The organism is Duodenibacillus massiliensis, from assembly GCF_900128485.1.
Taxonomy (GTDB): domain Bacteria; phylum Pseudomonadota; class Gammaproteobacteria; order Burkholderiales; family Burkholderiaceae_F; genus Duodenibacillus; species Duodenibacillus massiliensis.
Genome location: NZ_LT635860.1, coordinates 57672 through 115342 on the forward strand (window position 1 = coordinate 57672; position 57671 = coordinate 115342).

At 57.2% G+C, this 57671-nt stretch carries 45 protein-coding genes, 2 tRNA genes, 3 rRNA genes and 1 pseudogene (2 of these 51 cut by a window edge); 18 read left to right on the top strand and 33 right to left on the bottom strand.

Annotated features, from left to right (window positions below):
* From BQ7486_RS05805 to BQ7486_RS05845, 9 genes are all read right to left on the bottom strand, one after another.
* On the bottom strand, positions 1 to 614 hold the beginning of the coding sequence (locus tag BQ7486_RS05805; protein ID WP_022373961.1) for a Fic family protein. Its footprint begins 859 nt before the window's first position; the window shows 614 of its 1473 coding nt (coding positions 1-614); its start codon is at positions 612 to 614; its stop codon lies off the left edge, out of view.
* Positions 615 to 903: 289 nt separating this feature from the next.
* The gene (locus BQ7486_RS05810; RefSeq protein ID WP_074009319.1) at positions 904 to 1215 is read right to left on the bottom strand and encodes a HypC/HybG/HupF family hydrogenase formation chaperone; all 312 of its coding nucleotides are present in this window, start codon (positions 1213 to 1215) and stop codon (positions 904 to 906) included.
* A gap of 6 nt (positions 1216 to 1221) precedes the next feature.
* Positions 1222 to 1848 (bottom strand): HyaD/HybD family hydrogenase maturation endopeptidase, encoded by a 627-nt coding sequence (locus BQ7486_RS05815; protein ID WP_074009320.1) that lies wholly within the window; start codon positions 1846 to 1848, stop codon positions 1222 to 1224.
* Positions 1841 to 2557, bottom strand: a complete 717-nt coding sequence (gene cybH, locus BQ7486_RS05820; RefSeq protein ID WP_022373964.1) for a Ni/Fe-hydrogenase, b-type cytochrome subunit — start codon at positions 2555 to 2557, stop codon at positions 1841 to 1843. The genes BQ7486_RS05815 and cybH overlap by 8 nt, the downstream gene beginning before the upstream one ends.
* A 15-nt stretch (positions 2558 to 2572) precedes the next feature.
* A complete protein-coding gene (locus BQ7486_RS05825; protein ID WP_022373965.1) occupies positions 2573 to 4348 on the bottom strand; it encodes a nickel-dependent hydrogenase large subunit in 1776 nt (591 codons plus the stop codon).
* On the bottom strand, positions 4345 to 5439 hold the full coding sequence (locus BQ7486_RS05830; protein WP_022373966.1) for a hydrogenase small subunit: 1095 nt from the start codon (positions 5437 to 5439) through the stop codon (positions 4345 to 4347). Before BQ7486_RS05830 ends, BQ7486_RS05825 begins: the two co-directional genes overlap by 4 nt.
* A gap of 442 nt (positions 5440 to 5881) precedes the next feature.
* Complete coding sequence (locus BQ7486_RS05835; protein WP_074009321.1) at positions 5882 to 7015, bottom strand: porin; 1134 nt, start codon at positions 7013 to 7015, stop codon at positions 5882 to 5884.
* Positions 7016 to 7434: 419 nt separating this feature from the next.
* On the bottom strand, positions 7435 to 8232 hold the full coding sequence (locus tag BQ7486_RS05840; RefSeq protein ID WP_074009322.1) for a peptidylprolyl isomerase: 798 nt from the start codon (positions 8230 to 8232) through the stop codon (positions 7435 to 7437).
* Between the two features lie 48 nt (positions 8233 to 8280).
* Entirely contained in the window at positions 8281 to 8904 is a 624-nt protein-coding gene (locus BQ7486_RS05845; protein WP_022373969.1) for a septation protein A, read from the bottom strand.
* A gap of 249 nt (positions 8905 to 9153) precedes the next feature.
* On the opposite strand from BQ7486_RS05845, the gene BQ7486_RS05850 reads away from it, so the two are divergent.
* The 3 genes from BQ7486_RS05850 (at position 9154) to BQ7486_RS05860 (ending at position 14651) form a co-directional block, all read left to right on the top strand.
* Positions 9154 to 11865: a M16 family metallopeptidase gene (locus BQ7486_RS05850; RefSeq protein ID WP_235836742.1), complete on the top strand. Its 2712-nt coding sequence runs from the start codon at positions 9154 to 9156 to the stop codon at positions 11863 to 11865.
* 103 nt (positions 11866 to 11968) lie between these two features.
* Positions 11969 to 13276 carry an esterase-like activity of phytase family protein gene (locus BQ7486_RS05855; protein ID WP_074009324.1) on the top strand — a complete coding sequence of 436 codons (1308 nt, stop codon included), beginning with the start codon at positions 11969 to 11971 and terminating at the stop codon, positions 13274 to 13276.
* Positions 13277 to 13367: 91 nt separating this feature from the next.
* On the top strand, positions 13368 to 14651 hold the full coding sequence (locus BQ7486_RS05860) for an amidohydrolase (RefSeq protein ID WP_074009325.1): 1284 nt from the start codon (positions 13368 to 13370) through the stop codon (positions 14649 to 14651).
* 53 nt (positions 14652 to 14704) lie between these two features.
* Here the strand turns inward: BQ7486_RS05860 and BQ7486_RS05865 are convergent, their stop codons facing one another.
* Positions 14705 to 16123: an ATP-binding protein gene (locus BQ7486_RS05865; RefSeq protein ID WP_074009326.1), complete on the bottom strand. Its 1419-nt coding sequence runs from the start codon at positions 16121 to 16123 to the stop codon at positions 14705 to 14707.
* A 61-nt stretch (positions 16124 to 16184) separates the two neighbouring features.
* Positions 16185 to 16949 (bottom strand): osmolarity response regulator transcription factor OmpR, encoded by a 765-nt coding sequence (gene ompR, locus BQ7486_RS05870; protein WP_022373974.1) that lies wholly within the window; start codon positions 16947 to 16949, stop codon positions 16185 to 16187.
* A gap of 263 nt (positions 16950 to 17212) precedes the next feature.
* Between ompR and BQ7486_RS05875 the strand changes: the two genes are divergently transcribed.
* On the top strand, positions 17213 to 17794 hold the full coding sequence (locus BQ7486_RS05875; RefSeq protein ID WP_022373975.1) for a hypothetical protein: 582 nt from the start codon (positions 17213 to 17215) through the stop codon (positions 17792 to 17794).
* A gap of 41 nt (positions 17795 to 17835) precedes the next feature.
* Here the strand turns inward: BQ7486_RS05875 and BQ7486_RS05880 are convergent, their stop codons facing one another.
* The 9 genes from BQ7486_RS05880 to BQ7486_RS05920 form a co-directional block, all read right to left on the bottom strand.
* A complete protein-coding gene (locus BQ7486_RS05880; protein WP_074009328.1) occupies positions 17836 to 18645 on the bottom strand; it encodes an ABC transporter ATP-binding protein in 810 nt (269 codons plus the stop codon).
* Between the two features lie 6 nt (positions 18646 to 18651).
* Complete coding sequence (locus BQ7486_RS05885; protein WP_235836743.1) at positions 18652 to 19692, bottom strand: FecCD family ABC transporter permease; 1041 nt, start codon at positions 19690 to 19692, stop codon at positions 18652 to 18654.
* Positions 19693 to 19699: 7 nt separating this feature from the next.
* Positions 19700 to 20815 (bottom strand): ABC transporter substrate-binding protein, encoded by a 1116-nt coding sequence (locus BQ7486_RS05890; protein WP_074009552.1) that lies wholly within the window; start codon positions 20813 to 20815, stop codon positions 19700 to 19702.
* A gap of 52 nt (positions 20816 to 20867) precedes the next feature.
* Positions 20868 to 22079, bottom strand: coding sequence for a nitrogenase component 1 (locus BQ7486_RS05895; RefSeq protein ID WP_074009329.1), 1212 nt, complete (start codon positions 22077 to 22079; stop codon positions 20868 to 20870).
* Complete coding sequence (locus BQ7486_RS05900) at positions 22076 to 23401, bottom strand: nitrogenase component 1 (protein WP_074009330.1); 1326 nt, start codon at positions 23399 to 23401, stop codon at positions 22076 to 22078. The genes BQ7486_RS05895 and BQ7486_RS05900 overlap by 4 nt, the downstream gene beginning before the upstream one ends.
* On the bottom strand, positions 23401 to 24192 hold the full coding sequence (locus BQ7486_RS05905; protein ID WP_204207001.1) for a nucleotide-binding protein: 792 nt from the start codon (positions 24190 to 24192) through the stop codon (positions 23401 to 23403). The genes BQ7486_RS05900 and BQ7486_RS05905 overlap by 1 nt, the downstream gene beginning before the upstream one ends.
* Positions 24193 to 24200: 8 nt before the next feature.
* Positions 24201 to 24773: a hypothetical protein gene (locus BQ7486_RS05910; RefSeq protein ID WP_022373981.1), complete on the bottom strand. Its 573-nt coding sequence runs from the start codon at positions 24771 to 24773 to the stop codon at positions 24201 to 24203.
* 124 nt (positions 24774 to 24897) lie between these two features.
* Positions 24898 to 25173, bottom strand: a complete 276-nt coding sequence (locus tag BQ7486_RS05915; RefSeq protein ID WP_022373982.1) for an HU family DNA-binding protein — start codon at positions 25171 to 25173, stop codon at positions 24898 to 24900.
* 757 nt (positions 25174 to 25930) lie between these two features.
* A tRNA-Arg gene (locus BQ7486_RS05920) sits at positions 25931 to 26007 on the bottom strand.
* 235 nt (positions 26008 to 26242) lie between these two features.
* Between BQ7486_RS05920 and BQ7486_RS05925 the strand changes: the two genes are divergently transcribed.
* Genes BQ7486_RS05925 through BQ7486_RS05935 form a run of 3 tightly spaced genes read left to right on the top strand, consistent with a single transcriptional unit; the run spans position 26243 to position 29784 of the window.
* Positions 26243 to 27775 (top strand): ABC transporter ATP-binding protein, encoded by a 1533-nt coding sequence (locus tag BQ7486_RS05925; protein ID WP_074009333.1) that lies wholly within the window; start codon positions 26243 to 26245, stop codon positions 27773 to 27775.
* 3 nt (positions 27776 to 27778) lie between these two features.
* Entirely contained in the window at positions 27779 to 28867 is a 1089-nt protein-coding gene (locus tag BQ7486_RS05930; protein ID WP_022373984.1) for an ABC transporter permease, read from the top strand.
* Positions 28864 to 29784 carry an ABC transporter permease gene (locus tag BQ7486_RS05935; RefSeq protein ID WP_074009334.1) on the top strand — a complete coding sequence of 307 codons (921 nt, stop codon included), beginning with the start codon at positions 28864 to 28866 and terminating at the stop codon, positions 29782 to 29784. The genes BQ7486_RS05930 and BQ7486_RS05935 overlap by 4 nt, the downstream gene beginning before the upstream one ends.
* Positions 29785 to 29854: 70 nt before the next feature.
* Here BQ7486_RS05935 and BQ7486_RS05940 read toward each other — a convergent pair whose 3' ends face one another.
* Positions 29855 to 30982, bottom strand: a complete 1128-nt coding sequence (locus BQ7486_RS05940) for a hypothetical protein (RefSeq protein ID WP_022373986.1) — start codon at positions 30980 to 30982, stop codon at positions 29855 to 29857.
* Positions 30983 to 31178: 196 nt separating this feature from the next.
* On the opposite strand from BQ7486_RS05940, the gene BQ7486_RS05945 reads away from it, so the two are divergent.
* Positions 31179 to 32303 (top strand): BMP family ABC transporter substrate-binding protein, encoded by a 1125-nt coding sequence (locus tag BQ7486_RS05945; protein ID WP_074009335.1) that lies wholly within the window; start codon positions 31179 to 31181, stop codon positions 32301 to 32303.
* A gap of 80 nt (positions 32304 to 32383) precedes the next feature.
* On the opposite strand, the gene BQ7486_RS12230 is transcribed toward BQ7486_RS05945, so the two are convergent.
* Positions 32384 to 32800 carry a molybdopterin dinucleotide binding domain-containing protein gene (locus tag BQ7486_RS12230; protein ID WP_235836744.1) on the bottom strand — a complete coding sequence of 139 codons (417 nt, stop codon included), beginning with the start codon at positions 32798 to 32800 and terminating at the stop codon, positions 32384 to 32386.
* A 47-nt stretch (positions 32801 to 32847) separates the two neighbouring features.
* Positions 32848 to 34734, bottom strand: coding sequence for a molybdopterin-dependent oxidoreductase (locus BQ7486_RS05950; RefSeq protein ID WP_235836745.1), 1887 nt, complete (start codon positions 34732 to 34734; stop codon positions 32848 to 32850).
* 315 nt (positions 34735 to 35049) lie between these two features.
* On the opposite strand from BQ7486_RS05950, the gene BQ7486_RS05960 reads away from it, so the two are divergent.
* Positions 35050 to 36651 carry a zinc ribbon domain-containing protein gene (locus BQ7486_RS05960; protein WP_074009337.1) on the top strand — a complete coding sequence of 534 codons (1602 nt, stop codon included), beginning with the start codon at positions 35050 to 35052 and terminating at the stop codon, positions 36649 to 36651.
* Here the strand turns inward: BQ7486_RS05960 and BQ7486_RS05965 are convergent.
* The 5 genes from BQ7486_RS05965 to alr form a co-directional block, all read right to left on the bottom strand.
* Complete coding sequence (locus BQ7486_RS05965) at positions 36577 to 37356, bottom strand: MetQ/NlpA family ABC transporter substrate-binding protein (protein WP_084765721.1); 780 nt, start codon at positions 37354 to 37356, stop codon at positions 36577 to 36579. The genes BQ7486_RS05960 and BQ7486_RS05965 overlap by 75 nt on opposite strands.
* Before the next feature lie 186 nt (positions 37357 to 37542).
* Positions 37543 to 37627 (bottom strand) — tRNA-Leu (locus BQ7486_RS05970).
* 68 nt (positions 37628 to 37695) lie between these two features.
* Complete coding sequence (locus BQ7486_RS05975; protein ID WP_022373990.1) at positions 37696 to 38436, bottom strand: urease accessory protein UreE; 741 nt, start codon at positions 38434 to 38436, stop codon at positions 37696 to 37698.
* Between the two features lie 121 nt (positions 38437 to 38557).
* Entirely contained in the window at positions 38558 to 39943 is a 1386-nt protein-coding gene (radA, locus tag BQ7486_RS05980) for a DNA repair protein RadA (RefSeq protein WP_022373991.1), read from the bottom strand.
* Positions 39944 to 39945: 2 nt separating this feature from the next.
* Positions 39946 to 41037 (bottom strand): alanine racemase, encoded by a 1092-nt coding sequence (alr, locus tag BQ7486_RS05985; protein ID WP_022373992.1) that lies wholly within the window; start codon positions 41035 to 41037, stop codon positions 39946 to 39948.
* A 483-nt stretch (positions 41038 to 41520) separates the two neighbouring features.
* Here alr and BQ7486_RS05990 point away from each other — a divergent pair, with 483 nt between their 5' ends.
* The 6 genes from BQ7486_RS05990 to dinB all read left to right on the top strand — a co-directional run bounded on the left by BQ7486_RS05990 (position 41521) and on the right by dinB (position 50542).
* Positions 41521 to 42339: an RRXRR domain-containing protein gene (locus tag BQ7486_RS05990; RefSeq protein ID WP_074009339.1), complete on the top strand. Its 819-nt coding sequence runs from the start codon at positions 41521 to 41523 to the stop codon at positions 42337 to 42339.
* A 27-nt stretch (positions 42340 to 42366) separates the two neighbouring features.
* Entirely contained in the window at positions 42367 to 43683 is a 1317-nt protein-coding gene (gene lplT / locus BQ7486_RS05995) for a lysophospholipid transporter LplT (protein ID WP_022372831.1), read from the top strand.
* A 409-nt stretch (positions 43684 to 44092) separates the two neighbouring features.
* A 16S ribosomal RNA gene (locus BQ7486_RS06000) occupies positions 44093 to 45626 on the top strand.
* A gap of 641 nt (positions 45627 to 46267) precedes the next feature.
* A 23S ribosomal RNA gene (locus tag BQ7486_RS06005) occupies positions 46268 to 49085 on the top strand.
* Between the two features lie 158 nt (positions 49086 to 49243).
* A 5S ribosomal RNA gene (gene rrf, locus BQ7486_RS06010) occupies positions 49244 to 49358 on the top strand.
* Together the 16S, 23S and 5S rRNA genes form the textbook arrangement of a ribosomal RNA operon.
* A 116-nt stretch (positions 49359 to 49474) precedes the next feature.
* Positions 49475 to 50542, top strand: coding sequence for a DNA polymerase IV (gene dinB, locus BQ7486_RS06015; protein WP_074009340.1), 1068 nt, complete (start codon positions 49475 to 49477; stop codon positions 50540 to 50542).
* A gap of 29 nt (positions 50543 to 50571) precedes the next feature.
* Here dinB and BQ7486_RS11435 read toward each other — a convergent pair.
* A pseudogene (locus tag BQ7486_RS11435) lies at positions 50572 to 50904 on the bottom strand (aryl-sulfate sulfotransferase); the annotation flags it as partial.
* Positions 50905 to 50908: 4 nt separating this feature from the next.
* On the opposite strand from BQ7486_RS11435, the gene BQ7486_RS06025 reads away from it, so the two are divergent.
* Both BQ7486_RS06025 and BQ7486_RS06030 read left to right on the top strand, forming a co-directional pair.
* Entirely contained in the window at positions 50909 to 51319 is a 411-nt protein-coding gene (locus BQ7486_RS06025; protein ID WP_022372774.1) for a peptidase M20, read from the top strand.
* A gap of 165 nt (positions 51320 to 51484) precedes the next feature.
* Positions 51485 to 52744: a sugar transporter gene (locus BQ7486_RS06030; RefSeq protein WP_074009342.1), complete on the top strand. Its 1260-nt coding sequence runs from the start codon at positions 51485 to 51487 to the stop codon at positions 52742 to 52744.
* 72 nt (positions 52745 to 52816) lie between these two features.
* On the opposite strand, the gene BQ7486_RS06035 is transcribed toward BQ7486_RS06030, so the two are convergent.
* The 4 genes from BQ7486_RS06035 to BQ7486_RS06050 form a co-directional block, all read right to left on the bottom strand.
* Positions 52817 to 53812 carry a ketopantoate reductase family protein gene (locus BQ7486_RS06035; protein ID WP_022372772.1) on the bottom strand — a complete coding sequence of 332 codons (996 nt, stop codon included), beginning with the start codon at positions 53810 to 53812 and terminating at the stop codon, positions 52817 to 52819.
* A 519-nt stretch (positions 53813 to 54331) separates the two neighbouring features.
* The gene (locus BQ7486_RS06040) at positions 54332 to 55279 is read right to left on the bottom strand and encodes an ABC transporter substrate-binding protein (RefSeq protein WP_074009343.1); all 948 of its coding nucleotides are present in this window, start codon (positions 55277 to 55279) and stop codon (positions 54332 to 54334) included.
* On the bottom strand, positions 55269 to 56018 hold the full coding sequence (locus tag BQ7486_RS06045; protein ID WP_022372770.1) for an ABC transporter ATP-binding protein: 750 nt from the start codon (positions 56016 to 56018) through the stop codon (positions 55269 to 55271). Before BQ7486_RS06045 ends, BQ7486_RS06040 begins: the two co-directional genes overlap by 11 nt.
* A complete protein-coding gene (locus BQ7486_RS06050) occupies positions 56011 to 56772 on the bottom strand; it encodes an ABC transporter permease (RefSeq protein ID WP_022372769.1) in 762 nt (253 codons plus the stop codon). The genes BQ7486_RS06045 and BQ7486_RS06050 overlap by 8 nt, the downstream gene beginning before the upstream one ends.
* A gap of 200 nt (positions 56773 to 56972) precedes the next feature.
* Here BQ7486_RS06050 and BQ7486_RS06055 point away from each other — a divergent pair, with 200 nt between their 5' ends.
* Positions 56973 to 57671, top strand: the 5' portion of a protein-coding gene (locus BQ7486_RS06055) for a hypothetical protein (RefSeq protein ID WP_074009345.1). It continues 510 nt past the right edge of the window; the window shows 699 of its 1209 coding nt (coding positions 1-699); its start codon is at positions 56973 to 56975; its stop codon lies off the right edge, out of view.

Here is a 57671-nt window from a genome sequence, read left to right on the forward strand (position 1 = left end):
TCACGTTCTATTTCAAAGGAGCTGCGTGTTTCAGAAAGATAGGCCCACTCGACAGTCCTTGAGATCAGCTCTTCCGGCAAAGCGTTGAGCGTATCGTGCAGGCGGGTAAAAAGTTCGGCTACCTTGCTGTCGTCTAGTGTGTTGGTTTTTCTGACAACGGGGCAGTATGCGAAGGATCCCAAGCCATTAAAAATAATGCGCCATTTGGGAATGCGGATGTCTTTGCCCGTGAAGTATTTCTCAGGATCAAAGAGTTCTGTGTAATTGCCTGACGGTTTGGGATAAATAAGCTCTTTACCTGTGAAGTTTTCCCAAAGGCAACCGATTTTCCTTAAGGGAACACTGCTTGGTTTTGCATCCAAAGCTGCCTGCAGATCGGAACGCTCCAGACGGGGCAGAACCTGCGACAGTACCTCGAGATTAATGCCTTCGTGCTTTATAGAAAAGATAAGGTGGGATAACACCGTATTTGCCGGGGCCATCTTAGGCGGAACCAGGAAGCCGGATTCAGTCGCTACAAGCTTGTTGACTTTAGTATCTGTCCGCGCTTTTTCTGCCAGTGAAAGCGGCTTAAGCGCAAAAAGATCTGAAAGAAAGGCATATCCGCAAAGCATTGTTGGCCCCTGTATCCACGTTTTCCGCCTAATCCGGAAAAATATATTTTGACTGCTAAATATCGGAAAAAATATAGAGTTATCGAAAATTTTACATAAGAGTGTATTTTTATCGAAATTTTCGTACAAATCCGGTGTGATTGGTTGTTTGCAAATCAGGTATTTGGCGCCGAGCGACACCTGTGTCGGCGAAAGCGACGTTCGTGCGGACGAAAAGAGTCTCTGATAAAAGAAACGGTCCTCAGCTGCCGAAACAACGAGGACCGTCGAATGAGGATAACGCAAGGCTTTAGGCCGATCGCATTCTCTCCAAATGCTCCGGGAGTTTGCCGGTATTGGCAAGAATGTCGGCAAATGCGGCATCCGTGTCAGCGGCTTTTCCGGTCATCGCAGCTTCCACGCATGCAAGGGCCGCTTCGATCTGATGGGCTTCGGTCTCATCAATGCGGCGGATGACTTCGTTGCGGAAAACGAGCACGAAGTCTCCGGGGATAAGGCCCTCAACCATCGACGCGTCCGCGGTCTCAGCGCGCCCCGTGCGCTCACAGTGCACGGTGGTGCCGTTAACGGCCGTGACTTTCATCGGAAGAGCAATACACATGACGCGTTACTCCTTCACAGGCACCGCAAAGCGGATGTCGCCTTCGCGGCAGGCTTCGGCTTCACTCGGACGCTCATTTTCATAAACGTCTTCGTTTAGTGACCGGTCACCCAAGGGTTCAACCGTTTCGCCCGGCTCACGGCGCGTGAGGCTGTAGCCCCAGTCCGTGAGCTCGGTGACGGCCGCATCAATTGCCGGGGCAATCGCGGCCTTAAGTTTTTCCGTGAGCGAGCCGCCGTAGTCATTGAGTTCTGCGGGCTGCACTCCGATCACGGTGACGCGCTCGGGCGCCTTGCCGAGAAGTTCGGCTGCCACAAGCACATCGTTCACACCGCCCTGGTGCGCCGAAAGTTTCGTCGCAGACCAAAGCGCGATGTCGTCTCCGCGCAAGACCTTCATCGTCCCGGGCGCAGCCTTTAAGTCCGCGCAGTCAAAGATCAGAAGATCTTTGGTGGAGGTGAAGGTATCGAGCAGATACATTCCGAGTGTGCCGCCGTCCAGAACCTGACTGCGGGGTATCGGTCGAAACGCCCGGTGAAAGTGCTCGACGCAGCGCACCCCGAAGCCCTCATCGGCCCAGAGGATATTGCCCACACCGAGCACCGTGAGGTCAAAAGGCCTCGCCTCACTCATGGTGACCGCCTTCCTTAAACATACGCAGACCCGTGGTCATCGAGCTGATGGTGGTCGCGCCGCCCATGATGTCCTCGCGGAAACTCATGTAGATGTGCGCCATCGAGAAGATGATGAAGACGTACATCAGCGCGTGGTGTGTGGTGCGCACGGCCTGCGCGTCTCCGAAGACATCAAAGACCCAGCCGAAAAGTACCATCCAGTGCGTATCCCACCCCCAGGCCTGCGCGTAAAGCGCAAAGCCCGTGATGATGATTCCGATCGAGCCCAGCGTGAACATAAAGAACATTGCACACTGCGCGAGCGGATTGTGCCCGGCGTATTCCGGAGACTGAGGGCGGAAAAAGAGGTAGTACTTCACCTGCTCAAAGAGCATCTTCCACCATTTGAGGCTCCATAACGGCGGCACCAGGATCATGCGGGAGTAGCGGTTACCCACCACACCCCAATACAGGCGCCCGATAAAGAGCACCGTAAAGATCATGCCTGCAATGAAGTGAATACCCCGGATGTAGGCAAAGCCGTACGTAATCCAGGTGTCCCCGAGGTTGGAAACAAGGGGCGCGCCGATCAAAAAGCCCGTAGCGATCATGACGAACATCAGAAACGCCATGATCCAGTGCCAGATGCGCACCGGCGCTTCCCAGACGTAGAGGGGCTGTGTGCCCGCTGCTACGTCGACTTCATATGTGACGGGATCGATTTTCATACGAAAAATCCCCCTTTAGCGGACCTTGACCGAGACGAGTTCCTCTCCCTCGGGGGAGAACACGTGGGTGGCGCAGGCCAGGCACGGGTCAAAGCTGTGGATCGTACGGATGATCTCAAGCGGACGCTTGGGATCAGCCACGGGAGTGCCGATGAGCGAATTCTCAAAGGCGCCGCGGTTGCCGGCTTCATCACGCGGGGATGCGTTCCAGGTGGTGGGCACAACGGCCTGCCAGTTGGTGAGTTTCCCGTCCTTGATGACGCACCAGTGACCGAGCGCACCGCGCGGGGCTTCGCAGAAACCGACGCCCTTACATTCCTTGGGCCAGGTCGAGGGTTCCCACTTGTCCATGTTCGCGGCTGCTTCGTCGCCGGCCTTAATGTTCGCCACAAGGTCGTCGACGTACTTCACGAGAAGGTCGGCCATAAAGCCGCATTCCAAAGCGCGCGCCGCGTGGCGGCCGAGCGTGGAGAAGAGGGCTTCCATCGGAAGGTTGAGTTCTTTAAGAAGCGCCAGAGCCGGTTCCTTGTACTGCGGCATGTTCTTCTGAACACCCATGATGACGCGCGCCAGGGGACCCGTTTCCATCATGTGGCCCTTCCAGCGCGGGCTCTTGATCCAGGAGTACTTGCCCGCTTCGCCCAACCACGCAAACTTCGTCGCGGTACCGTCGCTGCCCGGGGGAAGTTCAAAAGCGTGGTCCGTGACGCCGTCCCAGGGATGCAGGCCTTTCTTACCGTCGGCGTACTTGTACCAGGAGTGATCAACGAATTCCTGCACCTGTTCGGGATCGCGCAGATCCACGTCGTGGATTTCGTCAAACTTCCCGTCGATGATGGCGCCGCGGGGCAGAAGCATCGACTTTTCGCTCCAGTCATTGGCCACTTCCGGGAAGTCGCCGTAGCAGAGGATGTTCTTGTTGCTCAAAGCCGCGCCGTACTTGAACCATTCGGGATAGAAGCTTGCAATCGCCTTTAAGTCGGGGAGGTAGACGTTGTAGACAATGTCGACCGCGGCCTTGGCGATGTCGCGCATGTAGTTCATCGTCACTTCGTTCACCATCACGCCTGAGGCGCCGGTGTCGTGCATGTTGATCGGGCACGCCACACCGCCCACGAGGTAATTCGGGTGCGGGTTCTTGCCGCCCAGAATCGTGTGGATCTTGATGATTTCCTTCTGGAAGTCAAGCACCTCAAGGTAGTGCGTCACGGCAAGAAGGTTCACGGCCGGAGGCAGTTTCATCTCCGGGTGGCCCCAGTAGCCGTTTTTAAAGATACCGAGTTGGCCGGAAGCCACGAACTTCTTTAAGCGGTTCTGAATGTCGCGGAAGTAGCCCACGCTTGCCAACGGATGGCGCGGGCTGATCTTCTGCTGAAGCGCCGCGGTCTCACGGGGATCGGCGTTAAGGGCGCTTACAACGTCCACCCAGTCAAGCGCGGAGAGCTGATAGAAGTGCACCAGATGGTCATGGACGTAAAGCGTCGCATTCATCAGGTTGCGGATGATGTTGGCGTTTTTCGGAATCTTGATGCCGATTGCGTCTTCCACCGAACGTACGGCGGCCAGCGCGTGAATACCGGTACAGACGCCGCAGATACGTTCCACAAACGCCCAGGCGTCACGCGGATCGCGGCCCTTCAGAATCACTTCCAGACCGCGCCACATCGTGCCCGTGCTCTGGGAGTCGACAATGACGTTGTTTTCATTGAGCACTGCCTGCACGCGCAGGTGGCCTTCAACGCGCGTCAGCGGATCAACAACGACGCGGCGGGTGTTTTGAGACTGTGTCATTTAGCTTCTCCCAAATCCTTATTGTTCTTCTTGCTGCGGGCCTGGCTCACTGCGCTCATCGCAATATGCGCGGCAGCGGCAACGCCCACGACGGCGACGGTGGCAAGCCCCACCTTGTCGACGGTGGATTCCACGCCCCACATCGGCGGCAGGATATCCGGTTCGTGCTTGTAAAAGCTCCCCTTGTCAAAGAAGTTGTTTTCCGAGCAGCCGATGCAGCCGTGACCGGACTGAACGGGCCAGGACAGACCTTCGTTCCAGCGGATCGAAGAGCAGGCGTTATACGTCGTCGGTCCCTTGCAGCCGACTTTATAGAGGCAGTAGCCGAGCTTGGCGCCGATGTCGTCAAACTTCTCAACGAACTGGCCCGCGTCAAAGTGTGCACGGCGGTAGCACTTATCGTGAATGCGCTGACCGTAGAACATCTTCGGACGACCGAGGCGGTCCAAGGGGGGCAGTCTGTCGTAGGTGAGGATGTAGGTGATCACACCCGTCATCACTTCCGGAATCGGGGGGCAGCCCGGCACCAGAACCACGGGCTTATCCGTGATCACTTCGGTAATCGGCACCGACTTCGTGGGATTGGGTTTGGCGGTCTGCACACAGCCCCAGGATGCGCAGGAACCCCAGCCGATCACGGCCTTGGCGTTCTTGCAGACGTGCTTGATCTTTTCAAGGAAAATTTCGCCGCCCGGCACGCAGAAGGTGCCGTCGTTTCCGAGAGGAATATTGCCTTCGACGGCTACGATGTAGTTACCCTTGTATTTTTCAATCGTCTCTTCAAGGGCTTCTTCGGCCTGATGCCCCGCGGCAGCCATGATGGTGTCGTCGTAGTCAAGGCTTACCATGCTTAGCACAAGGTCTTTGGCCAGCGGATGGTAGGAGCGGATGAAGGACTCCGTGCAGCAGGTGCATTCAAGACCGTGCAGCCACACAACGGGCGTTCTGGGCTTCGTCTGCATGGCCTCGGCAATGTCCTTGGCGCCTGCGCTGCCTAAGCCCAGGCTTGCAGCCGTCAGCGAGCAGAACTGAAGAAAGCTGCGGCGGCTGATTCCCTGCCGGCGCAGTGCTTCGTATTGAGTTTCCATCATAAGAGTGGTCTCCTGGCTCATTCCGGGTACCGGTCTCAGGCTGAGGCAGGCATCAGGAAAAGTGGGGTGCCGTCATAAAACACCGTGGGGGAGTTCCGTGAGGAGCGCCCCGCCGGCGGATTTCAGGCAGCATTTGAGTTAACTGATGCGTTGATTCTAAGCAGTGTTTTCAGGGCTTTATAATGAATTTCAATCGGCTAATTACAAATCTTTTGCTCACCCTAAATCATCCTGACCGAAGGGATGGGAAAGCGGAGGTATTTGTCCGCTGTGATTAGTTCAAAAGAAGTAGCAGTAAGTAGTCTCGGATACAACAGTGCCGGTTTTTCCTCGTTCTGAAGAAGGACATTCCGAGCGAAAAAAGCCCCGCGGTTCCAGAAGGTACCGCGGGGAGGAGATACTCCAAAGGTAAGCAGCCCGGAAGCTGCTCAGGAGGAAAGGGTTAGAACGTGTGGTTCAGACCGACACCGAACTGGTAGCCGTTGTAGGTACCGCGGAAGTCTTTAAAGGCCTGGGGATCCGTTGCAGAGAGATCCTTGTCAAGGCCGTCGCTGCCCTGGGCGTAGGTGGCACCCATGTAGAGAGCCGTACGTTCAGAGAAGTTGTAGGCGTAAGCCACACCGAGAATAAAGGCCTTGCCGTCGTCGCCCGAGGTCTTTTCAGTAATCTTCAGGTACTGAGCGGAAGCCATCAGGCTGCCGTTACCCAGGGGAGCAGTGGCGCCCAAAAGGAAGCTGTCGGTCTTGATGCCCTTTTCCCAAGCAACATCCTGGAAATCCTGGAAAGCCTGGTTCTTATCCGTGTGCTGGTACATGAACATGGGCTTTACAACTTCGAAGTCCCAGGATGCGCCAAACGTAACGGCGTAGCTGTTGTCCGGAGCCTTGTTGCCGTCCTGCTTAGCAGCGTCATAAACGTTCATGGAACCTGTCAGACCAACAGCCAGGGGGCCGTTTTCATAGAGGGCACCCAAAGCGTAGTAGTGGTTGTTCTTGTCCCATTCCTGGGTGCTGTCGTCTTCACCGAAGGAACCCATGGCGGAAACCGTGAGACCGTCAACCGGAGCAACAGAGAGCACGAATGCGTTGGTGTAGGTGGCGTCGCGCGTAGCAAAAGCACCCATGCCTCCCACGCCGAACGCGGCTTCGAGGGGATCAAAACCGCCCACGAGATCAAAGTCGCCGCCGGCGCTGTCCAAAGCACCGATGTTACCGGCTGCAACCGTCACGACGTCGTTCGTAACCTTCAGGTAGGCCTGGCTGCCGAAGAGGTCGCCGTCCAAGGCACCCGTATCAGACTCGTAGCTGTTTTCGAGGGTAAAGCCCACCTTCCAGCCGTTGCCGAGTTCCTCTTCACCGGTCAAACCCCAAATGGAGTCGCCGTACCAGGCGTTTTCCATGGAGGTCGTCGTGGTGCGGTCCTGATCAACAGAACCGGCCGTGGTGAGCTTATCGGTGCCCGTGACAACAACGCCCGTGGAGATCGAGCCGTACAGAGAAACGCTCGCGGCCTGCACAGAGGTCATCGCGAGAGCGGCAGCCGCTGCTGCCAGAGTCATCTTAAAAGCGGTCTTCATAATGAAAAAATTACTCCGTTATCGATAGGGGAGAGAATTCGAATCTGGGTAACAGGCAGGCGAAATTTTTCAGCTCCTGTTAAGCATGTGAGAAATTGTAATGAGAACAATTCCTATTTAAGAATTCGAATCCAGTCTGAAATAGCACCTGATAATGAGTCTCGTTTCGCCCATAGAGAAAGTGCTATGACTTTGCGGTTTGCCCAATGCCGGCTGAAAAATTTGAGCCGACACAGCGCAAAGCCATTGTGCAGTAGGCGCGAAGCCCTGCCGGAAAACGATACGAAGGGGATGCAAAACAGCCTTTTTTGTCCCCTCCGGAGTGCATGCTGGCGCTGTGGAATTTTTGCAACAGGCGCAACAAAAAACCGCCCGCGGGTAATTCCCGGAGCGGTTTTTTTACGTCAATGCGTGAAGTGTTACTTCAGGGGCGTGACCTTGGCCTTTTTCACAAGGCCAGCGACATACTGCTGAACCTTCTGTTGCGCAAGGAGCTGCTTAAACTGCGGCGCCCAGGCGTTGTAGTCGGCAAAGCGCTGTGCGGCGCGCTTGCCTTCAAGCTTCACGACGTGCCAGCCAAGGCGCGACTTCACGGGAGCCTTGGCAAGTTCCCCGGCCTTAAGACCAGCAAAACCCGCGGCAAAGTCCTTGTCAAAGAGGTTGGCGCTTGTCCAGGGAATAAGGCCGCCGGCGTTGCGGTTTTCCTGGGTGTCAACGGACTGTTCCTTAGCGAGCTTGGCAAAGTCCGCACCGCCCTTAAGGTCCTTCAAAAGCTTTTCGGCCGTGGCCTGATCCTTCACGAGGATATGGCGCACCTGCACTTCCGTGTCGCCCCAGCGCTTCTTTTCGGCGTCAAAAAGCGCGCGCACATCGCTTTCGGGCACCGGGTTCTTCTTGAGGTAGTCCTCGACAAGAGCCTGCATCAGAATCGATTCACGGGCGCGTTCAATGGCGCGGCGCACGTCGCTTTTACGGTCAAGACGTTGCTTTTTGGCTTCCTGCACGAGCACGGACTGCTGGGTGAGAAGCTGCTTTACCTGATTTTCGAGTTCTTCCGTACGCTGCTGACCGCGGGCCGTGGCAGCCTTGATCATGTCTTCCTGTTCGGTCTTGGTGATGAGTTCACCGTTCACACGGAAGGCCTGAGTGGCGGCAAAAGCCGTTGTCGTCGTAAGGGCCGCAGCGGCGGCAGCAAAAACCAGTGCTTTAAGTTTCATTTTTGTGTTTCCGAATAAAAAGCCGGGGACAGAAGGCCTTCTGCGGCATCAGCCTTCGGCTTGGCCGTTATTTTGTTCTGCCGCCGCGATCCGCGTGATCCAGAACCCGAGGGCAATTGTAAAAATGAGTGTCAGACCGAGGATGCCGAAAAGTTTGAAATTCACCCAGGTTTCCGTTTCGCAGAGAAAGGCAACCAAGAGGTTGAGCCCCCCGGTGAGAAAAAAGAAAAGAATCCAGGCAATCTGCATCTTTTTCCATGCGGCTTCGGGGAGTTTTATTTGGCTCCCGAGAAGCTTTGTGAGGAAATTACGGCCCGTAATCGCGGCAAACCCGAGAATCGCCGCAAAGACCCAGTAAAGAATGGTGGGCTTAACCTTAATAAAGGTGCTGTCGTGAAGTAAGAGCGTCAGTGACCCGAACACAAGGATGATCACGAGCGAAATCCAGAGCATGGGCTCAGGCTTTTTACCGCGGGCAAGGACAATCCCAAACTGCACGACGGACGCGACGATCGCCACAAGCGTTGCGGCAAGCACGGGTGCCTGTTCGGGGTCAGCGGCGCCGCCCAAAAAGCCCTGCAGCCACGCTGCGAGTTCGGTGCTGTTACTCTGGCCGAACTTAAACGTGACAAAAAAGAGGATGACGGGAAAAAGATCGAATAAAAGTTTCACGGTGCGTCTGCTCGGTGAAGTACAAAAGGGAAAGAATCCTCAGAACGGCCGGATTCTATCGGGCCCAAAGGCGGGCCGCACGCGCGGGAAGCGCTTCTGTAACACACCTTCACTGATTTTTTCTTATTATCGCGTTTCAAACCGGTTTCGGGCTCTATTGTCCCGGACATGTTTCCCCGGTAAGGGGAGAAGCGTGTAAAAACCGTTCAGGAACGCCACTCCATGTTTAAAGGATTGAAATCTCTCATCATGACGACAGCCGCGTGTGCTGCGATGGCGGGGGCTGCCGGTGCCGCTGCGCCGGCTTTGCCCCAGGCCGTGCATACTGTTGAAGGAATCAAAAGTTACGAACTCGCCAACGGCCTCAAGGTCGTTTTGTTTGCCGATCAGAGTAAACCGACGGCAACCGTGAACACCACGTATCTGGTGGGGTCGCGCCATGAAAATTACGGTGAAACCGGCATGGCGCACCTTTTGGAGCACCTCATGTTTAAGGGGAGCAAAAACTACCCCGATCCGACGCGTGAATTCACGCGCCGGGGTTTCCGCATGAACGGTACCACGTGGCTTGACCGCACCAACTACTTCGTGAGCTTTACCGCAAACGACGACAACATGCGCTGGGCTCTCGGCTGGAGCGCGGACGCGATGACCAATTCCTTCATCGCCAAAAAGGATCTCGACACGGAAATGACCGTGGTCCGTAACGAATACGAGATGGGGGAAAATAAGCCCTTAAGCGTGATGCTTAAGCGCATGCAGGGCGTTCTTTTTGACTGGCACGCCTACGGCAGAAACACGATCGGTGCGAGAAGCGACATCGAAAACGTGCCGATTGAAAACATACAGGCCTTTTACCGCAAGTGGTATCAGCCCGATAACGCCGTTCTCACGGTTTCAGGGCGCTTTGATGAAACGAAGGTCTTGGGCTGGATTCAGGAAACCTTCGGCAAGATCCCGCGCCCGAGGCGCGTATTGCCTGCCGAGTGGACCGTTGAACCCGTTGCCGACGGCCCGCGCACCTTTGAAATCCGCAGGCCCGGTGAGTCGCAGCTCGTTGCCGTGGGCTACCGCATACCGTCTGCGTTAGCCTCTGACATCAACGCCGTGGAAACAGCGGTGGATGTGCTTTCCAACGCTCCCCGCGGCCGCCTTTATAAGGCCCTCGTTGAAACCGGCATGGCCGGTCAGGTCTTCGGCTGGGCGATGTCCTCCAAATGCCCGAGCTTTGTGATGTTCGGCGCCATGGTGAAAAAGGGCGACGACATCGGCCGCGTGCGCGAGACGCTCATTAAGACCGTGGAAGAAGCGTTTAAATCGCAGCCAGCGGACGAAACCGAAGTGAAGCTCTCTTTGGCCGAAGCCGCCACCGACTACGAGCGCACGCTCTCAGACCCCGAAAGCTTTGCGGTGGATCTTTCCGACTACATCGCTTTGGGTGACTGGCGGCTCTTTTTCCATGACCGCGACATGACCGCGAAGGTGACGCCTGCGGCAGTAAACAAAGCCGCCGCGGACTACTTTGTGCGCGACAACCGCGTGGTCGGGACCTTTATTCCGGACGATAAGCCCGAGCGCGCTCCGGTGATGGTGACGCCCAAACTTGAAGACGTTCTGAAAAACGCCGCGTTTAAGGAAGAGGGCGACACCGCCGAAGCCTTTGACGTGAGTCAGGCCAATATTGACGCGCGCACCGAGCGCCTCACAATCAACGGCATCAAGACGGCGCTTTTACCCAAAAAGACCCGCGGCCGTACGGTTACGGTCATGACGCACTTTAATTACGCCAACCTTGACGCCGTGCGCGGTAACCGCCTGCTTGACACGCTCATCGAACCGATGCTCTCGCGCGGCACGGCTGACATGGACCGCACCGCGATTTCGGACGAACTCACCAAACTCAAGGTGCAGGGCGATGTGCTCACGTTTACGACGACGCGCGAAAACGTAGTGAAAGTCATTGAACTCATGGGGAAACTCACGTCCGCAAGCACCTTCCCCGAAAAAGAAGTCACGCAGCTTGTGCGCCAGATGGTGACGATGCTTGAAGGTAAGAGCGATGATCCGGTGACCTTGGGCCGCGATGCGCTTTTAAAGCACTTTGCGACCTATCCGGCCGGTGACCCCCGTAACGCGATGACAACGGCTGAGACTGTCGAGGGGCTTAAGACCGTGACGCGGGATGCGCTCTACGACTGGTATAAGCGCGCCGTCGCCACCACCAACGGAGAAGTGGCGGTGGTCGGCGACTTTGACACCGAAGAGGTTAAGGCTGCTCTCAAAAAAGCGCTTGCCGCGAAAAAGCCTGCGGACGCAAAGACCGCCTGGAGCCGCTGGTACGCCGAATTTAAGCCCGTGAAGGGGGAACGCATCGTGATTGATACGCCCGCCAAGGAAAACGCAGTGCTTCTGGCGCGCGTGGACTTTAAGGCGAACCTCGAGGATAAAGCCTCTCCCGCGATGGTCACGGCCGACTGGATTTTGGGCGGCGGCACGGGGCTTTCGAACCGCCTCGTTGACCGTCTGCGCCAGAAGGAAGGCTTAAGTTACGGGGTCGGCAGCCGCGTGATGCTCCCGAAGTTCGGGGACCGCGCCTTCTGGTCGCTTTTTGCGATCACGGCACCTCAGAACCTTGCGCGCGCCGAACTCTGCGCCCGTGAGGAAATCGCCCGGATTTTGAAGGACGGCGTCACGGAAAAGGAACTGCAGGAGGCAAAGAAGGGGCTTTTGCAGAGCCGGGCCGTCAACCGCGCACAGGACGATTACCTTGCGCAGGGGTGGCTTGGGTTCCTTGCAATGGGTAAGACCTTTGCCTACAGCAAGGCCTTTGACGATGCGGTGGAAAAGTTGACCGTCGCTGACGTCAACGCGGCTCTGAAGCGCATGATCGACGAGACGTCGATTACGTGGGTGCTGGCGGGCGACGCCGCCAAGGCGAAGGCCGAGGGGAAGGCCTTCTGAGGCATGGTCTTCGGCTAAAATCCGCGGCACTGCCGCAAAAATCCCGGCTGAGTCAAACCAACGATGAGGCCGGGATTTTTTTCGAATTGTTTAGGGAGTGATCATGCCTTTCATCCGGATTCTGACAGCGCTTTCTGCCGCCCTGTTGTGTGCTCAGGAAGCTTCAGCGGCCGATGCCGTCCGGGTGAAGTCTGCGACACTGCTTGATATTACCGGGCCCACCACCGACGTTTTTGCCGATGCAGCAAGTTCTGAGTCGCTCACGATTCCGGTGGCAATCTGCTCGTGCATCACGTTTCGGGGACAGACCCGTGACGGCGCGCTGTTGTTTGACGGTATCACGGACCGGGGCCCCAACACGACGGCTCCGAAGGTGCGCCGCAACGGCGAGCTCGTGAGAGGCCGCTACTTTGCCGATCCGGCATTTCCTCCGCAGATCGTGCGGCTTCGCGTCAAAGACGGTAAAGCTGTTGTCTTCGGAATGGTGCCCCTGTCCGATAACGAAGGACAGCCCGTGAGCACCGTTCCCCCGGTCAATTATTCTGAAGTCGCGATGACGATTGACAACAAGATCCTTAAGCCCGGGCGCGTTACGCTTGATCCCGAAGGGATGGCGGCGGTGCGTAAGGGCGGGGGCTGGTGGATCGCAGACGAATACGGGCCGAGCCTTTGCCGCTTTAACAGCCTCGGGGAAATGATGCGCTGCTATGCGCCGGGCTCGGGGCTGCCGCAGATTTACGGTGCGCACCGCGTTGACCGCGGTTTTGAGTCGGTCTCCGTGATGCCCGACGGCCGTGTTCTGGGTGTCATGCAGGGGGCTCTGCCCGGTGAGCACTTCGTGCGGGCCCTTATTTTTGACGAGAAAAAGCGCGTTTCCGAGCAGTACGCCTGGCCTCTGGAAAAGAATTTCTGGAAAAATCCCGATGACGTGAAAATCGGGGATATTGCCTCGCTCGGTAATGACAGGTTTTTGCTGATTGAGCAGGGTGAGGCGAAAACGGGTCAGTGGGTGACGCGCCTTGTGACGGGAAGCCTCAAAGGCGTGCGGGCGATTGACAAATTAAGCCCGCAGAAACTCGCGGCACTCAAACCCCGCACCCGCGGCATGGTGGCCAAAAAAGTCATCATGACGCTTGAAAACCACGGCTGGAGCGCGAAAAAAGCCGAGGGCCTTGCGGTGCTCCCGGACCGCAAAACCATTGCGGTTGTAAGCGACAACGAATTCGGTATTGATGTGAAGGCCCAAAGCCGCGCGGGCAGAGCTCACGCTCCGCAGGACTACGTGCGCGAGGAAAATGGTGCCGTGACGCACCTCGGTAACCCGAGCGACGCACAATTTAAGTTTGTGCCGCGCACCGATGAGGGCGCAGAAACGCAGATGATGCTGATTGAACTCGCAAAGCCGCTTTGACGGCCTGAGTCCGCGGTCTCTCTCTCTCTTGAGCGCGCATCGGCGTAGCATAAAGACCTTGATTTACTTTTTTTGCCGGAAAGGAAGCATCATGGCCAATCTTGAAGACTACAGCCGCGAGATCTGTGAAACCCGCCGTGCGATTCACCGCCGTCCCGAAGAAGGGTGGACGGAGTTTGAAACCACGTACCGCGTTGTTTCAACGCTTGAAAAGTACGGGGTTTTTAAGATTAAGGCGGGCCGTGATGTGATCGATCCGGAACACGTCCTCGGCCGTAACCCGGATCTCGTTGAGAAGGCTCAGAAGCGTGCTTTGGAGCACGGCGTGCCTCAGGCTTTCCTGGACCGTCTCGGCGGCTACACCGGTGCCGTTGCGGAATTTGACACGGGGCGCCCCGGTCCCGCCGTGGGTTTCCGCTTTGACATGGACTGCGTGCTTGTGACCGAATCCAAGGACGCCTCGCACGTTCCCGCCGCCTGCGGTTTTGCCTCCGAGCGTGACGGCTTCATGCACGCCTGCGGCCACGACGGCCACACGGCAACGGGTCTGGGGCTTGCGCACTGGATTGCCGACCATAAAGATGACCTCAACGGAAAAATCCGCCTCATTTTCCAGCCCGCTGAAGAAGGTACGCGCGGCGCGAGCGCCATGACCGCGGCCGGTGCGGCTGACGACCTTGACTGGTTCTTCGGCGCGCACGTGGGCTGCGACTGCGCTCCGGGTGAAGTGGGCGTGGTGGAAAAGGGCTTTTTGGCGACTACCAAGATCGATATTTCCTTTACGGGCCGCGCTTCGCACGCGGGGTCAGACCCCGAAAAAGGCAGAAGCGCCCTGATGGCCGCGGCTGCCTGCGCGCTCATGATGCAGGGCATTCCCCGTCACGGCGAGGGTGACACCCGTGTGGCCGTGGGTACGCTCAGGGCGGGCGAAGGCCGCAACGTCACGCCCGTGCACGCCTTTATGCAGGCCGAGGTGCGCGGTGCCACCGGCGAAATCAACGAGTGGATGACAGAGCGCGTTCAAAGCATTGTGAAGGGTGTGGCTGAATCCTACGAAGTCGAAGGCAAGATGATTAAGGCGGGCGAAGCCGTTGATATGCGTGCAAGCCCTGAAGCCGCGGACCTGGTGGCTACTGTCGTCAACGCTATTCCTGGGCTTACCAGCCGGATGCTCCAGGGCGAGGGCGGCAGCGAAGACTGCTCGCTTCTGATGCGCCGCGCGCAGCAAAAGGGCGCCAAGGCCGTGTACTTCATCTACGGCTGCAAACACCACGGACACCATCGTTCCGACTTTGAAATTCAGGACGAAAAGAGCCTTCCCGTGGCATTTCAGGTGATGACAGGGATTGTGACGCGTCTTAACGGCAAAGCCTAAGAGAAAAAAGGGCTCCGCTTTTAGCTGCGGAGCCCGTGGGTTTTCTCTGGAAATCACACCACCGTCTGCGGGGGCTTCTCCTGGGCATTGGGTGCCGGCGTTTCGCCGGCATTTTTCTGCCCGTAAAGCGGGATTTTGAGGGTAACCGTAAGCCCGTGGGGTTCGGTGACCGAGAGCGTCACGGTGCCGCTTGAGCGCCGCACGATCCGGTCGACGATCGCGAGGCCCAGGCCGGTGCCTGAAACCCCCGTGCGGGCGGCGTCACCGCGCTCAAAGGGGCGCATCACGCGGTCAGCCTGCTTCATGTCAAGGCCTTCGCCCTGATCGCTTACGACAAGAAGCGCGGTTGTGCGGTCTTTTTTCACCGTGACGCTTAAATGCAGCCGGTCATCGTCGCTTCGCCCGTAGCGCTGGGCGTTACTGATGAGGTTTTGCACGACGCGCGAGAGTTCCAGCGGATGCGCCGTCACGACGATGTCGGGCTCGACATCAAGCTTTTCAATCTTGACGGCGGGGTCCGTGTCAACGCGCGCCGTTTTGATGTACTGCAGCACGGTCTGGGAGAGGTTGACGCGCTCTAAGGGCTGTGTGCTTCGCTTCGCGTAGGCCGCAAACTGGTTCACGATCATTTCCATCTGCTCAAGGTCGCTTACCATCGCGGCGTGCGTATCCTCAGGGAGACTTGCCATTTCCGTTTCAAGCCGCAGACGCGTGATCGGCGTTCTTAAGTCGTGCGAAACGCCGGCCAAAAGCACCTCGCGGTCCTGCTCCATACGGACGATATCCTGCACCATGCGGTTAAAGCTTGAATTGACTTCGCGTAATTCTTCCGGACCGCTGTCTTCGGGGAGCTTTGAAGGGACAAGGCCGCGCCCAAAAACTTTGGCATTTTCAGAGAGCTGATTCAAGGGAGCAATGAGGCGGCGCGTTAAGACCGTGGCACCCAGGATACTGGCAACGAGCGCAGCCAGGGCCCACCAGAGCCACGTTTTTCCGTACGGGGGATCAATGAGGGAGCTGTTCGTTTTGAGCCAGTAGTTGTCCCCGTCAATCGAGATTGACACCCAAAGGCCGCTGCGGCCGTTGACTTCACTCGCGAGAATCGTGTCGCTTCCGAGTTCAGCGCGGACGATGGCTTCGACGTCGGCGATGTTGCTGCGGGTGTAATTGAAGGTTTCTGAAAGCGGCACGATTTTGTCGTCGGCCTCACGCGGCAGAATCCGGAGACCTTCGCGCTTGGCGAGCACCATCAGCAGGTCGGGCCGGTAGATGGGGTCGGCGGAAATCAACGCGTAGCGCGTGAGGTTTGCCATCGAGACGATCTGCTGCGCGGTTCCGAGCGCATAGGGCGTTTCGTTTAACACACGGAAACTCTGAAGCCATCCCATCACGCTGAAGATGATGAGAAGCATCATGAGAATAAAGGTGCGCCAGAAAAGGTTCGGCGCGGGCGGAGCGGAGAGTTTTGCCACGGTGTGCGTCTGATTGAGATAAAAACGGGATCCTTGTGAGGATCCCGTCTGAGTATAACCGTTACTTTGTTTCGGGTTTTACGCCGTCTTTACCCGAAGCCGTATCGTCGGGAATAAAGACGTAGCCAAGACCCCAGACCGTCTGCAGATAACGGGGCTTGGCGGGATCGGGTTCAATGAGCTTACGAAGGCGCGAGACCTGAACGTCAAGCGACCGGTCAAAGGCTTCGTACTCGCGGCCGCGGGCCATTTCCATGAGTTTGTCGCGGGAAAGCGGCACCTTGGGGTGACGGGCAAAGGCCTTCATCACGGCAAATTCGCCGGTCGTGAGCGCAATGAGTTCACCGTTTTTGCGGAGTTCACGGCGGCCGAGGTCAAGCTCAAAGTCGCCGAAGCGCACCACGATGTTTTCCTTGCTCGGCGCGCCGGGCTGGTCCTTGGCGGGGCGGCGGCGCAGCACGGCGTGGATGCGGGCAAGCAACTCACGGGGATTAAAGGGTTTGGCGATATAGTCGTCCGCGCCGAGTTCAAGCCCCACGATGCGGTCAACGTCTTCGCCGCGCGCCGTGAGCATGATCACGGGCGTCATATCCTTGCCGGCACGCAGGCGGCGGAGAATCTGCAGGCCGTCTTCGCCGGGCATCATGAGGTCGAGAATGAGCGCGTCAAAGCGTTCCCGCAGCCAGATGCGGTTCATCGCCTGGCCGTTTTCCGCGACGCTTACGGAAAAGCCGTTTTCGCCGAGGTAGCGGCGCAGCAGGTCACGAAGGCGCGGATCGTCATCCACGACCAAAACCTTGGGTGTGCGCTGTTCATTTTCTGCCATGATGCCTGTAACTCCTATGTGCGGCGGACGGGCTTGCCGGGGTTTCTGCAGTATCTGCAGAAAACGACTCCGGAAAAAGCGGGATCCGCTCTTTGTCGTAGGGGTAATTGTGCCTGTTACAAATTCGATTGCCTGCCCGGAAAAAACGTCTGTTACAAATTCTGCGGCTTTGTTGCGTAAAAAAGACGGGCGCACTTCTAATAAAAAGTTTTAACTGAGGTAAGCTACGCCCATCGAAACGGCACAGAAGGACTTGCCCCACCGTGGTCTCGCGTGTTTTTGAAAAATTCGTGCTCATTGCCTCGTCTGTGTGCGGCTGCTGCTCCATGGCGGTCTGCGCGCAGGAAGTGCGTCAGGCTGAGCCTGAGGCAAGGACCGGGGCCGCAAACGTCGTCTCCTGGGAGGCGATGACGCCCGCCGAGCGCCAGGCGCTCTGGCCGATGCTCACCCACGAGCAGCGCCTTTTTCAGTGGCGGCAGATGAACCGGGCGGAACGCAAGGTTTTTGAAAAGGGCCTCACTGAGGATGAAAAGCGCATCATCAAGCGCCGTTTTGTGATCGATTCACGGCTTCTTGAGGCCGCCGCCAACCGCCCGCAGCGAAAACTCACGGACGATGAAAGGCGTCTCTTGCGTCAGCAGATTATGGAAGTGCATATCGAGATCCGCCGCGGCGTTCCGTACAACTGCACCGATCCCACCAACTGCCCGAAGTCCTCATTCAGGCACCGTCAGGCAAGAGAGGCTGCGGATGCTGTGCCCAATCCGGTTTCCGCCGCGCCCTCGGCGGCCGACCATGAAAACGCGCATCCGGCCGTACCCTCTGACCTGAAGCCCGCCTCCTGACGGATTCCTCCGTGTCCGCAGCGCGTACGCCGCGGGCAGAATCACTGTTTCCTCTCTGGTGCCGCATCAAACGCCGCCACACAGACGTAATCCGGGCGTTCCGGAATCGTGACGGGAAGAATTTTCACGCCCACCCCGAACGATTCGGAGAGCGTTTCTTCGGTAAGCACATCGTGCGTAAAGCCGAAGCGATGCGTGCCGTCAGGCATCAGCACCAGCGTCTTTGTGCTGATTTCAAGCGCGTGAGCCGGAAAGTGCGTGTTGATGACGGCGCCGATTCCGAGGGTTTCCGAGAGTTCTCTTAAAACCATGAGGACCCGCAGCTGATTTTTAAAGTCAAGGTTGCTTTCGGGTTCGTCAAGCACCAGAAGTTCAGGGTTTCCCGCGAGCGCCCGGGCAATGAGCACAAGCTGGTATTCACCCCCGGAGATTTCGTTGGTGAGTTTGTCCGCAAGGTGCGCGATTCCGGTTTTTGTGAGGGCCGCAAACGCCGCTTCTCGGTCTTTTTCCGAGGGCTTGGCAAAAAGTCCGAGGCGGGCACTGCGTCCGAGCATCACCATATCGAGAACGCTGTAGATGAAACTCGCGGGCTTGGCCTGCGGAACGTACCCCACACGCTGCCAGAAGGTACGCGCGGGGACGGTACGGATGTCGGTACCGTCAATAAGGGACGCCCCGCTTTTCCAGCGCCTTAATCCGAGCATGCACTCCAATAGCGTCGTTTTCCCGGCACCGTTGCGGCCGAGGATACTCAGAATCCCGCGGCAGTCAAAGGAAAAATTGATGTCGGTGAGGACCTCGCGGGAACTGCCCGGATAGCTGTAGGAGGCGTGAGAGACGTCAAACTGCATGGCGCATCACCTCACAAGGCCCGTGCGGCGTAATAAAAGGATAAAAAGGGGCGCGCCGATCACGGCGGTCAGAATCGAAACCGGAATTTCAAGTTCCGCGGCGCACCGCGCCGTGGTGTCGGCGGCGAGCACAAAAAGCGCGCCGATTAAGAAACTTGCCGGAATCACGCGGCAGTTGTCTGCCCCGAACATGAGCCGCGCGCAGTGGGGGATCAAAAGCCCCACCCAGCCGATCAGTCCGCACATACTCACCACGCCCGCCGTGATCATGGTGCTTGCCACAATGACCGCGATTCTTAACTGCGTCACCGGAATCCCCAGCGACCGCGCTTCGTCTTCAGGTAGCGACAGGGCATTCATCTTCCAGCGCAGGCAATAAAGAACCACGGAGCCCGCAAGGATAAACGGCAGCCCCAGCCACAGCGTTTCCATCGTGGCCCCCGTGAGGCTTCCCATAAGCCAGAAGGTAATCGAGGGGAGCATGTCCTGGGGATCGGCTACAAACTTCACAAGGCTGATTAAGGCGGAAAAAAGCGCCGCAATCACCAGGCCCGAGAGAATGAGCATCAGAATCGAGCTTTGTCCCCGGATGCGGCTTACAAAGCAGACAAGCACCACGGCCCCGAGGCCCGCCGCAAGGGACGCAGCCTGCACAAGTGCCGCGTCAAACCCCAGCAGAATCCCCAAAACCGCGCCGAAAGCTGCGCCGGTCGCAACGCCCAGTGTGTCCGGGGTTGCAAGGGGATTGGAAAAAAGCGCCTGAAAGCCCGCTCCCGCGGCCGCAAGCCCCGCGCCCGCCGCCACCGCGAGAATGACGCGGGGGAGTCTTACGTTCACAACCACCGAATAAATTGTTTCATCGGGTCGCGGCCCCTGCGTCACCCAGGCTTTCAGCGCCGCAAGAACGTCAGCGACGGCCACAGGAAAGCCGCCGCTGGCAAGCGCCATGCAGGCCCCTGCAATGAGCGCCGCCCAAAGACACGCGGTTGCAGGCCCCCAGGCGAGCCACCGGCTCGTAAAAAGTGATGAAACGCGGGGTCGTGTCACGGGTCGGTTACCTGCGGCCGGAAGTCTGAGAAAAACCGTCGGCGCGGTTGGCCTTGGGTTCGTACATGGACTTTACCTGCTCGTCCGTGAGGTCAATGCCGTACAGTCCCCGGTAGTAAATCTTTGCTTCTTTGGTGAGGTCGATATCCTCAAAGAGTTTGGGGTAGACGGTCTTCGCCATCCAAAGAAGTGTGAGCGGGGTATCAGCCGAGGGCGTGAAGCTTCTGTAGATCCCCAGGGGGAGCTTATAGACCTGTTTTTCCGTTACGGCTTTGACGCGGCTCCAGTCGTTGTACTTTCCGGCATAGATGTCGGCGGGGAGCACGGGCGTAAAGTTCGTCACAAAAATGACGTCCGGATTCCACTTGTAGACCTGTTCCATCGAAATCTGGGCGTTCTGGTTGTCCGCTTCAACAGAATAAGCCGCATTTTTGGCGCCGATTGCATCGCACCAGTACTGACCGAAAAAGTGCCGGCCGCTTGTGACAAGGCGCTTGGCGTCATACTGAAACACGAAAAGCACACTCTTGCGTTCAGCGTCAGTCAGTTCGGCGGTGCGCTCTGCAACCATTGACGCAATGCGCCGCGAGTGGGCGGCTGCCTTATCGGTCTTTGCGTTTTCCGGGAAGACGGCGTCCAGAAGGCTGATCCACTGATCGTAGGTCGTTAAAACGTTGTAGTCCCACTTGGAAGCCGAAACGGCAACGGCGGCAATTCCGGCGTTTTCAAGCTGCTTGATTGCGGGGCGGTTGCCGGCGTTCACGAACACCACGTCGGGCTTAAGGCGCATCACCGACTCAATATTCATCGTGCCGCCCTTCATAAAGGAGATGTCGGCTTTAAGTATCGCCGGATAGATCTCGGAGAGAAGCCCGTTTTTGGCGGCCGACATGGAGACGGGGTGAATCCCCACGAGTTTGTCGGCGCCGCCGAGATAGACGGCGGTCACGCTCGCAAAGGGGAGAATGTCCGCAGTCACAATGCGGTTGACGGTATCGGGGACATTGACGCTGCGGCCGAGATGATCGGTCACAAGACGCGCCTGAACGCTGCAGGCAAAGGCAGCGGCCAAAACGGCGCCAGAAACGACTGCTTTCTTAAAAAACTGTCCGGCAGAAATCATGATGAGCATCAGAAAATAAAAAGAGGATCTTTAAAGTGTAGTCGCCTCGGGCCTACAGTAGCGGCGCCCGGTTGCTTCGGGCGTCAAGCCACGCTGAAAACCGGTGCCCGATAAGGTTGGGTACGGCACTGCGCCAGATACGGCCCGACAAACCTTCGTGCGGCAGGTCCGTGACGGACGGGGGCGTTTCGGTGAGCTTTTTCACAAACTGCCCGTAAAAGGGATCGGCAATAAGCGATTTGGCTTTCGGAAGAATCGTCCGGAACGTGTCTTCATCGGCGTTTCGCACGTCCCGGGGACCGAGCACAAAGTCGGGGGCCGTAAGCGGTGTTGCCACCGCCACGCGCGTAAGGCCCTTTTCCTTCACAAGCGCCGCGCGAAGGGCGGCGGACGTGACCGCCTCACCGATGACCCAGGTTTGAGGTGCTTCGTTACCGGTCCAGTTGCCGCGGCAGTCGCTGGCGAGATTGATGTTTTTCGCGCTGCGTGCGGCTTCGGTGAGTTTTGCGGCAATGGTCTGCGCCATAAAATCCCCGACGGGAGCTCCGATGACAAAGGGGACACCTGCGTGTTCATAAAGCCAGAGGGCAGGGGGAATCCCCGAAGCCGTCACGGCAAGCGTCACGTCGGCTTCGGCCGCGGACGCAATGCGGTTAAGCGCGGCATTTTCGCCCATCGCCCAGTTTGACTGCACGGTAAAACCGGCATCGTTTAAAAAGGACTCAATGGCTTCAGGGGCCCCGTTTACCGACCAGTCAAGCGGCGTGACGCCCGTTACATTGACGCGCAGTTTCGGGTGCGGTGTTTTGCGGGCGGCGGGCTTAACAAAGCGCTCCGCCAGTTTCACAAAGGCTTTGCCGGCACCGGAGACGTAGTCAAGTGTGCCATTTGTGTCGACGCCGAAACTCACGACGCCTGTGCGGGATTCAAGCTCCCGGGCAATGCCGTCGTAGTCGCACCCCATCATCATCGGGATCGGGGTACCGGCAATGGCGATGAATTCGGGATTGACTTCACGTGCCGCAGCCGCGATGTCGTCCATCATGCGCTGCTCGTTACCGAGAACCGCATCGGCTTCGGTGAGTCCCGTGATAAAGACGTCCGCGGGCCGGTCAAACCAGCGCGGTTCATCGTGCGTGGTGTAGGTGGAGTTGCAGCCTGAGGCATCGTGCATGACGATAAGGCCCCCCAACTCATAAAGCGCCGAGCAAACCGCAGAATTATCCGCTGCGTACACCGGCAGCCACACGTTGGTTTGTTTCACAGACAGCCTCCCGCACTGCAGCCGAGCGCCTTAATCTGAATGATGTCGCGGGCGTTTTTGGGGTGTAAAAACGCATCCGTGAGGCTTTGGGCGAGATACGTGATCCCGGAAAAGCCGTCGGCGCCGTCGTTTTCGACCATATTCACAAAGTGATCCGTGTGCTCAAACCACGCGGCCTTTTGCCCGACGGCTAGGGTCTTTGTGTTTTCAGGGGTGCGGGCGCGCACCATGCCGACCGCGGTGGTGGGCATGAGTCTTAACGCCGGTTTTTCCGTTTTAAGCGCCTCAAAGTCCGCCGTTTCCTGCGGGAAAACCGTGTCACAGTAGACGCGCACCACGTTAAAGCCGTAACGGATGAGAAGCCGCGTGAGCGACAGGGGACGCATCGTTGCGGTGTAGTCAATGGCAACGGGCGTGTCACCGATGATGCTTTGTGCCTTTTTAAGTGCCGCATCGGCTGCCTGCCGGGCGTCTTTCCAGTTAAGTTCGGCGCCAAGTGTGGCGGCAAGCCCCGTGAGCATCGCTTCGTTTTCATCGAAGTCCCAGCCGCAGGAAAGGGCAATGGGTTTCATGCCGAGGTTTTCCGCCATCCACTCACGCGCGGCTTTTCCGCTCGGGTTCACCGTGAGCACAAATTCACTGCGTGCAAGCGCCTGATACGCCTCCCACGTGGCGGCTGCCGTGATCGTGCGCCAGGGGCGGCGGGCTGTTTGCACCACGCGCCGGACGTCGGAGTGCTCCTTTAAGGGACGGACGTCCGCGGCAATCGTTACACCGTTGTCTCTGAGAGTGTCGGGGGCTTTCCGGATCATTGTGTAGATCTGCCGGCGGTTACGCATATCGGGCGTAATGCGCTTTCTCAGAATCGGCGTCATGTAGCCGTCGGCAAAGGCGATGTCCGGAAAGGTCTCGCGGAGCTTTTCAAAGCTGAAGGTGAGGTCGCTTCCCACAAACTCATGCACGCAGCTTGTGTAGATGATGACGCCTTTGGGGCGCACGGCAAGCTTGCGGATAATGTCCGTGACGCCGTCAATGAGAATACGTTCGGTGTTGCCTTCCAGAAGGTTGCTGTCTTCAATCGTGATCGTTGAAAACCGGTCCATGGCCCGCAGTTCCGCCGCGGACATCGAAACGCCTCTCAGACAACACCTTGCACAGACAAAGATGATGTGCGTCTCGGGAATCAGAAGCCCTAGGTGCATGATGGTCCAGGTGCCGCGCGCGGGGGCACTGTATTCAAGCCCCTGACTGTAGGTGAGGGGGAGCGTCGCTTTTCCGACTTCAACCCCGGGCGTCACGCACGGGCGGTTAATCAGGGGCATCAGAGTTCTCCCGCGGAAATACGGATGACCGAAGCGCTTTCAGCCGGTGTTGCGGCTTTGAGTAACTCACGTGAAAGCGTCTTGTAGTGCGCGGCCATCGGTGTGTCGGGAAAGGCTGCGAAAACGGTTGCATGCGCGTCTTCGGCGGCCTGCACGACACCGTCGCGCGGCAGCCGGTAGATAACGGGCGCCTGAATGGTTGCGGCAAGGTCGTCCACCTTGGCGTCTTCGTTTGCGACGTTGCGGCGGTTGAGAATGAGGCCGGAGAGCCTCGCGTAGCCGCGGTTTTTGTAGCTTTGCACGGCCATGGCGATGTTGCCTGCCGCGTAAACGGCCATGTTTTCGCCGGAAGTGACGATAAACACGTTTTCGGCGTAGCCCTTGCGGATCGGCATGGCAAAGCCGCCGCAGACAACGTCACCCAAAACGTCGTAGAGCACCACGTCGGGTTTGATCTCTTCGAAGGCGCGGCATGCGGTGAGCGACTCAAACGCCGCGACAATGCCGCGGCCCGCGCAGCCCGTGCCGGGCGTGGGGCCTCCGGCTTCAGCGCACCAGACGCCGTCGCGGGCGCGGGTGACGATGTCCTCAAGCCGCACGGCCGATGCGTTTTTGTGCCTTAAGACGTCGAGCACACTTTGGATGCGCACGCCCGCTGTGTGGGCAATCGTGCTGTCGGCCTTGGGGTCGCACCCGATCTGAAGCACCGTCATGCCGTCGGCGGCAAGTGCCGCTGCGACGTTACTGACGGTCGTGGACTTTCCGATGCCGCCCTTACCGTAAACCGCCATTCTGTACATTACTGCTGAGCCTCCGTCGGAACTGTTTCGCCTTCAACGAGCTGGGGCGTATTTTCCTGCGTCATCTGCATGAGTTCGATTCTGCGCCGGTTGTATTCACCCCAGGTAGTGCGCCGGCCGGCCAAGTCATCCTGGTTTTTTCGGACGAGGGGATCGATTTCTTCGTCGGCACGGGCGGCGGCTCTGACGTAGGAATCGATGCCGCTTTCGGTCATAAGGTGCCGCGTCGTGCTGTTGAGCTCCGCGATTTCTTCAGCCACGCGCCGCATCTGCTCGATTTCCGGGGCCAGGGCTTTGCTTCTGTCATTTAACTGACGGCGTGAGGCCATCGCCGGAAGGCACGGGGTTTTTTCAAAGTAACCGGCGTATTCGGGAGCCGTGCAGATTTCGCGGTAAATTGCCGCCACTTCCTCAAAGCGTTCGCGGATGGCGGTTTCTCCGGGCATTTTGCGGGCCATTTCCGCAAGGTCCGCCTCCGTGGGGAGGTTTCCCGTGAGGGTTTTGCAGCCGGTGAGCACGAGGGCCGCTAGGCCCGCCGCGAAAACGATCCGGGCAGCTGTTGCTGACGTCATGATTGAATGCATTATTGTGTTGGGTACGGACGGGTGCATTCTACGATTTTGCCGGGTACAAAAAAGGGACAGGTCCGCAATCGGTCTGTCCCTTCGCGCTTAAAGCGCGGTGACGCTGACGAAATTAACGTTCGACGGCGGCCTTAAAGGCTGCGCCCGGAACGAACTTCGGCACGTACTTTTCAGCAATCGTGATCGTGGCGCCGGTGGCGGGATTGCGGCCGGTGCGCTGGGGCTTGTGCTGCAGCTTAAACGTACCGAAACCGACGATCGTCACGGGGTCGTCATTCTTGACGTGTTCGGTAATGGTGTCGGTCACCGTTGCCAAAATGCGGCTTGCCTGAGCCTTGCTGATGTTGTGCTCGGCGGCAATCTTTTCGATCAGCTGAACGCGGTTCACTTTTATTTCCTCCTGCTCTTACGGGACTTCTTCTTGTTTGTACAAACATGTGCCGGAAAAGGGAGCGGGGTGGCTCGCCTTTAAAAGCCGGCCAGGCCTTGCGGCTGTTGGGCCGAACCAGCGCACGGCTTCATCCTACCGCGCCCGAAAGCGGTTTGAACAGGGAGGTGACTTAGAGAAAACGCCTAGATAGAAAATGTAAATCCTTGCGCGGCGCGGATCTGAAATTAGAACTGTGCCGATTTATACCTATTGGGAGGTATATTGGCTTGACCCAAACAGTAATTGTTAATGGATTTAAGAAACTGTATCTTTAGGCAATCAAATACGCCAAAACTTTAAATCTATTGGATTTATTCTGTGCTTTGTGGTTAAATGACGGTGTCCCGGCAGAGACGGCAGGGAAACCGTTTCGCCGATGACATCTCCTTTGGTGGTATGTTGAGACCGCTGCAGCCTTATGCGGCGTTTCTTTCGCATCGAAGGATCATCAGAGTGTTGCTGAAACGCCGCAAAAGGCGGCCGGTGAGGTGCGGTCACGGACGCAGGGGCCTTCGGGTTCACGCGTGGGGAAACGGGACGGTACCGGTAAAGACACCGGCAGAAGACAGCATCTGATGACCTAAAGGGACGATGCGAAAGAGATGCCCGGTTCATGAAACCATGAACCTCACGGCTCAGCGGTCTTTTTTTTGCGTTTTTTCGGGCAAACAAAAAACCGTGAGGCATTGCGGCTTCACGGTTTTTAAGGAATTTCTGGTGCGCCGGGTAGGATTCGAACCCGCGACCCCCTGGTTCGTAGCCAGGTACTCTATCCAACTGAGCTACCGGCGCACACTTATGACCGTCATCACTGACGGGACTTCGCATTTTACTGAGATTTTTTAAAAGCGCAAGGAAATGGTGAAATTTCGCATGCTGCGGCGTGCTCCGGCGTTTCGGCAAACGGCCCGGAAGGCGTGAAAAAATTGCCCGAAGCGAGTCTGCTCTGTAATAGAGCTTGGCCGCGCTACAATCCCGACAATTCTGTTTTGGCCTCCATAGGCCCCCGACAAAGAGGTTTTCCCCCATGACTGCGCGACTGCGGCTTGTCAGCATCACCAAAACGTATCCCGGAGTCCGCGCCAATGACGGTGTGAGTCTTTCGGTGGACCCCGGAAAAGTCCTAGCGGTTCTGGGCGAAAACGGTGCAGGCAAGTCCACGCTCATGCGCATCATCTACGGCGCCGAGCACCCCGATTCGGGCACGATTGAGTTTGACGGCAAGCCCGTTGATATTGCATCGCCCTCGATGGCGCGGCGCCTGGGGATTGCCATGGTGCATCAGCACTTTGCGCTTTTTGAGACGCTCACGGTTGCGCAGAACGTTCAGCTCGGCTCAGATCTTAAGCAGACGCTGGCAGAGACTGTGCGGGCGGTGAGGGAAACCGGTGAGCGCTACGGTCTCTCGGTTGATCCCGATGCCTTTGTCGCGGACCTCTCGATGGGTGAGAGGCAACGCGTGGAGATTATCCGGGCTCTGATGACCAAGCCCCGGCTTCTCATCATGGACGAGCCCACCTCGGTCTTAACGCCTCAGGCCGTGAAAAAGCTCTTTGAGACCCTCAGAAAACTTGCCTCAGAAGGCGTTTCCATTCTCTTTATTTCCCATAAGCTCGATGAAATCCGGGATCTTGCCGACAGCTGCACGGTTTTAAGGCAGGGTAAGGTCGTCTCAACCGTGAATCCCAAAGAGGAAACCGAAGACGCGCTTGCGCGCCTTATGATCGGCGCGGAACCGCCGAAACTGGCGGCTAAAACGGGGGAGCCCGGGGAAAAGGTTCTTGAAGTAAGCCACATAACGCTTGCGGGCGGCAAACACGTCTGCGGCCTTACCGACATCAAACTCACCGTGCACCGCGGCGAAATCATCGGCATTGCCGGCATCAGCGGTAACGGCCAGTCCCGCCTTCTGGGCGTCTTGTCCGGGGAACTGAAACCGAGCGCGGGCTCGGTGCGGCTTTTCGGGAAGGACGTCACCGGAGAAGCCCCGGCAGCCCGCCGCCGCATGGGACTTAGGTACGTTCCCGAAGAGCGCCTCGGGCATGGGGCCGTGCCGGAATTAAGCCTTGAAAGTAACGCCCTTTTAACCGGAGACGGTTTTCACCACGGAGGCTTTATACGTACCGAGGCCGTCAAAAGTTTTGCCCGGGAAGTGGTTGAAAAGTTCCGGGTTGCCACGCCGTCGATTAGAAAAGAGGCGGGGGCGCTTTCCGGCGGCAACCTCCAGAAATTCATCGTGGGCCGCGAGATTCTCAATAATCCCGGGGTTCTCATGATCGACCAGCCCACCTGGGGCGTGGACGTAGGGGCCGCGGCCGTCATTCACAACGCACTTTTAAAGCTGCGCGCCGAGGGGGCCGGCCTTTTGGTCGTGAGTGAAGAAATCGATGAACTCTTTGCGGTCTGCGACCGTATCGCCGTGATGTACCGCGGGTATCTGTCGCCGGCGGTCCCCGTTACCTCCATCACCATTGAAGAAATCGGTCTGTGGATGGCCGGTCTCTGGGCGGTGTCGCCGTTCAGGCATCCCGCCGCCGACACCGTTATTCATGAGGCTTAAGTCATGCATTTTCCGATTAAGCTCATTGCCCGTTCTGAACCTTCCCGCTGTCTCCGGTGGGTTTCACCCGTGGCGGCCCTGGTTCTCACCGTTGTTGCCGGAGCCCTTTTATTTGCCGTGCTCGGCAAAAATCCGCTCACCTCGCTCTACGTCTTTTTAGTGGCACCACTGGAAACCTTAAGAGGGTGGTGTGAAGTGGGCGTAAAGATGACGCCGCTTCTTTTGTGTGCCGTGGGGCTTACGATGTGCTACCGGGCCAACGTCTGGAATATCGGCGCCGAGGGGCAACTTCTGGCGGGCGCCGTGTTGGGCGGCTGGGCGGCACTGCAGTGCCCCGAAGGCGCCGGGTCCTGGTACATCCTCGTGGTACTCATCGCGGGTGCCTTGGGCGGCGCTCTCTGGGGCGCAGTCACCGCGTTACTTAAAGACCGGTTTCATGCCAATGAAATTCTCGTGAGCCTCATGCTCGTTTACGTCGCGCAGTTTTTCCTTGCCTGGTGCGTGCAGGGGCCGCTGCAGGACCCCGAAGGCCTGGGCTTTCCGCAGTCCCCGATTTTTGCGGCGTCCGCTTCATTAGCGACACTGCCGGGGCTGGGGCGCCTTAACTGGAGCTTTATCCTCGCCGTCATTTTTGCCGTTGCCTGTGCGCTCATGATGAACAAGATGTTCATCGGCTTTCAGATTAAGGTTTCCGGTATGGCTCCGATGGCCGCTAAGTACGCTGGCTTTAAACCCCCGCGGCTTTTGTGGACCGTGATGCTCGCTTCGGGGGCCTTGGCGGGCGTGGCCGGAATTTCAGAAGCAGCCGGGCCCGTGGGGCAGTTAACGCTTAACCTCTCGCCCGGTTACGGTTTTGCCGCGATTATCGTTGCCTTTGCCGGGCGTTTGAGCCCCGTGGGCTGCATTCCGGCCGCCTTTATCCTCGCGCTTTTTTACCTCGGGGGTGAACTCGGACAGAGCCGTCTGGGACTCCCTTCATCGATTACAGGGGTGTATCAGGGGCTTTTGCTTTTTTTCCTGCTTCTGTGTGATGTCTGGATTTTCTACAAACCCGTCTGGTGCGGCTTTACCCGCAAAGGATCGCTGAAATGAGTGCTGTTGCCGCATTGATTGCCGCCACCTTAAATGCCGGAACGCCTTTGCTTATTGCCGGCATCGGGATTCTCATTCACGAAAAAAGCGGGGTCTTAAACCTCGGTATTGAAGGCATTATGCTGATGGGGGCCGTGGCCGGGTTCGGCGTTACGTTTGCGACCGGCTCCTTTATGTTGGGGTTCATTGCCGGGGGGCTTGTCGGGGTGCTTCTGGCCGCCGTTTTCGGCTTTTTCACGCTCGGGCTTTACGCCAACCAAAACGCCGCGGGCCTTGCGATGGCGATTTTCGGGGCGGGGCTTGCCGCCTTTGCCGGTCAGCCTCTGCAGGGCGTGTCGTTGCCCTCGCGCGCTACGGCCGGAATTCCCTTTCTGGAGGATATTCCCTTCATCGGTGAAGCCTTCTTTTCCTGCCATATCGGCGTCTATCTCGCGCTGATCGCCGCGGGGGCCGCGGCCTGGTTTCTGTATAAGAGCCGCTGGGGCCTGATTCTCAGAGCTGCCGGTGAGTCGCCGAAATCGGCCTATGCCCTCGGGTACTCCGTGCGCACGATCCGGTTTTCAGCGGTTCTTTTCGGGGGACTCATGACCGGGATTGCCGGGGCTTATCTCTCGCTTGTCTATACGCCTTTGTGGGCTGAAGGGATGACGGTCGGGCGCGGCTGGATTGCTCTTGCGCTAGTGACCTTTGCCACCTGGAGGCCTTTGCGGATTGTTCTCGGGGCGTACCTTTTCGGGGGCGTCACGATGCTGCAGCTAAACCTTCAGGCGGCCGGTATCGGCGTGCCCTCGCAGTTTATGGCGATGACCCCCTACCTTGCGACGATTCTTGTGCTGGTTTTCATTAGCCGCAACCCCAAGTGGATTGCGATGAACGTGCCCGCGGGACTCGGGAAAACCTTTACGCCCGGAAAATAAAGCGCCCGAATGCGAAAAAGGCTGCCCGTCACAGCGACGAAGGCAGCCTTTTTTGACTTTGACCTGCTTGTTACTGGGCCCGGATTTTCTGGGTCATGGCGGCAAATTCGGCTCTGAGGGTCTTGTCGTAAAAGGCCGAGAACTGCGGGGCGTCAAATTCAAAGATGCTTTTAAGATCCCGCTCGGAGGTTTTCATCACGTCAATGAGTTCGCCTCCCACCTTAATCGTGCGGAAGGTGTTGACGGCAAGCTCAAAATTAATCTGCATCTCGCGGTGAAGGCGTTTGAGTTCGGCAGAACGGTTCATGAGGTGGCCTTCGTAGAGTTCGGCAAGTTCAATGGTCTTGGCGTTGATGTCGCGGTTATTTTTTGCCGCGGAACTCACCTTTCTGGCTTTACTCATGAGCTGGTCGGCAAGCATCATCTGCTCACCGGCACTTTGCTTGATGGTGTTAAGGCGCACCAAATATGTTTTTTCGATGGCGTGCAGTGCCCGCTCGATTGCTTCAAGGTAGACGCGGTAGCTCATCATGAGAAAGCCCGTGTAGCTTTTGGCCTGCTCACAGGTGGCGTCACCTCCGGCCAGAAGGCGCCCAAGTTCCTTTTCAATCGTGCGGATGTTTTCCGCAGCGGCCATCACGCGCGCAACGTCGCCGCCTTCGGCCGAATAAATGAGGCCGTCAAGCTGCTCGGCGGTGATGGGAACGCCTGCGTCGGAAAAGGTCTTTAAGGCTTCGGTTTTTACCCTGGCAATGGCGGCTTCGTCGTCAGAGACGGCTTTCTTTTCCCGGACAATGCGCTTTTCAAGGGTTTTGCGGGTCACGCGTAAGGGCAGAAGCGACGAGGCCGGAGCCGACATAAGCCCCAGTTTCCACGTGTTGATGCGCTCCTTTCGGGCGGAGAGTTTGTTTTCCATCTGCGTGATGCGCTCAACGGCGTCGCTTGCCGGACCCTTTAAAAAGTCCTTGAGGCAGGCGTTCACAATGCGCGTCATTTCCGGGTCACGCAGCGTGATGATTTCAAGGAAGGTTTTGTCGGCCTTTAAAACGTCGCCCTCGTGGCTGTCAACGTACGCCACGCCTTCGGAAAGTTTTGGTGAGACTTTCTTCCAGAAGGTTTCAAAAGTTTTGGCCGCAAGCGTGTGTGACGCGGCAAGCATCACGGCTTCGGCAAGAACAGTGACAAAGGGCAGACGCATTTTTCGTTGTTGTATTCAGTAAACCCGGGCAGATGTGAAAGGATAACGCAAAAGCGGGCGGCTGACCGCGTTTTTCGCGCCCGGGAGCGCAAAAGTGCCGCCGGCTCTTTTACAATCGCGGTAAGTCTTACAAAGGTCGGAACGGGCCCCCGTATCCGCATATCAAACGGCATTTTCACCAAGAGGATTTTTACTTATGAAACGACGTCATACTCTGGCGCTTGCTGCAGCGGCGGTCTGCGTGATGATCACCGGCTGCGGTGATGACGGAAAGAAAGAGCAGGCGGCTGCGGCTCCTGCCGCGCAGGAAAAGTCTGCGCTCAAAGTGGCGTGGCTCTACCCGAGCCCGAGAGCCGATGAAGGGTGGTCCAAGCAGCACGATGAGGCCCGTGAGCTCGTTCAGAAGCAGTTCGGTGACAAAATCCAGACGACCTTTGTGGAAAATGTGGTGGGAACCGCGGACGCCGAACGCGTAATCCGCGACCTTGCGGCCCAGGGCAACAAGCTCATTTTTGCAACGAGCTTTGAATTCATGAATCCGGGTCTTAAGGTTGCCAAGGAATACCCGGACGTGAAGTTTGAGCACTGCACGGGGTATAAGACCGCTCCCAACTTCAACTACTACAACGCCCGCTTTTATCAGGCCCGTTACCTCGCAGGGAAACTTGCGGGCAGCATGACCAAAAACGGGCGCCTGGGCTACGTTGCCGCGGTGCCGATTCCTGAAGTGCTGCAGGGCATCAACGCCTATACGCTCGGCGCTCAGTCCGTGAACCCCGACATCGAAGTGCGTGTCGTGTGGACCAACGCCTGGTATGACCCGGGTAAGGAAGCCGATGCCGCCAAGACCCTGATCGGTCAGGGCTGCGACATCATTTCGCACCACACGAACTCTCAGGCCGTTGCGGCTGCAGGCGAAGACGCCAAGGTCCCTGTGATCAGCTACCACGCCGAAATGCATAAGGCGGCTCCGACGATGCTGATCGGCGCGGTGACGCATCACTGGGATGAGTACTACGCCAAGCGCATCCAGGCCGTGTTGGACGGCACCTGGAAGACGGCTCCCATGTGGGGCGGCGCGGAACTGCACATGGTGCGTTTGTCCGGCATTACACCGAAGGCCCCCAAGGCCGTGGTTGACGACATCAACGCCACCTACGCCAAGATGGAAAAACAGGCCTTTAACGTCTTTACCGGTCCCATCGTGGACAACACCGGTAAGACGGTGATTCCGGCGGGCTCTGCCGCCGACGACAAGCACCTTCTCACGATGAATTACTTTGTGAAGGGGGTGCTCGGTAAGGTTCCGAGCAATCAGTAACTTTTGACGAGAGGCGTCCGCGTGCTGCGGACGCCCTTGCTTTGGCGGGCATCGGCGTTATTTACCGGTGCCCGTGCGTTTCAAGGGCGTGAAAAAGCCGGCTGCCCGAACGCGGACGGAGCGCTCTGGCGTCCTTGCGCTTTTTTCACAAAAACCGCGGCCCCTGAGGCGATATTGCCTTGAGCGAGCCTTGAGGTGCCGGTGTCGGGGGTGAGGACATTCGCGCACCCCGTGCGGTCGGTGCGGCCTTCACTGGTATCGGCCGGATCAAACCAGGCGCCGTGACGGATGCAGACGCTGCCGCGGGCAACGTTTTCGGTGATGCGGGCCCGGGCCAAAAGCCGGCCTCGGTCGTTATAAACAAGGACGGCGTCCCCGTTGGCGATGCCGCGGGTAAGGGCATCCGCCGGATGAATTTCACAGGCTTCGCGCCCGTCACCGTCGGTTATGACGCCGCCCAACTGACTGTGCAGGCGCGCTTCAGACTTCACCGCCATCAGCGTGAGCGCAGCGGGATCAGCCTTGAGCGCTTCATCGGCCGTTCCTAAAAACGCGGGGTAACCGGGCAGTCGTTGTAGTGCATGGCGGCAATCTGCGGGGAGGCAAGTTCAATGCGGCCCGACGGGGTAGCCAGGGGAAACGCGTCCGGATTGGCAAAAAACGCGGCAAGACCGTCCGTTTCCGTGGCCTTTTTGTCCGGCGCATAACGGATAAGGCCCGTTTTCCAGAAGGTTTCAAAGTCCGGAAGCCCCGTTGCCCGTCCCAGGGGGCTCGTTCTGGCTTCTTCGTAAATTGTGCGGATCCAGTCCGTTTCGCTGCGTCCCAGCGTGAAGGCGTCGCCCACGCCCAACCTTTCGGAGAGATCTGAAAAGATCCGGTAATCGCTGCGGGCTTCACCCACCGGGTGAACGGCCTGCTGCATGGTGCAGAGCCCGGCGTTGTTGTAGACACCGATATCGGTGATGTCGTTACGCTCAAAGACGGTGGCGGCCGGAAACACAATGTCGGCGTGACGCGCGGTGGCGGTCCACACAAAGTCTGTGACAATCACCGTTTCGGGCTTTTGCCAGGCACGCTCAAGGTGCAGTGTCTGCGGCTGATGCGCAAAGGGATTGCCGCCCGACCAAAGAACCAGGCGGATATCGGGGTAGGTGACTTTTCTGCCGTTGAAGTCAATCGTCTCTCCGGGATTTAAAAAGGCATCGGCAAAACGGGCAATCGGAATGACGGGAAGCGGTGTGCCGGTGTCTTTCACAGCGCGCGCCGGTGCAACGCGCCCTGTGATCCCCCTTAACCGGGGGCCAAAACCAACGCTCGCACCGCCGCTGCAGTAGTGGTAATTCGTGCCGATGCCGCCCCCGGCAAGGTTCATCTGCCCGAGCACGGCGGCAAGCGCAAAGCCCGCCCAAGAGGCCTCTTCCCCGTAAAGCGCGCGCTGCATACCCCAGCCCATCATAAGCATGGTGCGGTTTTGGGCGAGGTATTGCGCGAGTTCGCGGATGACGCGGGCTTGCACGCCCGTGATTTTTTCGGCCCATTCGGCAGTCTTGGCCGTGCCGTCCGTGCGGCCCTCAACATAGGCTTTCAGTGTCTCCCAGCCTGCGGTGTACTTTGTGAGAAAACCGGTGTCCGCGCGCCCCGTTGTGATGAGCTCGCGGATAAGCGCGAGCATTAACGCCGTATCCGTTCCCTGGCGCGGTGCGATCCAGTCGCTGCCCAGAAACTCACCGGTTTTGGTTTTGAGGGGGTTAATGACGATTGTGCGGATGCCGCTTTCTTTGAGGCGCCGGATGTGGTGCGCGGCCTCGTGCAGCGTCGTTGTCCAGTCGATGTCGCAGGTAATGAGGGGGTCAGCTCCCCAGAAGACAACGCATTTGGCGTTGGCAAGCACCGAATCCCAGCTTTTGACTTTGGGATCGGGCATTCCGACAACATAGGGAAGGATCGTGGAAATGGCGGCCGTCGAGTAACTGTTGACGCACTCCGTAAAGCCTCCCATGAGGCGGCAGAGGCGGTTCACAAGAGTCACCGCACTGTTGACTTTTCCCGGGCTCATCCAGCCGTAGCTTTTCGCAAAAACGGCTGATGGCCCGAAATTGTCGTAGACCCCGGTCATCGCTTCGGCCGCAAGCGTCATCGCCGTATCCCAGTCCACTTCCACGAAGCGGTCACTGCCGCGGCTTTCACCATTGCCGCCCCGGCACTTAAGCCACCCCTCCCGCACCGCCGGTTTGCGGATGCGGTTTGCACTGTAGGAAAGTGCCGCGAGTTTGGCGAGGTTCGGGCTCGGTGCATAGTCCCCGGCATAGGGGATTAATCCCGTCAGGCGCCCGTCCGCGACCTGCGGGTGCACGAGCCCCCAGTGAGAGGCCGTGATGCGCTCGCTTCCGGAAGCATTGCGGGGAAAAGCAAAAAGCGTGTCGTCAGACATAAAGCAAAGACTTAAAAACGGTGGCCGCAGAATACATGAGCGGCAAAGACCGGTTGTCTCTGCCGCTCAGGATGTTTGCCGTTAACTTTTGCCGCGGATCAGAATCCCGGCACAACGGAGCCTTCGAACTTCTTGAGAATCCATTCTTTTACGCGGGGATCGTGGTAGGCCTTAATGAAGGTCTTCACAGAATTTCCCGCAGGAAGCCCGGGGCTTGAGCCCCGGGAGGAATGCGGGCTTTCGAAATTTTTTAATTTTGGCCCAAACGCAGCCAAACCATGCACATAGTTTTCGCTTAAGGTATATTCAGCCGCTATGAAATCGCGCACACCGTCCTTTGTCATCGAGCTGGGCCTGAAAACCGGAGAGGATCAGGAAAGTGCACTGGAGACCTACTTCTCCGATGCATGCCAGCTCTTCAATGCTGTTCTTGGAACAGCAAAGAAACGCGTGCGCGCCATGAAAAGCACTGAAGCATGGAAGCTGACGGCCGCGATGCCCAAGGGCAAAGACCGTAACAAGCGGTTTAAGGAAATTCAGAAGTCCGCCCTCCTTTCCGAGTATGCCCTGCATGATGTCGTGAAAGAGCACCGTGCCAAGGGCGGCTTTACAAAGCGCATCGGCATCAACGAAGCGCAGAAAATTGCCACACGTGTCTGGCAGGGCATTGAGCGCTGGCTACTTCATCAGGGCGGTCAGCCGCGGTTTAAGAGTGCTAAACGGGGCTTGCACAGCGTTGAGGGAAAATCAAACAAAACAGGGTTGCGTTGGAAGGCCAAGACGTGGACGCTCGAGGTTCTGGATCTGGTGATAAAGGCTGAAGCGCCGGATGCCTGGCAGAAAGAAGCTCTTCTTTCAGCAACAGATCCGTCCGGTTTTAAGCGTGTCAAATACTGCCGTCTTGTCCGGCGGATGATCCGCGGCCGTATGCGCTACTTTGTTCAGCTCATTGTCGAAGGCGTACCGCCCGTCAAGCACGTTTATGCTCCCAAGGATCTCAAGGTGGCTGTTGACCCGGGCCCGAGGACCATGACTTTTTACAGCCCCGAGTGGCAGCAAAAGATTTTGGTGAGCGCGGGCACTGTCTCTCAGGAAAAGGAGATTGCGCGTCTTTTACGTGCCATGGACCGCTCCCGCAGAGACACGAATCGGGAGTGCTACAACGCGGACGGCACCGTTAAAGCCGCCGGAAAAAAGATTGTCTGGAAGGAATCCAAGACCTATAAGGCAACAAAGGCAAAACTTGCGGATCTGTACCGCCGCCAGGCGCAAACCCGCCGTTGCCTGCACGGCGAAGTGATTAACCAGGTGTTCGGCAGGGCCGGCACCGTCATTGTGGAGAAGAACTCATACAAAGCATTTCAGAGAGCCGGATACGGCAAGAGTTTGGGCAAAAGCGGTATTGCAGGATTGATAACCCGGATGACAAGTAAGGCTGAAAGCGCCGGCTGTTGTGTGGTGAAAGTCAGTCCCAGGAAACTGCGCCCGAGTCAGCACGATCCCGAAACGGGAACGTACCGTAAGAAGGCTCTTTGGGAGAGAAGTCATCAGTTGGGAGATACGGGCTGGTACATGGACCGCGACCTTGCGGCCGCCATGAACCTGTATTTTGCGGATCCCGACACTGACAGCTACGATCTGAAGGCTGAGCAATCAGCGCTTGCGAGGCTCAAACAAGTCTCAGGGAACGCCGGATCGATAGTGCAGTACAAACCAGCGAATCGGCAAGACGAAGCAGTCCTTCGCCGGAACCGACGGATCGAGCTGATGAAGCCCGTACCCGTAGAGCGGTTGCGTTTTAAATGTTCCTGTGGTGCAGGGGACGCCCGGGCAGACAAGGCCTCAAAAACCTTGGCTGTTACGGGAAAGCCTGCACCGTGTCAGGAAACCCCGCGCTTTCAAGCGCGGGTTGTTTAGCCACGGGGCATTGAGATTTTTCTCGTGCACAACGATGTTGCAGACGTAGGGTCCGTTGGGACCTTCAACCAAGAGTCCGTCGCGGCCGGGTTTAAGCCCCGCAACGGCGGCGTAGTTGCCGTTTACTGCAGCAATGGTGAGGTCGTCCAAAGAGTGGGGAAGCTGTGCGGCTTCCAATTCTACGACCTTGAGCTTTTTCGGATTTTCAACAATGTCCAGACGCGAAGCGAGGAGACCCGCGCCTTCTCGGAGCTTAATGAGGCCGCCCTGCTCAAGAAGGATGAGGCCGCGTGCGCCCATCGCGGGGTCGTTGGGGATACCCACCATTGCGCCTTCGGGCAGATCCTTCAGGTTCTTGATCTTCTTGGAGTACACGGCCATCGGCAGCGTAAAGGCCGGAGCGGCAATGGCGAGGTGGTAACCGCGGGTCTTGTTCTCGTTATCAAGGAAAGGCTTTGTGCAGTAGATGTTTGCGTCGATGTCTCCGGCATCAAGCGCGGCATTGGGCTGGATGTAGTCCTGGAATTCGTAGATATTGATCGTAAGGCCCAGTTCTTTGGCAATGGGCAGTACGTGCTCAAGAATTTCGGCGCTCGGACCGGCCGTCACGCCGATTTTGAGTGTGGTGCCGGCAGCCTGTACGGCGGGCACTGCAAGCAGAGCCGCGGCGGAGGCGGCACTAAGAAGAAACTGACGACGCTGCATTGTTTTCTCTCCCTGTTTTTCGGGCTTGTGTCGGCCCGTGTTTTTTTTCGTGTTGAGGCAGTCTATCGGTTTATGTAGTGGCGGCGGGCGAACAATGCCGGTTGTCTGCGGTATTACTCAGTGCCGGCTGTTTTTTCTGAACGGGAAAAGAAAAAATCCTTCCGGCATTCCCCCGAAAGGATTCAGTGGTGCGGGCGGCCGGACTTGAACCGACACGCATAAAAGCGTCAGGACCTAAACCTGGTGCGTCTACCAATTTCGCCACGCCCGCACGGTAAGGGCGCGCATTTTATCAGAGCGCGCGGAGGCGCTCGTCATGAAAAGTGCGCTGAGAATGTATTAGTGCTTCTCGTGCTTGTGGTCGTGACCGCAGCCGCAACCGCAGGAGTCCTCATCGTGATGGTGTTGGCCGCAGCCGCAGGCGTCTTCATCGTGGTGATGGTGGCCGCATCCGCAGGTGTCTTCATCGTGATGGTGGTGGCCGCAGCCGCAGGTGTCTTCATCGTGGTGATGATGGCCGCATCCGCAGGTGTCTTCCTCGTGATGATGGTGGCCGCAACCGCATCCGCACTCATCGTCATGGTGATGGTGACCACACCCGCAGCCGCACTCTTCATCTCCGCCGCAACCGCATCCGCAGCCGCCATGATGGGGTTGGGGTAAGGCGACCGGCACAAAGGGTTCGGTCACCGTTTCGGTCTTTAAGCCCACGTTTTCGAGCATGCTGCGGAAGGTGTCGTTAGCCATGATGGCAAAACCGTCTTCGGTGGGCGCAACGCGGATGCCGCGGGCCGTGAAGGCGTAGACGGCTTCCTGCATGAGTTCATGGTCACCGGAAACCTTCATGATTTCGTCAGGTGCCGCTTCCACGACAAGGAACGATCCCTTTTCATCCACGAGCACGTCACCCACTTCAAGCGGCGGAACGTCACCGAGGGCGTTTTCATACGTAACACCGTCAACGGAAAATTCCGCCGGTGTCTTCACGCGTTGGGCGTAGGTGAGCACCACCTTTTTGGCACGTACAAGGAGCGCATGCGCGGGCTGCGATTCGGGCAAAAGCAGTTTCGTGATTTTCATGAAAGTTCTCGAACGGAAAAAGACCTTTCTTTATGCAGAAAGGCTGTATTTAAAAGTCGGATGCGGGCGGCGGGGACTGATGCGCGCGCCGCCCGTTGTGTCTGAGGATTCTAGCAGGGCTTTACGCGGTGTCTCGTGCGGCGGCAATCGCATCGGTGAGCCTGTCAACGGCGATGACTTCAAGCCCCTCAATCGGCGTTTTCGGCGCGTTGGCGCGCGGAATGATGGCTTTGCTGAAACCGAGTTTGCCGGCTTCCTTAAGGCGTTCCTGACCGCGCGGGGCCGGGCGTATTTCGCCGGCAAGGCCGGCTTCGCCGAAGACAACGAGTCCTGCGGGCATGGCGCGGTTGCCGATGGAGCCGGCAATCGCAAGCATCACGGCGAGGTCGCTTGCGGGTTCGGTGATTTTGACGCCGCCCACGGCGTTGACAAACACATCCTGATCGTAGCAGCCGATGCCGGCGTGGCGGTGCAGCACGGCAATAAGCATGGAAAGGCGCTGCTGATCAAGCCCCACGCTTAGGCGCTTGGGGCTTGGAAGGTGCGAGCCGTCCACAAGCGCCTGCACTTCAACCAACAGGGGGCGCGTGCCTTCCTGCGTCACCATCACAACGCTGCCGGGCACATTTTCCCGGTGTTCGGAAAGGAAAATCGCCGAGGGGTTGGAAATACCGCGCAGACCGCGGTCGGTCATCGCAAAGACGCCGAGTTCGTTCACAGCCCCGAAGCGGTTTTTAAAGGCGCGCACGAGGCGGAAATTGGAATGGGTGTCGCCTTCAAAGTAAAGGACCGTGTCAACGATGTGTTCCAGAACGCGGGGGCCGGCGAGGGCACCCTCCTTGGTGACGTGCCCCACAAAAAAGAGGGTGGTGCCGGTGGTTTTGGCAAGGCGTGTGAGCCGAGCCGAGCATTCGCGCACCTGCGTGACGCTCCCAGGGGCGCTGTCCAATTCATTGGAAAAAAGCGTCTGAATGGAGTCGATGACGATAAATTCGGGTTTAAGCCGCAGTAGCGCCTCTTCAATCTTTTCGAGCTCAATTTCGCTCATGAGACTTAACCCGTGGGGCTCAATGCCGAGGCGCTTGGCGCGCATCGCGACCTGCCCCGCGCTTTCTTCGCCTGAAACATAGAGCGCACTTTTACCCTGGGCGACGAGGCGGCTCATTACTTGAAGCAGCAGCGTTGACTTGCCGATGCCGGGGTCGCCGCCGATGAGGCTCACGCCCCCGGGGACGAGCCCTCCGCCCATCACACGGTCAAATTCTTCAATGCCCACAATGATACGGGGCAGGTCTTCGGCCTCAACATCAGCAAGGTCAATGACCTGCGTGGCTTCAATAAGCGAATGCGCGCGGTGTTTGTCGGAACCGAAGCGGGCGGAGGCGCCGCCCGCGATTTTGAATTCCTTCATCGTGTTCCATTCGCCGCAGTGCGGGCAGCGGCCCTGCCACTTCACCGACGTGCCGCCGCATTTTTCACAGACGTATTCGACGCGGGGTTTGGCCATTTTTACTGGTCTCCGTCAACGCGCACAGGGACGCGGGGCGCAAGGGCACACAAAAGCTCATAGCCGATTGTTCCGACGAGTCCTGCGAGTTCATTGACGCCGATATGTTCGCCCCAGAGTTCGACGAGGCTTCCGACATCGGCTTCCGGGACGTCCGTAATATCGATTTCAAGCATATCCATCGAAACAGAGCCCACAAGCGGCGCGCGCCGGCCTTCAACCCAGACGGGCGCACCGTCAGGCATTGAGCGCGGGTAGCCGTCGGCGTAACCGCAGGCTACAACGCCGATGCGGGAGGCCCGCTTTGCAATCCAGCGGCTGCCGTAGCCCACGGCTTCGCCTGGGGCAATTTCCTGCACGGCGATGATTTTTGCCGCAAGCGTCATCGCCGGACGGATGTTGAGTTCTTTACTCGTGATGTGACTGTCGGGGCTTACGCCGTAAAGGCCGATCCCGGCGCGCACGGCGTCACCGGTGACTTCCGGATGAAAAAGAAGTGCCGCGGTATTGGCAAGACACACGCCGCCCTCAAGCTGCGAAAGGCGCCCGAGGCGCGTGAGCTGCTTTTGCACGGAGGCCGGGCGCTCTGCGAGGTAACTCGGTTCGGCGTTGGCAAAGTGCGTGACAACGCCCATCACTTCGCAGCCCTTGATTGAGGCGAGCATCCTCTGCACGGCCGGGACTTCCAAAGGCAGAAACCCCAGACGGTTCATGCCGGAATTCACCTTAATGTGAACACGGACGTTTTTAAGGGGCGCCGCGTTTCTCAAAACGTCAATCATCCACTGTGAGTGAACGACTGTTTCAATCGCGTACTTTTCCAGATCCTTGATGTCGTCTTTTTCAAAAAAGCCCTCAAGCAGAAGAATCCGCTTTTTCCAGCCGCAGCCGCGTGCTCGGACGGCGTCACAGATATCGATTGTCGCAAGGCCGTCGGCGTCGGCGAAAGCCGCCACCGCGTTGTTGAGCCCGTGACCGTAGGCGTTGGCTTTGACAACGGCCCACACATCGCGCCCGTGCGCGGCTTCACGCATCCGGGCAAGGTTGTGCCGCAGTGCTTCCATATGAATTGTGACGGAAATCGGACGGGGCATGGATTGAATCCTTCGCAGTAAAAAGACGGATCAGGAAATTCTCATTCGGGCGCTAATGCTAACGGGTTTCGCTCTCACTGTCGCGGAAAAAACAAGGGGGAAACGCAGAAGTGTTGCCGCACGTTGTTGCGGCTCAAAAGGCGCGGCGGCATCCGGTGCTAAACTGCCTGCGCTTTTGTTCGCCCCATCATCAGAAGACCGTCTACTACCCCTGACTGAAGTCAGAGGCTTGGCAACAAGTCTTGGTTGACTAGCCTCAGTCCGTTTTCGGACGGACTCCGTTGGTTGGGAATCCGTTCCGTCGCAAGACGGGACGCAAACAGGCACCGCGGGATGTCGATCCTAGTCCCGCGCTCTGCGGTCTGCGGTTAAAAGCTCTGAGAGGTAGGAGCGGTGCTTCAGACAACAAACCCCTTCCAACATTGGCGAAGGATCACCACCGACCGCAAGGTCGAGCAGACGGAGCCCGTGAGGTATCCGTCAATGGAGAACACTTTGAAAGTTTTTGTGTTGAATATGCGCGGGCAACCGCTCATGCCGTGCTCCCCGCCCAAGGCGCGTAAGCTGCTTCGGGCCGGGAAGGCCGTGCCTGTGCGCCGAACGCCCTTCGTGATTCAACTGACGGTGCCGATGGGCGAAACCAAGCAGCCGATCACCTTGGGTGTGGATGCGGGCTACAAGCACGTCGGCATGAGTGCAACGACCGCCAAGGAAGAGTTGTTGGCTTCCGAGGTCGAACTGCGGCAGGACGTGACGGGCTTGCTCTCGAATCGCTTGGCACTTCGCCGCGCCCGACGCAACCGCAAGACCCGCTGCCGTGCGCCGCGTTTTGATAATCGCGTTCGATCAAAGCACAAGGGTTGGCTTGCGCCGTCCGTGGAGAACCGCATTCAGGCGCACATATCGCGCATCGTCGAGGGCTTGCCGAAGACGCATTGCGCGGACGCTTTCTGCATTGCTGGCGTCCTCGACGCAAAACGTCGGGGCGAGTACCTGTTTCAGAAACAGACGCGCCGCCACAATCGCCAGATCCACAAGCTGACGACTCTCAAAGGCCGTGTGCGCAAGCGCCATCAGGCTCCGTACCTAGTGCACGGCTTCAGGCTCTTTGACAAGGTGCTGTGCAAAGGGGAAGTCGGCTTTATTTTTGGCAGACGCTCCTCGGGTGCATTCGATGTGCGCCGTCTGGACAGTACAAAGATTTCTGCCGGTATTTCCTACAAGAAACTTTCGCTTCTTGAGAAGCGAAAGATGTTTTTAACTGAACTGAGAAAGGAGGGCCGCGATTCCTCCCGCGTCTGAAGACGCGGGTTTCCTCGCGGAATTTCTATGAAACGCGGCTTTTATACGATCATGTGCGCACAGTTTCTGTCGAGCCTGGCAGACAACGCACTTCTTATCGCAGCCATCGCACTGCTGACAAGCCTGTCGGCGCCGGAGTGGATGACGCCGCTTTTAAAGCTCTTCTTTGTGATCAGCTACATTCTTTTGGCTGCCTGGGTGGGGCTTTTTGCCGACCTCATGCCTAAAGGGCACGTGATGTTCATCACCAATGCCGTGAAGGTGGGCGGCTGTCTTTTGATGCTCTTTGGGTCGCATCCCCTGATTTCCTACGCGGTCGTGGGAATCGGTGCGGCGGCGTATTCACCCGCAAAGTACGGGATTCTCACGGAGCTGCTGCCTGCTGAAAAACTTGTGATTGCGAACGGCTGGATTGAGGGACTTACGGTCGTGAGCATCATTCTGGGTGTCGTCCTCGGGGGCGTATTGGTGCATCCGGACGTGGCCGACACGCTGATGCGGGTCTTTCACTTGGAGTTTTTCGGTGTGACCAACCACGCCGAAGCCGCGATTGCAATGATTGTCTTTATTTATGCGGCTGCGGCTGCCGTTAACCTCGCGATACCCGACACAGGAGCGCGCTATCCCCGGCAGTCTTTCCGTCCGGGGGCTGTGCTCAGAAACTTCTTTTCCGGTGCTAACTCCCTTCTCTGGAAGGATCCGTTGGGGCAGATTTCGCTTTCTGTCACGACGCTTTTCTGGGGCGCGGGGGCCGTCCTGCAGTTTCTAGTGCTTAAGTGGGCTGATCACGCGCTCGGGATGAACCTCTCGCAGGCAGCCGTACTTCAGGCCGTTGTGTCCGTTGGAATTGCGATCGGTGCCGTGCTTGCGGCAGCCACGGTTCCCTTAAAGAAGTCTTTAAACGTGCTTCCGATGGGAATCATCATGGGGCTTTTGGTGGCTTCGATGAGTTACTACCACGCTTCGCTCGTGCCGGGGGAATTCTCGGTTTTCGGCTGGTCGATCCGCTGGGCGGTGGTTGTGGCCTGCTTCATGATGGTGTTGGTCGGAATCTGCGCAGGGTACTTTGTGGTGCCGATGAACGCACTGCTGCAGCACCGCGGGCACGTTCTGATGAGTGCGGGACGCTCAATTGCCGTGCAGAACTTTAACGAGAACCTTTCGATTCTCGTGATGCTCGGCATCTACGCGCTCCTTATTAAGCTTGATATGTCCACGCCCATGACGATGATTGTCTTCGGTGTGTTTGTCGCGGTGAGTATGTGCCTTGTCATCATCAAGCACCGCCGCAACCAGAGCCGCTGCGACAGTCTGCATCTGATCGGTGAAGAAAAGCGCCACTAAGAGTAGGGACACCTGAGAAAATCTGCCGCCCGCGGACAAACAAATCCGCGGGCAAAATTTTTTCCGGGCAGCTATTGACAAGATCGGAAAAGGCTCTCATAATGCGCACCCTTCGCCGTTAAGACGAAGGCGCAAAGCCGAAAGAAAACAAAAAAATTTTCCGACGGACTTGCAAAACGAAAAACGGTTGTGTAATATACGCGACCTTGTCGCCGACGAAACGGCAACAAACGCTCTTTAAAAATCTGAAACAGACGAACCGATAAGTGTGGGTGCTTCTGAAAAATGCAGTTTCTTCATGGAAACGCAAAAAAAATCGGAAGTACTCAGACTTTAAGCCAAAGAAATGATTGAGATTTATCTCGGTCAGTTTCTGCGAGTGATTTGAGTACGACCAAAAAGCAGGATTCAAGTGAAGAGTTTGATCCTGGCTCAGATTGAACGCTGGCGGCATGCCTTACACATGCAAGTCGAACGGCAGCATGGAGAGCTTGCTCTCTGATGGCGAGTGGCGAACGGGTGAGTAATACATCGGAACGTGTCCGTTTGTGGGGGACAACCGTCCGAAAGGATGGCTAATACCGCATAAGACCTGAGGGTGAAAGCCGGGGACCGCAAGGCCCGGCGCAGACGGAGCGGCCGATGATTGATTAGCTAGTTGGGGAGGTAAAGGCTCACCAAGGCGACGATCAATAGCTGGTCTGAGAGGACGACCAGCCACACTGGAACTGAGACACGGTCCAGACTCCTACGGGAGGCAGCAGTGGGGAATTTTGGACAATGGGGGCAACCCTGATCCAGCCATGCCGCGTGCGGGAAGAAGGCCTTCGGGTTGTAAACCGCTTTTGTCAGGGACGAAAAGCTCCGGAGTAATATGCCGGAGTGCTGACGGTACCTGAAGAATAAGCACCGGCTAACTACGTGCCAGCAGCCGCGGTAATACGTAGGGTGCGAGCGTTAATCGGAATTACTGGGCGTAAAGCGTGCGCAGGCGGTTGGGTAAGACAGATGTGAAATCCCCGGGCTTAACCTGGGAACTGCATTTGTGACTGTCCGACTGGAGTACGTCAGAGGGGGGTGGAATTCCACGTGTAGCAGTGAAATGCGTAGATATGTGGAAGAACACCGATGGCGAAGGCAGCCCCCTGGGACGCAACTGACGCTCATGCACGAAAGCGTGGGGAGCAAACAGGATTAGATACCCTGGTAGTCCACGCCCTAAACGATGTCTGCTGGTTGTTGGGAATTTAATTCTCAGTAACGAAGCCAACGCGTGAAGCAGACCGCCTGGGGAGTACGGTCGCAAGATTAAAACTCAAAGGAATTGACGGGGACCCGCACAAGCGGTGGATGATGTGGATTAATTCGATGCAACGCGAAAAACCTTACCCAGCCTTGACATGTCAGGAATGCTTCGGAGATGAGGCAGTGCCCGCAAGGGAACCTGAGCACAGGTGCTGCATGGCTGTCGTCAGCTCGTGTCGTGAGATGTTGGGTTAAGTCCCGCAACGAGCGCAACCCTTGTCATCAGTTGCTACGAAAGGGCACTCTGATGAGACTGCCGGTGACAAACCGGAGGAAGGTGGGGATGACGTCAAGTCCTCATGGCCCTTATGGCTGGGGCCTCACACGTCATACAATGGTCGGAACAGAGGGCAGCGAAGCCGCGAGGTGAAGCCAATCCCAGAAAACCGATCGTAGTCCGGATTGCAGTCTGCAACTCGACTGCATGAAGTCGGAATCGCTAGTAATCGCGGATCAGCATGCCGCGGTGAATACGTTCCCGGGTCTTGTACACACCGCCCGTCACACCATGGGAGTGGGGTTCACCAGAAGACGTTTGCCCAACCGCAAGGAAGGCGGCGCCCACGGTGGGTTTCATGACTGGGGTGAAGTCGTAACAAGGTAGTCGTACCGGAAGGTGCGACTGGATCACCTCCTTTCTAGAGAATGTTTCTGAAAAGGAACTGCAGTAAAAGAAGGAAGTTCCCACACTTATCAGTTTGTTCTGTGAACAGATTGAGCATGAAGCTCTTTAAAAATTTGGAAAAAGAAGTAAAGCGTTCAATTTCAGCGTTGATGAGACGCTGAAACGGGATGTGATTGCATTTGAACTGANTGGACTCAAAAGGGAAACAACCCAGACCGCCGTTTAAGGTCCCAAATACAGGCTAAGTGGAAAACGAAGTGTGAAGGCTAAGACAGTCAGGAAGTTGGCTTAGAAGCAGCCATCCTTCAAAGAAAGCGTAATAGCTCACTGATCGAGTCCTCATGCGCGGAAGATGTAACGGGGCTAAGTCTGTAACCGAAAGCGCGGATTTGCACGCAAGTGCAAGTGGTAGGGGAGCGTTCTGTAAGCCTGCGAAGGTGTGTGGTAACGCATGCCGGAGGTATCAGAAGTGCGAATGCTGACATGAGTAACGATAAAGCGGGTGAAAAGCCCGCTCGCCGTAAGCCCAAGGTTTCCTGCTCTACGTTCATCGGAGCAGGGTGAGTCGGCCCCTAAGGCCAGGCTGAGAAGCGTAGCTGATGGGAAGCAGATTAAGATTTCTGCACCGACGTTAAGTGCGAAGGGGGGACGGAGTTTTGAGCATCATCCGGGTGTTGGATGTCCCGGTTTGTGCGTGTAGGAGGCCGGCAGGCAAATCCGCCGGCNAACTGGTATCACAAACTGAATACATAGGTTTGTGAAGCGAACGCAGTGAACTGAAACATCTAAGTAACTGCAGGAAAAGAAATCAACCGAGATTGCGGCAGTAGCGGCGAGCGAAACCGCAGCAGCCTAGTTTTTGATAATGCATGGTGACAGCAGAACGGTCTGGAAAGGCCGGCCACAGTGGGTGACAGCCCCGTATGCAAAGTCCGGTGCATGGTACTAAAAAGACGAAAAGTAGGGCGGGACACGTGACATCCTGTCCGAAGATGGGGGGACCATCCTCCAAGGCTAAATACTCATGATCGACCGATAGCGAACCAGTACTGTGAAGGAAAGGCGAAAAGAACCCCGGGAGGGGAGTGAAATAGAACCTGAAACCGCATACATACAAACAGTAGGAGCCCTACGGGGTGACTGCGTACCTTTTGCATAATGGGTCAGCGACTTACGTTTTGCGGCAAGCTTAACCGAGTAGGGGAGGCGCAGCGAAAGCGAGTTCGAACAGAGCGATAGAGTCGTAAGGCGTAGACCCGAAACCAGATGAGCTAACCATGGCCAGGTTGAAGGTGTGGTAACACACACTGGAGGACCGAACCGACCGGTGTTGCAAAACCGGCGGATGAGCTGTGGTTAGGGGTGAAAGGCTTAACAAATCTGGAGATAGCTGGTTCTCCCCGAAAACTATTGAGGTAGTGCCTCGTGACTGACTCCGGGGGGTAGAGCACTGTTATGGCTAGGGGGACATGGCGTCTTACCAAACCATGGCAAACTCCGAATACCCGGAAGTTGAATCACGGGAGACAGAGCACCGGGTGCTAACGTCCGGACTCAAAAGGGAAACAACCCAGACCGCCGTTTAAGGTCCCAAATACAGGCTAAGTGGAAAACGAAGTGTGAAGGCTAAGACAGTCAGGAAGTTGGCTTAGAAGCAGCCATCCTTCAAAGAAAGCGTAATAGCTCACTGATCGAGTCCTCATGCGCGGAAGATGTAACGGGGCTAAGTCTGTAACCGAAAGCGCGGATTTGCACGCAAGTGCAAGTGGTAGGGGAGCGTTCTGTAAGCCTGCGAAGGTGTGTGGTAACGCATGCCGGAGGTATCAGAAGTGCGAATGCTGACATGAGTAACGATAAAGCGGGTGAAAAGCCCGCTCGCCGTAAGCCCAAGGTTTCCTGCTCTACGTTCATCGGAGCAGGGTGAGTCGGCCCCTAAGGCCAGGCTGAGAAGCGTAGCTGATGGGAAGCAGATTAAGATTTCTGCACCGACGTTAAGTGCGAAGGGGGGACGGAGTTTTGAGCATCATCCGGGTGTTGGATGTCCCGGTTTGTGCGTGTAGGAGGCCGGCAGGCAAATCCGCCGGCGAATCTCCGAGACAAAGCATCGAGCTGCATTTTGCAGTGAAGTGATGGGATGAACTTCCAGGAAAAGCCTCTAAGCTATAGCTTAATGTCGACCGTACCGTAAACCGACACAGGTGGGCGAGTTGAATATACTCAGGCGCTTGAGAGAACTCGGGAGAAGGAACTCGGCAAATTGACACCGTAACTTCGGGATAAGGTGTGCCTTTGTAGTGTGAAGAGTGAAACACTCCGAGCATGAAGAGGTCACAGAGAATAGGTGGCTGCAACTGTTTACTAAAAACACAGCACTCTGCAAAGACGAAAGTCGACGTATAGGGTGTGATGCCTGCCCGGTGCCGGAAGATTAAGTGATGGGGTGAGAGCTCCTGATCGAAGTCCCGGTAAACGGCGGCCGTAACTATAACGGTCCTAAGGTAGCGAAATTCCTTGTCGGGTAAGTTCCGACCTGCACGAATGGCATAATGATGGCCACACTGTCTCCTCCCGAGACTCAGTGAAGTTGAAATGTTTGTGATGATGCAATCTCCCCGCGGCTAGACGGAAAGACCCCATGAACCTTTACTGCAGCTTTGCATTGGACTTTGAACCGATCTGTGTAGGATAGGCGGGAGGCAGAGAACCGAGGACGCCAGTCTTTGGGGAGCCGACGTTGAAATACCGCCCTGATTTGTTTGAGGTTCTAACCGCGGATAGTAAACCTGTTCCGGGACCGTGCATGGTAGGCAGTTTGACTGGGGCGGTCTCCTCCTAAAGGGTAACGGAGGAGTACAAAGGTACGCTAGGTACGGTCGGAAATCGTGCTGATAGTGCAATGGCGCAAGCGTGCTTGACTGCGAGACCGACAAGTCGAGCAGATGCGAAAGCAGGTCATAGTGATCCGGTGGCACTGAATGGAAGGGCCATCGCTCAACGGATAAAAGGTACTCTGGGGATAACAGGCTGATACCGCCCAAGAGTTCATATCGACGGCGGTGTTTGGCACCTCGATGTCGGCTCATCTCATCCTGGGGCTGTAGCCGGTCCCAAGGGTATGGCTGTTCGCCATTTAAAGAGGTACGTGAGCTGGGTTTAAAACGTCGTGAGACAGTTTGGTCCCTATCTGCCGCGGGCGCTGGAAGATTGACGGGGGCTGCTCCTAGTACGAGAGGACCGGAGTGGACGCACCTCTGGTGTACCGGTTGTCACGCCAGTGGCACAGCCGGGTAGCTATGTGCGGAAGAGATAACCGCTGAAAGCATCTAAGCGGGAAACTTGCCTGAAGATAAGTCTTCCCGGAGGCTAGACCTCCCAGAAGAGTCGTTCGAGACCAGGACGTTGATAGGTCAGGAGTGCAAGCGCTGTGAGGCGTTGAGCTGACTGATACTAATTGCTCGTGAGGCTTGATCCTATAACCGTGCTGCCTAGTCTAATGTAAGGCAGTTGAGAAACGGACAATGGATTTTGAAGCGCAGTGAATGCAAATAATCGCGTTCCGACGCTTACTTCTTTTTGCAAAGACTTCGTCACGGGAGTTCAATTGATGAACTTCTGAGACAACAGGCTTTGCCCGGCGGCCATACCGTGGCGGTACCACTCCTTCCCATTCCGAACAGGACAGTGAAACGCTTCTGGGCCGATGATAGTTGGTTGTATTTCCAGTGAAAGTAGGACACTGCCGGGCTTTACCATTTAAAACCCTCGGGATCAAAACGGTCTCGGGGGTTTTTCTTTGCCTGAAAGTTTTGATGCCGTCGTGCGCTATCATTTATAGTCAGTTCTTTTTTCGTTCAGCCTGCAATGGAGTACCGCCGGATTCTGCACATCGACATGGATGCGTTTTATGCGTCCGTTGAGCAACGCGACAATCCCGCACTGCTCGGTAAGCCGGTGGCGGTGGGTCACGCTGACGGACGCGGCGTCGTAGCAACCGCAAGCTATGAGGCTAGAGCCTTCGGCGTGCACAGTGCGATGCCTTCACGCCGCGCCAAGGAACTCTGTCCGGACCTCATCTTCGTTAATAACCGCATGGACCACTACAAGGCCGTTTCCCGAGAGATCCATGCAATCTTTGCCCGCTACACCGATCTCATTGAGCCCATCAGTATCGATGAGGCATTCTTGGACGTTACCCACAACAAGAAACGTATCATCCTTGGTGTAGAAGTGGCTAAGGAAATTAAGAAAGCCATCCGCACGGAACTTAACCTTGTGGCAAGTGCCGGCGTCTCCTACAACAAGTTCCTGGCGAAGGTCGCAAGTGACTGGCGAAAGCCCGACGGCCTCTGCACGATCCATCCGGACCAGGCGCTCACCTTTATCGACCACCTGAAAGTCGAGCACCTTTGGGGCGTGGGGCCTGTGACAGCACAGCGCATGCATGCGATGGGATTGGTAACCGCCAAAGACGTGCGTGCGGTGCCGCTTGCGGATCTGCTGCGGGAATTTGGTAAAGCCGGTCAGACCTACTATGATTTTGTCCGCGGGATAGATAACCGGCCTGTAGTTGCCGAGAGAATTCGCAAAAGTGTCGGATGCGAAGAAACCTTTGACATGGATGTCTCTGACATAACCGAAATCCTCGCACGGCTGGACGCTGTTGCGCAGGACCTGGAGCGCCGCATCAGCCTCAGAGACTTCAGGGGGCTGACGCTCACGCTCAAAGTCAGGTTTCATAACTTTGTGACTGTGACGCGCAGCGTCTCTCAGACAACGCCCTGGACGGACGCAGCCGAAATGAAAGCGGCAGCCGCTGCGCTTTTGTCGCACATCGAACTGCCGCGCCGGGGAATCCGGCTTCTGGGACTCACCGTTGCCAATCCCGAAGAGCCGTCGCTCACGCCGGATCTCTTTGACGATCCGGCGTAAAGGTTCCCGTTATTTTCCTGTGAAGATTTTTTTTTGAGGCTTACAGGGAAGACCTGATAGCCCATCGTGTTTTTGAGACGGATTTCCACGGCCGGTGTCGTCTCGCCCCAGCGGAATTCTTCCAGGCAGGGGTTGGGACGGCCCTTTGACTTGCCGGTCTTTTCGTCACGCGGGGCGCCTGCAAAGGCAGCGTATACGACGATCGAGTCTTTATCGGCCTGGTATTCGGTGAGCGACGTCACCGGGCTGTACCAGTCGCTGCAGCGCTCTTTGCCGTACTGCCAAACTTGTTCAACCGTCATTTTCTTCTGGTTAATCTTGTAGACCACGGCCCGGCTGTACTTTTCTCTCGGGGCATCGGGCGGCATGAAGACTTTGTTTGCTGCGGCAGCTGTTGCCGCGGTGAGCCTTACTGCAACGGCCGCCACCGAAACCCTCTCGGTTTCCGTGATCGGCCCGGGCGGACACAGTAACGGTAGCTACGGGCAGACCAATGCCCTGCACGCCCCAGCCCGTGGAATTCTCAATATTGAGAAGGCCGTGCCAACGGCTGTGATTTCCGGATTTAACGGTGGGGCGACAGTGAACGCCATCGAGGCGGACGCCCGTTTTGACGTTGTTCTGACGGGGGATAAGGCCGCATTGGCAGAGCAAAAGAAGCTTGTTCATAAGGCTGTCGCTGACGGGTGCGCTGCGGAAAACGCCTTCCGTAACGTGAAGGCCGGGGATAAGACCCGGTCCGGCGCTCCGGCCGACATCCGCTTTACGGTGAAATAAACTGGAAAAAACGGCAGGACTTTCTCTTTGGGAAGCGTGTCTCAGCACTTTTTCTCAAGGGTAGTCCCCGTCTTTTTTCGGGTTTTGTACCGACTCAGCAGCTTGCGGCGCGGTCTAAAATCAGGCTCCCTTTTTCATGAGCCTGATAGGGCAGAAGTTTTTGCCATGCAGACCGCGTCCGCACACCGCCTTGAAGTCACGTCCTGGCTTCCGATTCTGGGCCTGGCCTTTGCCGCCTTTGTCTTTAACACCTCGGAGTTTCTGCCGGTGGGGCTGCTGCCGGATATGGCTGCAAGCCTCGGGGAGACCGTGTCGTTTACGGGCCTCGTGATCACGGGCTACGCCTGGGTGGTGGCCATCATGTCGCTGCCTTTGACGATTCTTACGGCCCGGTTTGAGCGCCGAAAGCTTCTTTTGTGCCTGATTCTCTGCTTTGCCTTAAGCCACATCGCGGTGCTCTGGGTCGCATGCTTCGGGTCGCTTTTGGCAGCGCGCATCTGCGTGGCCCTGTGCCACTCCATCTTCTGGTCCATCATGACGCCCTTGGCGGCACGCATGGCTCCGAAGGGAAAGCGGGCGCTGGGGCTTGCGTGCGTGATGGGCGGAACGATTGTGGCAACTGTGATGGGGCTGCCGATCGGCACCAAGCTCGGGCAGCTTTTCGGCTGGCAGGAAGCTTTTGCCGTGATCGGCGCGGTGGCGCTTTGCGTGCTCGTCATGATCTGGCTCGTGCTGCCGCCTTGCCCGGCAACAAGCGCGGGGTCGTTAAAGAGCCTTCCGGTGATCCTCAAGCGCCCGGCCCTCCTGCAGCTTTATTTCCTCACGGCTGTCACGGAACTCGGACACTTTACGGCCTACAGCTACATTGCGCCGATTCTGCAGGCTGACGGGGGCTTTTCCCCCACCGACGTTGTGACGGTGCTTTTTGTCTTCGGAATTTCCGGGATTATCGGCGCCTTTACCGCAACGAAGGTTGTTGATAAACACATTTCCGGGGCGCTGACACTGCCGCTTGTTCTCACGGCTGTGAGCCTTCTGTTGATTTACCCGGCCTGCGCGACGCTGCCGTCAATACTCACGCTCTGCATTGTCTGGGGTGCGGCGGTTACGGCGGTGAGTCTTGCGTTTCAGACAATTGTCCTTAATGTTGCGCCCGACGCCGCCGACATTGCAACGTCGCTTTTCTCCGGAATTTTCAATATCGGGATCGGCGGCGGCGCATTTTTGGGGAGCATGATTTCCGGCAGTTTCGGTTTTCACCCGGTCACCTTTGTGGGTTCGGGCCTGGTGACGGTTTCGGCTCTTTTGTGTCTCACGCTCTGGATCCGCACGGGAAGCGCTCTGTTTCCGATTGAAAAGGTGGCGACAAACGCCGTGCAGCCGGCGGCCAACCGAACGCTTGCGGATCAGAATCCCGTGAAGTAATGTTGCCATCAGAGGCGCACACAAAAAAGCCCGGTTACCGTTACAGTCCGGGCTTTTTCGTCAGAAGCTGCCTCAGTACGCGGCTTCGATAGCCTTGATTTTTTCGTAAAGCGCCGTGTTGACAGGCACTTCAATCCCGGCGGCTTTGGCCTTTTCGATGACGGTCCCGGCAAAAAGGTCGACTTCCGTGGGGCGTTTCGCGAGCGTGTCCTGACGCATCGAGGGCATCCCGTCAGGCATCAGCGTGTCGATGATGGCGACATATTCGTTTAAGTCGTCTTCGGTGAGATTGACGCCGTTTTTATTGGCAACGGCAATCACTTCGCGCATCGCGGCCTTCATCATGTCGCGTGCGGCGCCGGGCTTTTGCACGTCGGCAAAAGTGCCTTTCACAACGGCCACGGTTTGATTGACGCCGCAGTTAAGCATCCACTTGCTGTAAAGGCGACGTACGATGTCGGACTCCGTCTTATAGGGTAGCCCCGTTTCGTTAAAAAGCTGTTCGAGGCGCGAGAGCGCCGTGCGTTTGGCGGGCGTCTCCTTATCAATGCCGATTCGCAGTTCTCCGATGGAGCTTAAGCGCACATGGCGGCCTTCACGCAGGGCGTCCATGGCCTGCGCCACCGACCGGATAACAACACCGCGGCCCTGCAGGTGCTTTTCAATGATGTCTTCGGAGGTGATGCCGTTTAAAACGGAAAGCACGACGGTTTCGGGGCCGATCACCGGGTCGGCAGTTCTCAAGGCGTCTTTCAGTGCGCCGCCCTTGACGGCAAAGATCACGAGATCGGCCCAGCATTGTGCGGCCTTGTATTCAGCAGGCGTTTCGTAGCGAAACGGGCAGATATGACCGTTACAGGTGACTTCTGTCGTGCGGTAACGCGCGGTGCGCACGGCGTCCGCGAGAAACGTGACTTTGTCGGTGCCGAGCGCTTGCACGAAGAAGTCTCCGTACATGATGCCCAGGGCGCCGAGTCCGATGACGGCGATGTTTTCAATCGGCTTGAGGTTTTCGGTCATATCTTCTGTGAGTACCTGCACACGGGGACCGTGGTTGACGGGCGGCATATTAGCCAATTCCAAAAAATTGTGGGCGGGGCGGAGATAGTTGTCAGAACCTCGAGCCGGCCTGTGATATCTGAAAACTGTCTTTTGGATGGTGTGTGTCCTCAGGTTATTGATCTGGCGCTGTTTTTTGTGTTTTGGAGATTTGCTGCACGCGTGTGGCAAATCTTTGAACAGCAGATCTGGCCGTCGTGACATCCTGCGGACAATCAGGGCCGGCTTTCGGTTTGGGCGGCGTCAGATAAGAGCACTGATTTCTGCTTCGGTGGGCAGCAGCGGCGCATATTTCGCCGCAAATACCGCTTTGCATTCCTGAAAAACGGAGTACTTCACAGAATTTCCCGCATTGTGGATGGTTGACGGTTGGCCCGTATGGTTCAATGGCTCAGAGAGTCTCCGAAGTCAGCCGCAAGATGGTGGTGATTCCGACGACACCCGTGTAAGCGAGGCCTGAATTATCCATAAAAACGCCCCGGCAGGCGCAGTGTCTGCCGGGGTGTTTAACTTCCTGAAAAGAGCGGATTATTCCTTCGCGGTCGGCCAGACAAGGCTCTTGACATCCACCTTTTTCTGCATCATGCCGTTTTCAACGAGAAAGTCCTGATCAAGCGCAAGGCCCTTGACATCCGTTGTCGTCACGGTGTTGTAGTAGTTGGACCACTGTGCGAGCTTTTTGGCGTCTTCAAGAGAAATGCCGTGCTCCTTGGCGCCGAGCGCCACGGCCTTGTCCCAGTTCTTGTTGATCCAGTCAAGCGCAGCGCGCTGCGTCTTTACGGTGAGCTTCACGGCGTTCGGGAACTGCCGGGCAAAGGGCTGGCTTGCGGTCACAACGAGGTTGACGTTGACGAGGTCCTTGGCGGTCGTCACCACCTTGTAGCCGGCTTCCTCGGCCTTAATGACAGCGCTTGCGGCAAGAAGCGCGGCGTCAGCGTTGCCGCTTACGACCGCGGAGAGCGCCGCGGGGATCCCCATCGAAACGAATTCCACGTCCTTGGCGCTCATGCCTTCGCTTTTAAGCGCCGCGACCATGAGCTGGTGCAGTACCGTGCCGCGGGGGCCGGCAATCTTTTTACCCTTGAGTTCCTTCACGGTCAGGGGCTTACCCTTGGCGGAGACGATCGCAAAGGTGTCGGCCGGGTGCGAAACACCGTTAATGATCACGACGGGGTTGCCGGAACCGTTAGCCATCAGCAGCGACGCCGTATTCATCACGGCGGAAATGTCAATGGCGCCTGCGGCCATGGCCTGCGCCTGCTGGGCGCCCGAGTTGATGTCGTGCCACTTCACTTCGGTGCCGTAAGGCGCAAAGGCCTTTTCAAGCATCTTCTGATCCTTCATCACCATGTTTTGAAGGTTAAAGGGGGCTTTGACGTAAACAACGTCAAGCACCTCGGGCATGCCGCCCGTTGCGGCGCAGGCAGCGCCTGCAAAAAGTGCGGAAAGTGCAATAACGGTGGTTTTAAGTTTCATTTTTGGTTGGTCCTACATCAGTAAAAAAATCGTTGAGAATCGATTCGCTTAAGGCCGAGAGCCCCGGTGTGGCGAGGTTTCTCGGATAAGAAAAGGAGACGGGATAGGCCGTTATCGCACGGCCTTCGGAAAGCCGGGTGATGTGTGAGGCCAGAAGCGTTGCTTCCAATACATCGTGCGTCACAAGCACCACGGTCATGGGGTGCGCCTGCCAGAGGCGGATAAATTCATTGCGAACGCGCGTGCGGGTGAGGGCGTCTAAGGCACTGAAGGCCTCGTCCATCAAAAGAATGTCGGGTTCTGAGACCAGTGCGCGCGCAAGCGACACGCGCTGGGCCATGCCGCCAGAGAGCTCCCGGGGCTTAGCCCTTGCGCTTTGCGTGAGCCCGATCATCTCAAGCATGCGGCCGGTTTTTTCCTTCTGAACGGAATGCGGCTCGTGTCTTACCGCAAGTGCAATGTTTTCTTCCACGGTAAGCCACGGAAAAAGACGCGGCTCCTGAAAGACAACGGATAGCGAGGGTGTTTTTCTTTCGCCCTTAAAAGTCACGGTGCCGCTTTCCGGCTTTTCGAGCCCCGCGATCATTCTCAGAAGCGTCGTTTTTCCGCAGCCGCTTTCGCCGATCACCGCAGAAATCGCGCCGGCGGCAAAGCTAAGCGACAGATTATGGGCCGGTGTGACGGTGCCGCTTGCCGACACAAATGTTTTGGTGAGTTGCGAGCAGACAATCTCAAACACGCTGCACCTCCGCAGCTGAGGCTGGCGTCACGCGCTTTAAAAGCGCTCTCAGCAGGGCGTCCGCGGCAATGCCGAGCACCACAATCGTGATGATTCCGACGAAGACAGCGTCTGTTTTGGCAAATTCCCCGGACTCGCTGATAAGAAACCCGAGGCCGGAACTTGCGGCAATGAGTTCGGCTCCGACAAGCGCTCTCCAGCAGTAGCCGAAACCGAGCCTCAGGCCCGTGACGATCCCGGGCAGGGCCGCAGGGAGCGTGAGCTTAAAAAAGAGCTCGCGCCCGGTGAATTTGAGTGTACGGGCCGCTTCAATGAGCTTGGGATCAACCCCCGCAACAGCCGTTGCCGCATTCATGTAGATTGGGAAAAATCCCGAAAGAAAGACGATCGCGATTTTGGGGGCTTCTTCAATCCCGAGCCACAAAATCAGAAGAGGAATCAGCGATAAGGGCGGCGTTACCCTGAGCGCTTCTATGAGAAAGCGCGTCAGGCGCGAGGCCTTCGGGCTTTTGGCACAGAGCACCCCGAGGCCGATGCCGAGAGAGGCCGCGAGAAGAAAGCCCGTCATCGTACGAAAGGCGCTTGCGCCGATGTGGTGCAGCAGTTCCCCGTTACCGATGAGTTCGGCAAAGCGGGCGGCCACTGATGCGGGCGAGGGCAGCAGTATGGGCGCCACAAACCCTTCCGTGGTGGTGTAAAGCCACAGAATAAAAAGAGCTGCCGGAATAAACGCGTAGTCAAAAAATCGGCGCATGGCGCAGAAAACGTTCTTTGTTGAGCGCGAGTATATCCCGCCTGGGAGTGATTCTCATTTTCTGCGCCGTCACAGAATTTCCCGCAGGAAGCCCGGGGCTTGAGCCCCGGGAGGAATGCGGGCTTTCGAAATTTTTTAATTTTGGCCCAAACGCAGCCAAACCATGCACATAGTTTTCGCTTAAGGTATATTCAGCCGCTATGAAATCGCGCACACCGTCCTTTGTCATCGAGCTGGGCCTGAAAACCGGAGAGGATCAGGAAAGTGCACTGGAGACCTACTTCTCCGATGCACGCCAGCTCTTCAATGCTGTTCTCGGAACAGCAAAGAAACGTGTGCGCGCCATGAAAAGCACTGAAGCATGGAAGCTGACGGCCGCGATGCCCAAGGGCAAAGACCGCAACAAGCGGTTTAAGGAAATTCAGAAGTCCGCCCACCTTTCCGAGTATGCCCTGCATGATGTCGTGAAAGAGCACCGTGCCAAGGGCGGCTTTACAAAGCGCATCGGCATCAACGAAGCGCAGAAAATTGCCACACGTGTCTGGCAGGGCATTGAGCGCTGGCTGCTTCATCAGGGCGGTCAGCCGCGGTTTAAGAGTGCTAAACGGGGCTTGCACAGCGTTGAGGGAAAATCAAACAAAGCGGGGCTTCGTTGGAAGGCCAAGACGTGGACGCTCGAGGTTCTGGATCTGGTGATAAAGGCTGAAGCCCCGGATGCCTGGCAGAAAGAAGCTCTTCTTTCAGTAACAGATCCGTCCGGTTTTAAGCGTGTCAAATACTGCCGTCTTGTCCGGCGGATGATCCGCGGCCGTATGCGCTACTTTGTTCAGCTCATTGTCGAAGGCGTACCGCCCGTCAAGCACGTTTATGCTCCCAAGGATCTCAAGGTGGCTGTTGAC

Bases quoted from the DNA above. Each gene is read 5' to 3' on its own strand.
- BQ7486_RS05810 (WP_074009319.1), bottom strand. From the start codon at position 1,215: ATGTGTATTGCTCTTCCGATGAAAGTCACGGCCGTTAACGGCACCACC.
- BQ7486_RS05815 (WP_074009320.1), bottom strand. From the start codon at position 1,848: ATGAGTGAGGCGAGGCCTTTTGACCTCACGGTGCTCGGTGTGGGCAAT.
- cybH (WP_022373964.1), bottom strand. From the start codon at position 2,557: ATGAAAATCGATCCCGTCACATATGAAGTCGACGTAGCAGCGGGCACA.
- BQ7486_RS05825 (WP_022373965.1), bottom strand. From the start codon at position 4,348: ATGACACAGTCTCAAAACACCCGCCGCGTCGTTGTTGATCCGCTGACG.
- BQ7486_RS05830 (WP_022373966.1), bottom strand. From the start codon at position 5,439: ATGATGGAAACTCAATACGAAGCACTGCGCCGGCAGGGAATCAGCCGC.
- BQ7486_RS05835 (WP_074009321.1), bottom strand. From the start codon at position 7,015: ATGAAGACCGCTTTTAAGATGACTCTGGCAGCAGCGGCTGCCGCTCTC.
- BQ7486_RS05840 (WP_074009322.1), bottom strand. From the start codon at position 8,232: ATGAAACTTAAAGCACTGGTTTTTGCTGCCGCCGCTGCGGCCCTTACG.
- BQ7486_RS05850 (WP_235836742.1), top strand. From the start codon at position 9,154: ATGACGACAGCCGCGTGTGCTGCGATGGCGGGGGCTGCCGGTGCCGCT.
- BQ7486_RS05855 (WP_074009324.1), top strand. From the start codon at position 11,969: ATGCCTTTCATCCGGATTCTGACAGCGCTTTCTGCCGCCCTGTTGTGT.
- BQ7486_RS05860 (WP_074009325.1), top strand. From the start codon at position 13,368: ATGGCCAATCTTGAAGACTACAGCCGCGAGATCTGTGAAACCCGCCGT.
- ompR (WP_022373974.1), bottom strand. From the start codon at position 16,949: ATGGCAGAAAATGAACAGCGCACACCCAAGGTTTTGGTCGTGGATGAC.
- BQ7486_RS05880 (WP_074009328.1), bottom strand. From the start codon at position 18,645: ATGCAGTTTGACGTCTCTCACGCCTCCTACAGCTATCCGGGCAGTTCC.
- BQ7486_RS05890 (WP_074009552.1), bottom strand. From the start codon at position 20,815: ATGATTTCTGCCGGACAGTTTTTTAAGAAAGCAGTCGTTTCTGGCGCC.
- BQ7486_RS05900 (WP_074009330.1), bottom strand. From the start codon at position 23,401: ATGCCCCTGATTAACCGCCCGTGCGTGACGCCCGGGGTTGAAGTCGGA.
- BQ7486_RS05905 (WP_204207001.1), bottom strand. From the start codon at position 24,192: ATGGCGGTTTACGGTAAGGGCGGCATCGGAAAGTCCACGACCGTCAGT.
- BQ7486_RS05910 (WP_022373981.1), bottom strand. From the start codon at position 24,773: ATGACGTCAGCAACAGCTGCCCGGATCGTTTTCGCGGCGGGCCTAGCG.
- BQ7486_RS05925 (WP_074009333.1), top strand. From the start codon at position 26,243: ATGACTGCGCGACTGCGGCTTGTCAGCATCACCAAAACGTATCCCGGA.
- BQ7486_RS05930 (WP_022373984.1), top strand. From the start codon at position 27,779: ATGCATTTTCCGATTAAGCTCATTGCCCGTTCTGAACCTTCCCGCTGT.
- BQ7486_RS05935 (WP_074009334.1), top strand. From the start codon at position 28,864: ATGAGTGCTGTTGCCGCATTGATTGCCGCCACCTTAAATGCCGGAACG.
- BQ7486_RS05940 (WP_022373986.1), bottom strand. From the start codon at position 30,982: ATGCGTCTGCCCTTTGTCACTGTTCTTGCCGAAGCCGTGATGCTTGCC.
- BQ7486_RS05945 (WP_074009335.1), top strand. From the start codon at position 31,179: ATGAAACGACGTCATACTCTGGCGCTTGCTGCAGCGGCGGTCTGCGTG.
- BQ7486_RS12230 (WP_235836744.1), bottom strand. From the start codon at position 32,800: ATGGCGGTGAAGTCTGAAGCGCGCCTGCACAGTCAGTTGGGCGGCGTC.
- BQ7486_RS05950 (WP_235836745.1), bottom strand. From the start codon at position 34,734: ATGTCTGACGACACGCTTTTTGCTTTTCCCCGCAATGCTTCCGGAAGC.
- BQ7486_RS05960 (WP_074009337.1), top strand. From the start codon at position 35,050: ATGAAATCGCGCACACCGTCCTTTGTCATCGAGCTGGGCCTGAAAACC.
- BQ7486_RS05965 (WP_084765721.1), bottom strand. From the start codon at position 37,356: ATGCAGCGTCGTCAGTTTCTTCTTAGTGCCGCCTCCGCCGCGGCTCTG.
- BQ7486_RS05975 (WP_022373990.1), bottom strand. From the start codon at position 38,436: ATGAAAATCACGAAACTGCTTTTGCCCGAATCGCAGCCCGCGCATGCG.
- radA (WP_022373991.1), bottom strand. From the start codon at position 39,943: ATGGCCAAACCCCGCGTCGAATACGTCTGTGAAAAATGCGGCGGCACG.
- alr (WP_022373992.1), bottom strand. From the start codon at position 41,037: ATGCCCCGTCCGATTTCCGTCACAATTCATATGGAAGCACTGCGGCAC.
- BQ7486_RS05990 (WP_074009339.1), top strand. From the start codon at position 41,521: ATGGAGAACACTTTGAAAGTTTTTGTGTTGAATATGCGCGGGCAACCG.
- lplT (WP_022372831.1), top strand. From the start codon at position 42,367: ATGAAACGCGGCTTTTATACGATCATGTGCGCACAGTTTCTGTCGAGC.
- dinB (WP_074009340.1), top strand. From the start codon at position 49,475: ATGGAGTACCGCCGGATTCTGCACATCGACATGGATGCGTTTTATGCG.
- BQ7486_RS06025 (WP_022372774.1), top strand. From the start codon at position 50,909: ATGAAGACTTTGTTTGCTGCGGCAGCTGTTGCCGCGGTGAGCCTTACT.
- BQ7486_RS06030 (WP_074009342.1), top strand. From the start codon at position 51,485: ATGCAGACCGCGTCCGCACACCGCCTTGAAGTCACGTCCTGGCTTCCG.
- BQ7486_RS06035 (WP_022372772.1), bottom strand. From the start codon at position 53,812: ATGCCGCCCGTCAACCACGGTCCCCGTGTGCAGGTACTCACAGAAGAT.
- BQ7486_RS06040 (WP_074009343.1), bottom strand. From the start codon at position 55,279: ATGAAACTTAAAACCACCGTTATTGCACTTTCCGCACTTTTTGCAGGC.
- BQ7486_RS06050 (WP_022372769.1), bottom strand. From the start codon at position 56,772: ATGCGCCGATTTTTTGACTACGCGTTTATTCCGGCAGCTCTTTTTATT.